We start from the raw sequence: 49540 nt of genomic DNA, 5'->3' as shown, positions 1-49540 counted from the left end.
AGTCGCAAAGATCGCCGGGATTATGGCCGCAAAAAAGACGCCTGACCTGATCCCGCTCTGCCATCCGCTCCCTATGACGCATATTCAACTTCACTTTGTCCTCGATAGCACAAAGGGCTGGATCTCGATTGAGGGACGAACGCGCACGACCTATAAAACCGGGGTAGATGTTGAGGCGCTCACAGCGGTAACCGTTGCTGCGCTGACCATCTATGATATGTGTAAAGGAGTCGACACGACTATCACGCTGGAACAGGCCTATATCGCGCAGAAAAGCGGAGGGAAGAGCGGTACAGTCACATTCTCACCGTCCGCTCCCTGACCCTTCGCGTCTCACTCGGCCTGACGCACTTCTAAAAGCAAGAAGAGCGTCTCTAGCAAATTGTGTTCTTCAGGATCGCTCAGACGCAAACTCGTTGTGCCAAGCGTCATTATCAGGCTTCCCTGTGCATCAACAGGTTCTTCACTGCGGATTGCCAGCGGGTTGCCCCCCTGCCAGCTCACGGGTTCAAGGAGCGATCCCAGAGGAATGGTTACAAGCAGATGCTTGCCGCGCAGTTCTGGACCCAATCCCTGAAGCCGTAATTCGAGCATCTCTCCCTGTTGTTCAATCGAGCCTTCCAGGCCACGGGACTGCAAGGAGATTAGCGAGGGAACCTGATCGCGAGGCCGCCCCAATAGCTCAGTATGGCGAACGGTCTTGCGTCCACGCACGCCGCCGGGCGTTGCCAGCATTGGAGTGTATTTATATACTCCGGTATCAGCATCCTCTGACGCAGGCGCCGTTGGTCCGGAAAACAGGGTCGCAACACGCACCAGATCCTGCGTCGCCTGCCGCCGAATCGCGCTCTGTTGAATCCGAGAACTGAAGCGTAGCGCCAGTTGCAAGAGCGACCGCGCCGCCTCTACCTCGTCTCGATGCTCACGACGGGCCTGCTTCAGTACCGCCTCAGCCTGACTGATCAACACCCGACAGAGATGCCCGACCATACGAGGAGGTGTATTGGTCCCCGGCTCCCGGGTAAGAATGATCTGGGTCTCCTGTGGCGCAAGCGCAAAGCTCAAAGCATCATAGAGTTCCAGATATCCTTGATGACACTCTTCACATCCGGCAAGATGATACAGTAATGAGGCATAACGCAGCGTAACCCCGGGCTCGTTCTTGAGGAGCGCTTCTATAAAATCGGGCAACTGCTGATAAAAACGCAGGTGATAATCGCTACCCATTACCATTTCTAGTTGAGATTCAAGCCGGGAATCGCTCCATGCCTTTCGTGGTTTCGGCCCTTCAGTCGGCGCGCGAGGCGGAGTATACAGAATATTTTGCAACCATTGAGCAAGCTTGACCTCACTCGGGCGGGGAGCAGGCATACCGCCGAACTGATTGATATTGCTCATACGGGTCTCCTTTTATAGGCAGATCAACTGCTTCCCAGTTGATCTGTTGCAGTCATCTCTATTTGCCGGGGCTACTCCTCGCGATAGAAGCGAGTCAAACGTTTTGCCTGAGAGGCAGTCAGGTGAACTGTCTCTTCTTCTTGCCAATCAAGCAGACCCTCGGCAGCGAGCTCTCGTAATCCAATCTTGACATCGTCAAAAGAGAGATCATCACCGACCAGTTGTTCTGTCGAGATCTGACATTCCTTTTTCTGGGATGCCATACACTCAATCAAACGTAAAGCAACAATAACCGTCAAATTGGTACTCTTTTGTTGGAGACAATGACGCAGTTTCCTATGAGCATGATCCTTATGCTGACTCAGATGAGGATTCTGCGTCGCCGCCGGAGGCTCCATATTCAGTTCAACAAAAATATCCTCTAACAGCTCATCCGCGCCTATATCGCGCAACTCCTGAACCACCGCATTCAATTGCAACGGGGCAGCACGCAATACGACAATACAATGCTTCAGCAGATCACGCAGCTCGAGCTGTGAGGCCAGATGGACTGTAATCTCTTCCGGAGTCGAAAAGGGAGCCGCCCCCCAGACGGGCTCTACAGCCTCATCTAAAGGGCTCTCATCCCCCTCATCCCCCTGAAAATATTCCAGTTCTGCGGTCGGTTGTACCCTGAGTCGACGTTTGCGCTGTCGATCAATCGCCTTATTATGAACCATTCGACTTAAGAAGGCGTAAAACTGTGCATCTGTCATACGGTCAAACACTGTTTCCGCGGTTGTATCACCACCGCCAAACAGCCCAAGACGCACTAATTGCTCAATAACATGACCAACGACGGTATCAACTTCAATTGCATCATATTGTAACGCTCCAAGAAAGCGCTGGGCATTCCGCTGGAGATAAGCGTATAAGACAGGAAAACTCTGTTCTGGATGATACCGCAGGTCGTGTGCAGTAAATGGCATGGGGGTAGGCCCTCCGTAATGCCTCAGTACATTTTTTTGCCGCTTGATGAATTTTTCGCTCAATTCCTGTAAGAGAGCTTTATGCTACGGCTGGCAGACATTCACTCTATGCATTGTACAAGGAATAGAGGGTAAGCGCAATAAAGCACAGCAAGCCAGCGGGAGAAAAAAAGATCCCCGCAAAGGCCTGCGGGGATGAACATTGCTGATACTTCGCCTGATTCAAAGCAAGGGACTCATCCTTCATCCACGTGGTGCCCTCATCTGCCAGTTTCCAGACAGCGAGAAACGCCCATGTGTCCAGAAAGCGCCTGACAGCGGCGCTCGCGCGTTCCTGGCCGCTCAACTATATGAGCATGTCACAAAGGAACATGCTTTTATCCCCGCTACGAACAAAAGCTTGCTGAACCGTTACCTGTAAGTCTACCTATTCAATGTCGCCGCGCTTACCCAGGCGTTGATGTTCATACGCCTTCTTAATTGCGGACAGGCTGCGCTGCACCTCGCCACGCTCTTCAAGCAGGTTTGCATAGCGGAAGTAAGCGCTCGCCGCGATCTCATGCGCATGGGAAGCATCCAGGAGATCGAGAGCCTGTGTGAAGAACTGATCGGCTGCGTCAAAGTCGCCCCGCTGATGATAGATCTGAGCGAGCGCAATCAACGCCTGACCTTGCGTCTGGGCATCATTGCTGGAACGTGCAAACTGCAACGCCTCAGATGCCTCTTTCTCGGCCTCTTCAGTCTGACCGCGCTTCAGCAGCAGTTCAGCCAGTGATGTATGGCAAAGGGAAGCCGCGATCTCGTCGCCCAGTTCGCGCTCGATCGCAATCGCCTTGCGGTACTCTGTCTCAGCACCTTCCAGATCGTTCTGTTTCTCAAGCGCTTTCCCCAGCCGCTGATGGGTCAAGCCGACCATTCGCTGCTCGTCGCGCATTTCATAGATAGCGAGGCTGTGCATCGCATATTCTCGGGCCATCGCAAGCTTGCCGACAGACTTATAGTGCTGGCTGATCTCCATATATTTCTGTGCAAAGCTGCGGGTATCCCGGCTGATCTCGTCCAGAACCTCAAGTGCCTGATGATAGAACTGAATCGCGCGTTCCAGTTCACCAAGTCGGAAATAGTCGCTTGCCAGATTGCTGTATACCTCAAGTGCAAACACTGGATCGGTAATCTGACCATTTTCGATTGCTGAACTACAACGAGAATGATTCTCCATCGCGAGGGTATAGTTATAGAGCAGGAAATAGGCTTTGCCGAGCAGGTTGCGCGCACGTTCTGTATACTCGGTATCGTTCAACGCTTCTCCCTGGCTGACAGCCTGCCGCAAATCAACGACGGCTTCCTGATACTCATTGGAACCCAGATGGACCTGACCTTTGAGCAGATAGAGACGATAGGCCTGATCGGTGGTGATCCGCTCGGGCTGAATTGGCTCCAGCAGCTCTTTCGCCTGCTCATACGCTCCTTGCTGAACAAGCACATTAGCCTGAAGTAGATCGACATCAACACGCTGATCCGGGCCGGAATCGGCAGGAGAATAACCGACAGCGCGAGCCTCAGCCGCACCGGCTGGCGAGCCTTCGAGCAGGAATGTCAGAGGAACGTCCAGACGACGAGCAAGAATTGAGAGGGCTTTGAGGGAAGGACGAATCTTACCGCGCTCAATGGCAGAGATATACGAGATTGAGAACTCAGGAGCAGCCAGTTGCGCTTGCGTCATACCAAGCTTTGTGCGAACCTCACGGATATTGTTCCCCACACGGGCTGCAACAGCCTTCCCGACATTAGCAGTTTCAAGGGACGGCATGAATGTTTCCTTTCAGCACACAGATAATATGAAAAGGCACGCTAAACCAATTGCGAGAGCATTCGCCGTTACCACTATCTAAGCAATTCCCACTGGTGAGGTAATCGTTTTTCCTGTAAAAATGTTGTATCCCACCTGTAAATTACCCTTGCGATTTACAGCGGGATAATCTCACAAGATAGGAACTCGCTAGATAACGTTTTTATATCACGTAGTCTATCATACTCACATGATTCTAGTCAACCCATATTGTACTTCTCTCATAGTTTTATTATAAAATCTTGCTCATAGGTAAATCAGATTCTAATAAAATTTTTTTGAGTAAAAAACCAGCCCTTTTTGCATTCATATTGTTGCTTCCTGGTTGTATCTTTGCGATCAAGTTTCAATACACCATTCGCAAGGTTTCTATCTCAACTCATACCACAATAGTTCATTCTGTAATAGAACGGTCCCCTCGCTCCCGGCCTGACGAAAACATCCTACTACCTGTATCACTCATTGTATGTTACACTCTATACGGACGCAGCAATGAAAGGCATCGTTCACGCACAATCCAGATCAGTTCTTTGTACGATAAGCTGAATGACTGCAATTCTTTCTCTCTTATTTGTGAGTCGAAAAGGGCCGTCCTCACTCACAATACGACGCAGTATATCACAAGGAAGTACAGTCTTTTATCCGTATCGAGAAAGGCTACGAGATGGACACTATTCCTAAACTTTTTTATCACACCGTTGACACTTTCGCTCAACGACCAGCCCTTATCGAGCCAGTTGAAGCCAATGCCATTCGCCGACTCTCTTTCCACATGCTCAAAGAAAAAGTCCAGCAATTCGCTGGCTATTTACAGCAAGAGCAGGTTCAACCCGGCGAACGCATTATGATCTGGTCGGCCAGCCGCATTGATTGGTTAATCGCGTATTTCAGTTCTCTCCTGGTCGGCATGACCGTCGTCCCACTGGATGTCAACAGCAGAGAGGATTTTTTCCAGCGCGTTGCCCGGGCGACCGAGCCCAGATTCGTTGTCACCACCCGGAAACAATATCAGAGCCTGATAGATCCCACCATCCCTCTCATTGACATTGACGCCCTTCCCGCTGCTCCCTTTGACCGCGATGCACTGCCTGAAATGCAGCCGGATGATCTGGCCGAACTCGTCTTTACATCGGGCACCACAGGTCAGCCAAAGGGTGTCATGCTCAGTCACAAAAACATTGTCTCCAATGCGCTTGCTGCGCTTCAAGTAGTCCATATCCAGGCCGATGATCGCGCTCTCTCGATTCTCCCGCTTTCACACATGTTTGAACTGACAATCGACCTGGCTATTCTGTCGAAAGGAGCGAGTATCGTCTATGCTCGGTCCCTCTCGCCCGATACAATTCTACGACTCTTCGGTACGGAACATGCTACATTAATGGTTCTGGTTCCTCAGGCACTTCAACTATTTATGAATGGTATTGAACGCGAGGTACGCAAGCAGAAGAAAGAAAAAGCGTTCGAGCTGCTTCACCGTGTCGCTGCCCTGCTTCCTTTTGCGCTGCGTCGCTATCTCTTCGGCATGGTGCACAAGCGCTTTGGCGGCCACTTCCGCTTCTTTGTCAGTGGTGGCGCGTATCTTCCTCCGACCCTCGGGAGGCGGTGGGAGAATATGGGATTCCGCGTCTTGCAGGGCTACGGCACAACCGAGTGTTCACCCGTTGTCAGCGTCAATCCAATGAACAGCCACAATCTTGAGTCGGTCGGCCCCCCGCTTCCCGGCGTTGAAGTGCGCATCGCCGATGATGGCGAGATTCAGGTGCGCGGGGACAATGTCACCAGTGGCTACTGGCAAAACCCTGAAGCAACCGAACTCGCTTTTCAGGACGGCTGGTATTGCACCGGCGATCTGGGCTATTTCGACGACAAGGGCGACCTGTATATCAAGGGGCGCAAGAAAAACCTGATCGTCCTTGCAAACGGATTGAATGTCTATCCCGAAGACATCGAAAATATGCTTCATGAGTACACCGAATTGAAAGATGCGGTCGTTGTCGGTCTGGAAGCCGAGGGCAAGAATCCCGAGGTTCATGCAGTCATTCTGATGGATCCGCCCGACCAGGCCAAAGCGAAAGCCGTCATTCAGCAGGTCAATAAAAAGCTTGCGTCCCATCAGCAGATCAAGGGCTTTACGATCTGGCCCGAAGCGGATTTCCCGCGTACCCATACCTTAAAAGTAAAGCGTCAGGATCTGCAAGCACAACTCGAATCTTTGCGGAAGGAACAAAAATACGCCTGATATGCTGTATCTGGTTGCTACTCCTATTGGAAATCTGAACGATATCTCGCTGCGGGCTCTGGAAACGTTGCGCTCCGTCGACATTATCGCGAGCGAGGATACCAGAAAAACCGGCCTGCTGCTCAAACATTTTGATATTCAGAAACCACAGCTCTCTTTTCATGAGCATAATGAGGAACGCGCAGGCCAGCGGATCGAAGAACTGCTCAAAGAGGGAAAGTCTGTCGCGGTGGTTTCTGATGCAGGGACGCCGGGTATCTCTGATCCCGGCTTCACTCTGGTTCGGCGGGCCGTGAATGCCGGGCTGGATGTCACCATGATTCCCGGCCCGACCGGCTGTATTATGGCGCTTGTCCTCTCAGGTCTGCCAGTACACAGCTTTACCTTTCGCGGCTTCCCTCCTCGCAAAGCGGTCGGACGCCGCAAGTTTCTGGAAATTGATAAGGATTCGCCCCACACGCTGATCTTCTATGAAAGTCCATATCGGCTCGCCGACTTCTTACGTGATGCGCTGGAAGTCTATGGTGATCGTCCCGCCGCCGTCGCAAATGACCTGACTAAGATGTTCGAGAAGGTCGAGCGTGGCACCCTCTCAACGCTCCTTGCGTCGATCGAGCAGAGTAAGCTGAAAGGCGAGTACGTTGTAGTAATCGCAGGCAAAGACAAAAAGGACCGTCATACTGAGGAACAATGAGTAGCCCGCTCGGGCTACTCGATCCCGGTTTCAGGGTGCAAAAAAGTATAGACTGGCAGGTAGGAGAAAGAGAGCGAGGCCAGGCGAGGCACCGGCGAGGGAGGCGGCACATCCCAGTACACAGGACAGAGAAAATCCTGTCGCAGCTCACTCTGCTTACGCAGGGCAAGCTCCCATTCCTTTGTGAGGAAATCCGATTGTGCCGCATAGGACGACCAGAAGAGTTGAAACAGGTCCGCTTCGGCAATCTTATGCTCTAGCTCGGGTGTGATTGCACGTCTACGGCGTACTGCCTCCACTTCCAGAGGGAAAGCAAAATGAAGCGCCTGAGCCGTTTCCAGACAGGCCCGGGCAATCATGGTATCATTGAAACTATATGCCGGGTACACCTTCCGGGCAATCCGGGTTGTCACACGCTCCAGTGGTACATGAGACGTACGCTGCTGTGTCGCCTCAAGACAGAAGGATGTCATCTTCAGGCGGGCAACCAGTAACGGCCCAATATAGATTGAGAGTGTACATGGAACTCTACAGCCAACCCACTGCTGATTTACAGCGAAGCTAAACGATGAACAGTGGACCCCCTCAATCCCCTTAAATGTCAGGCGCTTCGGACTGAAGTGGATCCCTTCTCCTTCTGGCACCAGGGTAATATTGCTTGTCTGAAGCAGCGCCGGCAAGCCTGCCGTTGCCAGTGGAAAGCGCCGCCGCTCAATCTGAAAACGCTCGATCTCCTGAAACACATACTCGCGGAAAGCTTCAAGATAGCTATAGATCAGCAGCGTCTCCCAGGTCGCCGCGCTTAGTTCCCGGGGAAACACCGCAGTGAAGAAGAGCTCAGCAGGGCTGGCACTTACTTCTCGAGGTGTAGTCTTGCGCGTCCCGGCGAAAATCTCTTCGGGCACCTGTTGAATAACCGTTGGCAAATCCTCAATGCGCTTCGGCTGTTCAAATTGAAGCTCATGGCTGCCAATCCGAATAAGCATGCCATCCTGAAGGGTATAGGACCGATGCGGGATCAGCTTTTTTCCATTGATAAATGTACCGTTTAAACTTCCTTCATCAGTCAGCAGATAGCGCTCTCCCTCACGGGCCAGCATGGCATGATGACGGGAGGCGACCTTGTCCCCGGTCAGGGCAATCATGTTTTTCGAGGAACGACCAATAGAGGTTAACCGATGGAGCAACACATGTTCCTGAAGTACCTGCCCCTCCAGCTTCACCAGCAGCCGCGCAGGAAGTGGCTCCGGCTCAGGAGGTGGCACCGGGATCACGCGCTCCGTTTCAGCCTCCTGAGGTGACTCTTCACGCAGACGATAGCCACACATCATACAGAAAACATCGTCCGGTCGCACCCAGGCGCCACACCTCGGACAATGCGGGCCTTCAACGGGAAGTGGTGTGGAGGAATGCAATTGAAGCGGCTCAGCAGCGACTGGCACCGAACCAGAGGCAAGCTGCTCGCCCCCGGAAAAAGCCGGAACCGGCGTCTCCCTGTCTCTTTTCTGCACTATGTAGAGCAAGAAAGCGAGTATCGGGATCAGCACAATCAACAGAAGCACGGCCAGAAGCAGAATCATCTCAACCGTTAACGGCGGAAATACCTGTAGAAGCAATGTCCCCATGCTGCTCACCTCTTTCCAGCAGGGATAACCAATGGTAGCTGTATAGTTCCGCTGAAAGAAGCATAACAGAAAGCAGAAAAGAATACAAGATTTCAAATCAGCAAATTGCAGGAAAGAGGTTTCGCTTTTGTTCAATCAGCAGCATTTTATTGCAGCGGGATAAGAGGCAGCAAAAGAAAGAAAAAGGCCCACAGCACAGAGGCCATGAGCCTTGTCGGGACAGTTGCGTTACAGTCCCATAACCTGAATCAATTCTTTGACGGCGTCAGCGGACTTCTCCAATGCATTCCGCTCTTCCGGCGTCAATTCGATCTCAATGACCTTCTCTATTCCTTTTGCGCCTAGCTGTGCAGGCACACCAACGAAGATGTCATTGAAGCCGTACTCTCCCTGCAAAGAGACCGCACAGGGCATAATCATCTTCTTATCCAGCAGGATCGAATCAACCATCTGTAACACAGAAGCCGACGGCGCAAAGTATGCGCTCCCGGTCTTAAGCAGCTTGACGATCTCAGCGCCGCCGTCACGGGTTCGCTGCACAATCTGCTCGATCCTGTCTGCCGGCATCAATTGCGAAATAGGGATACCGGCAACGGTACACATGCGGGCCAGCGGCACCATTGTATCCCCGTGCCCTCCAAGCACATACGCCTGAACATCGCGGACAGAAGCGCCAACTTCCTGCGCAATGAACGTGCGGAAGCGGGCGGTATCCAGCACACCGGCCATGCCAATTACACGCTCTCGCGGGAAACCGCTGACCTTCAGGGCAACCTGCGCCATCGCATCAAGGGGATTCGTCACTACAATAATGATACAATTGGGCGAGTGCTTCACCACCTGCTCTGTCACCTGCGCAACGATTTCCTGATTCTTCTTCACCAGATCATCGCGGCTCATGCCAGGCTTACGCGGAAAACCCGAAGTGATCACAACGATATCGGAATTCGCGGTATCGGCATAATCATTTGTACCGATAACCAGCGAGTCATAGCCAAGAACAGGACCCGCCTCCAGAATATCAAGCGCTTTTCCTTGAGGCATATCGGGAACAATGTCAAACATAACTACATCGGCGTAGTCACGTTCCGCCAAGCGTTGAGCCAGGGTACTCCCCACAAAACCGGCTCCGATAACAGACACTTTACTTCGCATTGACGTATTCCTTTCGACGTTGAAAAATAGATAGCCATTCACTTCTGGAAAAGAACCAGAGGCGAATAGCATCGTACATGCATTCTTATTTGCTATACGTATTGTATGCCCTGAAAGGGAGACATGGCAATTGTCTACACCTCTCTTCCTTCTTTCTTCCCTCAACAAGAAACGCCATTCCCCGCGCAAGCTCACCTGTAGTCTTGACATCCTCTCTTGCGTTCCTGCTAACGGATTTGCTCCACATCGTGTAGAAATTCCTGGGTCTGTAATACCTCCAATGAACAGAGCGGACATTGCGCCACATGGGAAGCAATCGCCTCACTCTCCGCGCCAGAGAGCAGGCCAGCACAGAAGAAGCCAAGTTGCAGGCTTGAGGGACACTGTGAACGATACAACCGACTCAAAAGCTTAAAGTGCAGTTCCTCATACTGTGCCAGCGTACTCTGACAGAGCGGACAATGTGCAACATGGCGTGCCACATTAGCAGGGAGAGGTGTACCGTCAAGCACAACTTCCATTAATCTCTCATTCTGAAAACAATTGTGCAGGTTTGTACATTCTGTCACTTCAACTTACCTCAACATATTGTTTCTCTTTTCATTCCACTTCTCTATCTCTATTACTTCTCACGTTCTATACCAATAAACGGTACACCCTGCCTGAAGTAGAGGGCTACCATCTGTCTATCGGCAACCTCGCCACCACCATGATACTCTAGCTATACACATATTACGTTTTGCAACAAGAAGACAGTTCAACTCCCTGTTCGCTTTCTCCCCAGGCAACAGAGAGCTATTTCCGCCTCTTTTCTGTGAGCGCAAAAAAAGATGGGGAAAAGGGGTTGACAAACGGCAGAGAAAAAGGTATTATACTTCTCGCAGCGAGGAAGAAACGTTGCAAAGGGGAAATTGGGGTGTCGTTCAACGGTAGGACGGCTGACTCTGGATCAGTTAATCGGGGTTCGAATCCCTGCACCCCAGCCACAAAGAGGAAGAGTGTTACTCTTCCTCTTTTTTTATTGCTCTCCTCACAGCCATAAATAGACATGTTTCTGTAGCATGAAACGTTATAGTATATTTTGGTACACCACTCATCGTTCTGAGCAGAAATACAACTCTTTTTGCTACAATGACTAAGAAACACCTGGCTTCTTTTTGCCTGTGCTACCACTTTCCAGTAAAGGTAGAACAAACGGTTGGCGGTGTGGTTTGGGTAGAGGAACATATGTTATTACCGCTTGCACGAAAACGTGTTGAGGCGAGCAAGCCCTTTCGACTATATTTTGCTTCCTGGCCTGTCTTGCTCTCTTTCGGCTCAACACTGATCAGTGGCTATATTTCTTTTCGTATCATTCAGTATCTGGGCTTTGAGGACTTCGGCACCTACATTGTATTACAGTGGCTTGCCACGCTGATACTTCCCCTGGTAAGTATTGGCTCCTCGGCCCTGACAAGCCGGGCGCTGGCCGAGTTGCAAAGCCGCGAAACTCCGCGCATTGCTGCCGGTATTTTTTACCTGCTCTGGTCCCGGCAATCACGCGCAGCATTGCGCTTTATCATGCTGATCGTGCTTGGTGTCTATCCCCTGGCGCTACTCCTTCATCTTCCGTGGCACCTGCTGTTCCTGGCAAACCTGGCAACGCTTCCCATGCTCTTTAACAGCATTGCAGGCATCGCGCTTTCCAGCCAGCGACGCCGCGATCTGCTGACGCTGCTTCAGCTCTTCAATGCGCTGCTGACGCTCTTTCTCTTGCTCTGGATCGAGCAACTTCAGGAGCAGAAGCTTCTTTTCCTGTTCCTCATCAATGTGATCGCAGGAGCGCTTACGCTCGCGGTTGCGATCTACTGTGTGACCCAGTTACTCCCGCTGGACCATCCGATGCGCCCGGGGATCTTTCTGCGCGAACGGCTACTCAAGCACTGCTATAGCTCCCTGAAAGAGTTTGTACCGGATAGTATCATCTGGCAAAATGGCGAATATTTCTTTCTCCTCTTCTGGCAGCCACACTCGGCCATCGGGATCTATGCACTCAGCGTCTCGCTCAGTACCTGGATTATGCGGGCCGTCCCACACCTCTTTTCGCTTGTCCTCTATCCTTTCCTGACGCGTTCCCTCAGACGCGCTGCACGGCCACAGGATATGTTTCTACGCCATTCCTGTTATCTGGCACTTGTAGCCATTCCGCTCTTTTTTCTTGCTGCTCTTCTCGTACCCATCATCGTTGAGTTCCTTTTTGGGCCCCAGGTGTACCCGTTTGTCCTGCCTTTCTATATTCAGCTTCTGGCGAGCGCCGTCGGCTGCGTTGCCACCGTCAGCTACACCTACCTCGCCTCTCTGCCTCAGCGAAACTATCTCTTGCGCCTGAACTGGTGTGCAGCGCTGCTCAAGCTCGTGCTGGCCGGTCTCCTGATTCAGGTCAGTGGCACGCTTGGCGCCGCGCTGGCCTGTAGCTGTGCTCAAATTTTCGCGGCGGGCGGCGCTATCTGGCTCTGTCATCATGCCTTGAAATGCTCAAATGTTAATGAGCTCCCTCCGGGACTGCATGTATAAGAGAAAGGAGCACTCATGACGCTTCAACACCCCAAACGACAGGAACAACAAGCATCTGTCTTTCCTCGCATCAGCGTCATCCTCTGTACCTATAATCGTCAATCCTTGCTCCTGAGCGTCCTGCGGAACCTGTATCAGCAAACACTCCCCTTCTCATACTTTGAAGTGCTGATCGTCGATAACAGCTCAACCGATATGACGGCAAAAGAGGTGCAGCGCCTGGTACATGAGCTACAACGCAAAGATGCAGAGGCTCGCACATCCTGGCGCGTCTTCTACCTCTCCGAGCCTCGCAATGGGCTGGCTCATGCCCGCAACCTGGCGATTACAAAAGCCAGTGGGGAGATCCTCGTCTTTCTGGACGATGATGTTATTGTCAACAACGGGTTTCTCAAGGCGCTACTGCATACCTACGATACCACGACAGCAGCGGCTGTGAGCGGACGCGTGGAACTGCATTGGGAAGGCCGCCGCCCATACTGGGTTCATGATCGGATCTTGCCTGATCTCGGCTATTTTGCTCCCACCGAGAAGCGCACTCGCCTGACAGAGGAGACTGTCCCCAGTAACTGCTGCTTCTCTATCCGCGCTTCGGTGCTTCACGCGCTGGACCTCTATTTTATGCCTTGCCTGAACAAACGCAATCGCTTCCCGATCAACCTGGATATTGAGCGCATCTGTATCAGTCTACAGCAAGCGGGCTATGAGCACTGGTATGAGCCCGAAGCGATCGTCTATCACCGAGTTCCGGCAGAGCGCATCCAGCCCTCATTCTTTATCGGGCGCGCCTACTGGCGTGGATGCGCCGAAATCCTGGAAGAGTACGTGATCCCGGCATACCTTCAGGGAAGGCTGCTCTCTTTTCAGTTGCTTCTGTGGGAGGGACTCCTTTCCTTCCTGAACTGGCTACTCTACGCCATCTTCCTCCACCCGCTGCAAACGCTCTCTCAGCCCTCAACTGGTGAACGGCTGCACCATGCCATGACACAGGCCTATCTCAGTGGCCGCTACCGGCAGGTGTTCAGTCTCCTCTGGCAGCCCGCAGCATTGCTAGAGAGTCCATCAGCGCTCTTTGTCCAATCCTCTCTGGAAGAGGGACCGCCACCTGAGCTCTGGGAAACCTTTTCTCCACGCCCAATCATCCATTGCGGTCATCGCATTCCGCTCTGGTGGCTCTGGCATAACCGTGCGCCACAAAAAGGGGAAGCGAGCCGCGCTCTGCTCCATATCTACCGACCAGGTGCCTTTCAACTGACCTACAGACAGCGGCTTGCCCTCCGTCTGCGGCTGCATCTTGCCCTGCGATTTGGTATTCGGCTTCTTACCACCGATGGCGGAGGCTGGTGGCAAAGCGCCTCTCATCGCACGGCGATGCCCCGAAAGGCTCTTGAAGGCTTTACTCTGCGGCATAGCCATCAGATTATTACCTTTGCCGGAGATGCAGCCCGCCTGTATCAAGATCCCACGCTCGGTCAACGCACCCTCTGCTGTCCCTATCCGGGCACAACTGGCCCACAGCTCTTACCATCTCGGGCCCTAGCACACGCAGAACTCGGCCTGCCAGAACATAGCGGCTTTGTCTACCTTTGCTTTGCTCACTATCACACGGAACTTGAACTGCTCTATTTGCTGACAGCCTTTATCGCGGCGCGAAATAGTGCCTCGACGCCGCTTGAACTGTTGCGACCACAGGTCATCATTGCAGGCCTTCCAACGGATACAAATCAGCCGCGCCAGTTGCTTCAGCTTGCAGCGAATGCGTCCGACGTGCATCTGTTCTTTGACGAGAAACCGCTCACAAACGCGCAACTCGGACAGTACCTCTCGGCAGCCGATGCACTCGTGCAGCCTCACCAACCTATCGCAGCCGCTGGAGAACTGGCGCTGACCTGGCTGGCTCTGCTCCATAGACGACAGGTGATTGTTCCAGCCCTGCCGCGCTTTCAGGGAACCCTCCCTCCACAGCACTGTATCTTTTATCTGCCTGAAAGCCGGGCATCTCTAATCGAGGCGCTGTTGTCGGCAGCCAGAAATGCGGCACAGGAGCGCGTCGGCATTTGCGATGAAACGTATTCCTGGCAGACCTATAGTGCACTGATTCAACAGCTCTATCAGCGCTATCTCTTTCCCGCTCAATAGCCTGATCTTACCTTTCTCATGGCACACATGGAGCGAGAGCCGTGATCTTCAGTATAATGGGGAGAAAGAGAAGATCATTAGCCCGTGTGGCCTATGAGCTGAAACAAATACCAGAGAATAACGTACAACATGGCATGTTGCGCAAAAAAATTCATATTGACAAATCTCAATGCTACTTCCTTGTGTTGATAGGCGTAGCGGGGTTGCTGCGGCTTCTTCTGATCTATGCACACTGGCCTACAACCGATAGCGACGAGAGCGTTATCATGCTGATGGCGCAGCATATCGCCTTTCAAGGAGAGCATCCCGTATTCTTCTACGGACAGCCCTATATGGGAGCGCTGGAAGCCTATATTGCCGCTCCTCTCTTTCGCGTGCTCGGACCTTCTACTCTTCATGCTCGCCTCGGGCTGATTCTACTCTTCCTGCTCTTCCTGGTCGCGATGTATATGCTGACGACCCGGCTTTTCAGCAAGGGGCTGGCGCTCCTGACGGTTTCGCTCCTTGCCCTGGGAACACCGGATATTTTCCTGTATCAGCTTCGAGCCTACGGGCGCTACCCTGATATTCTCCTGCTTGGAGCGCTGATCGTCCTTTTTACCAGTCTCCTGACCACGCGTACCTTTCACCCGAGGACCCGGCATATACTCTATACGGCCCTCGGCGTCACGATAGGGCTGGCGCTCTGGATCGATCAGATTATTTTGCCATATGTGGGGCTCTCGCTGCTCACTATCTTGCTTTTTCGGCAGCAGGATCTCCGTCACCGGTCATGGCTCAGTTTGCTGCTCGGCTTTCTGGTTGGTGCTGCGCCCCTGCTCTACTACAACGTGACAGCGCCAATTGACCGTAACTCGCTCAATGTGCTGCTGGACATCAATCGCAGTATTGCGGCGAAAATGGAAGCTCAACACCTTCCGGCAATTCGCAAGCCCATCGGTGCCCTGTTGATCGCGCTTCCTGCTGCGACCGGCCTCACGTCATCCTGCACCGCTCATGATTTCCCGTTCTTTGGTACCACATCGTCCGCCTTCTGCGTCGTCACTCATGGCCTCTGGTCGCTTGGTTTTCTCTGTCTGCTAGGCGGAACATGTGTCTTCACCATACGAGCATGTATCCGGGCTTTCAAGCACACAGCGGACAAGGAGCGAGCTGCGCTGCTCTGCAATCGTCTGATCCTGCTTCTGGGGGCGGCAGCGATTTTCGTGCTCTACCTGAACAGCGCCTCGGCCGCGGTCGATCCGGCGCCGACATCTCGCTATCTCTATAGCATGAGTCTGGCCACGCCTGCGCTTCTCTGGCCACTCTGGCAGGGGATGAGAACGTTTCCTCGGGTGAGCACGTGGCAACGGAAAGCGATTGCCCTGCTCGCCGGTGCGTTGCTGGCGCTTTGCACGGCATTCTTCTGTGCAGGTACCTATCGGACCTTCGCGGATATTCCACGTGCGCAACAGATTCAGCAACAGCAAACCGAGCTGGTTCAATACCTGCTTCGTCACCATATTACACGGCTCTATACCGAATACTGGACGTGCAACAAGCTTATTTTCCAGAGTCAGGAGCAGGTTATCTGTGCGGTCCTTGACGAGTCGCTACGCCCGGGACAGGATCGCTATACGCCCTATCTTGAGCGCGTCAAGGCGGCCTCAAATCCGGCGTATCTCTTCCCGCAGCATTCACCACAGGCGCAGCGTTTTGAGCAAGAGATATACGCACATCAGAAGCATACGTTCCGTCGTGAGCTCGTTGCAGGCTATGTTCTTTACTATCCGCATCAGGAATGAAGGCGAGAAAACCAGTTGATGGAATGACAGTTGACCTCGGTTTCCGCTATAATGTGGAGCGATGGGTTATGCGATGAGTTATAAAGATACATTCCGCTGCGTGTGAAAGAAGCACACGCGATACCGGAGAACAGGCGAAACACGTCGCAGTCATAGAACTCCACACCAAAAAGACAAAACCTGTACTGAAGCCAGTTTGTAATTATGCATAAAGAGGGTTGAAAAGTTGAAACGTTCACACCTACTGCGCGAAATTGTTGAGATCCTTGCACTCGCATTGTTGATCTTCCTGGTGGTTCGTCTGGTGGTTCAGAGCTATCATGTCGATGGTGATAGTATGAGCCCCAGTCTCCAATCAAACCAGAACGTTCTGGTCAATAAGATGGCCTATCTGTTCCGAGGGCCAGAGCGGGGTGACGTTATTGTGTTCCACTATCCTAAAGAACCCAATGTCGATTACATCAAGCGTATCATCGGGGTTCCGGGCGATACCATTCGCATTGATAGCGAACATGTCTGGGTGAATGATGTACAGCTCAACGAACCCTATATCAAGGAAGCAATCAACCCATATGCGAAATCATGGAAGGTTCCCGCTGACAACTATTTTGTCCTCGGAGATAACCGACCTGTCAGTAAGGACTCCCGCTACTGGGACTTCGTGCCAAAAGAGTACATTGTTGGGAAAGCGGTACTTGTCTACTGGCCCACGGATCAGTGGAAATTCATTGATACGTACTCAAACACCTTTGCGCCCATCACGACAAAGCAGTAGCCTCTTCTTGCTCTCTGATGAGCCGCATCGGGAACAAGTGCTAACTGGCGCAGCATATGGGGTGGAGTGAATTTGAAAGAACGAAAGAATGGGCTTGAAATGAAAGATGTAGAAGGAAAGACAGCACGACAGCGAGCCGAGGGACAGACACAGGCAGCGAATCCCAAACGCACCGCCATCATCTACGGCCTGGGCATCGGCGTCATCGGTCTTATCATTAATATTGCGTGTGCGTTTGCCAGTTCGCCGATTCTGGAGCAGCAGAAGAATGTCCCGACCGCCAACGCGCTGACCTATATCGGTCTGGGACTGAGTTGTCTGCAAGTGATCCTCAATCTGGCGCTCTGCTTTATTGGCGGGTGGTTTATCGGCAAACGCTTTCTCAATGGACGGCTTGGCTTCTGGACAGGCAGCATCTCAACACTGCTCGTCTATATTGTCAGCACAGCGCTGAACTGGATTCCTGGCTACCCTGGAAATCAGTCAACGGTGTCGTCTCCAACAACCGAATCTCCTATTCCCGCACCGCTCGGCGGTATTCTGCTCCTCCTTATCGGAGTCTTTGTCGTATTTATTATTGGGGGCATTTTCGGGCAATGGGGATCAACCCGCGCCGCCTACAAGTATAGAGCCCAGTATGCCGCCGCAGAGGAAGAGGAGGCGGAGGAGGACTAAACCACAGAGAGGATCTGATAAAGGGTGAAGCGACTACACATTCGTGAAATTCTCGAAATCGTGGCGCTTGGTCTGCTGATCTTCGTAGGATTTCGCTTTATTTTACAAAGTTACCAGATCAACACGCCCGCGATGGAACCGGCACTGTCAACCAACACCTCGGTTCTGGTGAACAAGGTTGCGTATGTCTTTCGGGGGCCTGAACGCGGTGACGTTGTTGTCTTTCGCTACCCGCGCAACCCTGATATTGAGCTGATCGCTCGCGTTATCGGCCTCCCTGGCGATACCATTAAGGTGAATAGCCAGCAAATCTGGGTGAACGGCAAGGAACTGAAAGAGCCGTATGTGAAAGATGCAACGAACCCAATCGCTAAAACCTGGAAGGTTCCAGCAAATCAGTATTTTGTCATGGGGGATAACCGTTCGCTCAGCAATGATTCGCGTCGCTGGGATTTTCTCCCGAGCGGCTATATCGTCGGCAAGGCCGTCGTAGTCTACTGGCCCTTCTCCCAATGGCAGATTGTCAATTCGTACTCGGATACCTACCGCTAGACGAAAAAAGAAGCTCTATCGTTTTGAAGAGACGATAGAGCTTTTCTCTATTTGGCGTCGGTCTATTATGACTCAGTGATCTCAATCGAGTTGATCGCATCACCGGGCTGGCGGTCGAAGCGCGGGTCACGCTCGCGAATAGACTTCAGCACATCCATTCCCGTGGTCACTTTACCGAAGACAGCATGCTTGCCGTTCAGGTGCGGCTGTGGAGCATAGGTGATAAAGAACTGGCTACCATTGGTATTCTCTCCGGCATTTGCCATCGACAGAATACCGGCGCTATCATGCTTGAGCTCCAGAGCGCTCTTCTCGTCGTTAAATTGATATCCCGGGCCACCTGCACCGGTACCGGTCGGATCGCCGCCCTGAGCCATAAAACCACCAATAACACGATGGAACGTTGTTCCGTTATAGAAACCCTCGCGGGCCAGGAAGACAAAGTTATTGACGGTCACTGGCGCTTTATCAGCAAACAACTCAACCGTGATGTCCCCTTTGGCAGTATGGAAAATCGCCGTGTATTTCTTGCTCGGGTCAATCTGCATCGCTGGTGGAGCGCTGTATCGCTTTGCCACTATGAACCTCCTTTGACACTCCTCACGGCTCAAGCCGTGGGATTCTTCATTCAGCCAGCATGCTTGCAAGCCGCCGCTGTGCGACAACCCGTAGAGGCACGCTGTCCAGAAGGTTTGACGAGTTTCCCTCGTCGGTTCCCGCCTGCCCGCCGGTACCTGTTCGTGAAAACGAGTATCGCAGCAGGCGAGGTCTCCTGTCAAGCGATGTTCACGTTCTCCCCTCCCGAGGATGTAGATGCGCATGCATCCCCATAGCTTGAGCCAGGAGCCTTCTGGTGCTTTCAAGTAAAGAATGAATGCATTCACTTCTTCCGTACGCTCCCGACCAGGAGACCGGAAAGAAGCAATGCATTCATGCACAAATTTGTTCTATTGTACCACCGACCCCCTCAGGTTCAAAATCCTGGATCTGCTCATCACCAGATGGGGCCAGTCGATGAACACCGCTTACTTACTTGCAGGAACTACCACGACATGGTTAATCAGGTCTGGCGCAGGCTGCGGAGCATTCTCGTCATCAGGATTCGGTCCCTGAATGGCAAGGGCAACGTCCATACCCTTCACAATGCGCCCGAAGAGGTTGTATTCCTTCTGCAAGGCCTTACTGTTGTCGCTGGTATTGATGAAAAACTGGCTACCGCTGTTCTCTTTCTCGCCGCTCTTCTTTGCCATTGCCAGCGTTCCGGCGGTATACTCACTCTTCACCGTCTCTGCCGGGATCTTATATCCGGGATCACCAGTGCCATCGCCCTTAGGATCGCCAGTCTGAGCGATATGCATGGTGCCGGTCGTCAGCACGCGATGGAACTTGATACCATCATAGAACTTGTTCTGGGCCAGGAAGACAAAGTTGTTCACCGTCTCAGGAGCCCAGTCGGGACGCAATTCAACAACAATCAAGCCACGCTTGGTATTGATGCCTGCACAATACGTCTTGTTCTTATCAATGGTCATAGCAGGCGCCTTGTCATAACTATGCTTGATTTTAGCAAACTCTTCGTCGGAAGGGGCAGGTGAGCTATTCGTAATCTGCTTGACGATATCATCCTTCACGCAAACGGAATCGGTCATTGCCTTCTGTTGCTCAGCGGGCATATTCTTGACAGTCACGGTCGCAGTTGCCTGCGCGTTCGCCAGAATCGAGGCATCAGCCGTCGCGGTTGCGGTCGCGTTGGCCGCAGTCTCATCTTTCTTCGGCGCGGGCTGCGCAAAGGGACCCCAGTGGTTAAAATAGGCCAGGAAAGTGCCCACTGCGACCAGGATAATCAGCAGGCTGATAGTCGTCGCCCAGGGATACCGTGCCAACCCACGAGCGGGAGGCTTCTGGTTCGGTGTGCGCTTCTGTGCCGCCTTGATATCTTCTTTCTTTGGCGCTGGCGGCTCAGTGTGCAGCGCTCGTTGAATACGTGCTGCTCGCTTGGACAATGTTCGTTTCGTTGACTTAGGCATGAGTTCTTAGCGATGCTCCTTATTCTCATTCATGACTTTTCAGAATGCTTGCCATTCTTGATTGAGGGAAAAACCGCCAGGCAAAGCGGCAAATAAAAGAAAGGGCCATAGCAAAAGAAATACAGGAAGGAATGCAACACTCCCGGGCGCTCTCGGCTCACGCTCCTGCTCCCTGTTCATGAGCCAGCCTATTTTAACGCTCACTCCCGATGTCAGGCCGGGGAAAGCGGGATGTGGTGCATTTAGCCTTATATCCTGAAACTCTAATTCTTTGTGCTATAATAGCTTCCCTCCCTTATCGGGTCAAGTCCTTCCGCCTGGCCTGTTCCTTCTCTAGCATCTGAAAGCGCTCCTCAGGCCAGCTCGCATTTATTCAGATCTTCTCGAAAAGGCATCGCCTACAGTGTAGCATATTCACATCCAGAGAGCCCCTTTCAGGGGTAGCAAAGTCATCCAGACACATAGACATGATTTCTAATAGCCCAGGATTCCCCCTCTCGAAACAAGAGACAAGACCAATTTTGTCAGAAACAGACCAATTTTTGGTGGATAACTTTGTTGATAACTCTGTGGATAATTGGGGATAACCCTTCTATTACGGTGGATAACTGGTTGATAACTTCTTTTTCTCTCCCGTTTTTGTTCAAAATTCCCTCACAGCACGTCACTTATCCACACAGCAAAGAGCCAGGACCTATTTGATTTTACCGGCAATATTCGGTACACTTTTTTAGCACATAAGGTTTTTTGCTCGTCTGCATTCACAGAAACAACCAGATAAACCAGAAGAATTATAGAACAGACGTCACATATTTGAAAAAATGTGATATGATAAAGAAAAGAGAAAAGCCGCTTCATCTGAACTTTACTGCGTAGCCGGGCAAAACCAGTTCAACCATCGCCGCCCTCGCTCATCAGTAGCCAGAGGGCAAGCAGGCTCAAACCATTTCAGCTCACACGCGCCCTCTGCCGATTCGGACCGAATCGGTCAGGACTCTTTGCGCCTGTTCGCGCTGAAAGGTACCAATAATCTGACAGTAGATGCTGGAGTGGAGACGTGGAAAAACTGTTGCCACAGAACATCGAGGCTGAATGTGGCGTTCTTGGAAGTATCATTATCGATCCAGATGCCATCGTCCAGATAGCCGATTTCCTGCGTCCGGAAGACTTCTACCGCGATGCACACCGGGTTATTTATAACGTGATCATGCGGCTTTACGAGCAGCAGGAACCGGCAGACTTTATTACCATCTGCGACGAACTGGAACGCCAGAACCAGCTAGAGGCCGTTGGCGGCCCCGGCTACATTACAGCGCTCGTCAATGAGGTACCAACCAGTGCCAATGTTGAGTATTACGCTCGCATTGTGCAACGCACCGCCATTTTACGCCGCCTGATTAGCGCAGCAGGACAGATCGCCGCAATCGCCTATGAGGAGAGCGACGCGGAGATTGCTCTCGATAAGGCTGAGAAATTGATCTTCGAGATCAGCCAGGGGCATACGCAGAACAATTTCGCGACGATCCGCGAAGTGCTTGACGAATATATGGACAAGCTGACGCAACTGCACGAGCGCCGGGGCAACATTGTCGGCGTCCCCACCGGCTTTACCGATCTGGATAGGCTGACCGGCGGCCTTCAGCGCTCGGACCTGATTATTCTCGCGGCACGTCCAGCAGTCGGGAAAACCAGTTTCGCGCTCAGTCTGGCCTATAATGCGGCTTCACGCTATCAACAAAACGTCGCGATCTTCAGCCTGGAAATGAGTAAAGAACAGCTTGTTCAGCGCTTTATTTCAATGGCTGCGGGCATCGATCAGCAGCGCCTGCGTACCGGTTGGATTGAGGATGAGGAGTGGGACCGCATTTTTGAGGCCATGAACAGGCTGGCCTCCCTCAACGTGTTTATTGATGATACCGCTGGCATCTCGACAATGGAGATGCGCAGTAAAGCCCGCCGTCTGATGGCTGAGCATGGCCTTGATCTGGTTGTTGTCGACTATCTACAGCTTATGCAGTCCGATATCGGTGGAAAGCGCAACGAGAACCGCGTGCAGGAAGTTTCTGAGATCAGCCGCAACCTGAAAGGGCTGGCCCGCGAACTCAATGTTCCAGTGCTGGCACTGGCGCAGCTCTCGCGTACCGTCGAGACCCGTCAGTCCAAGGTGCCTCAGCTTTCAGACCTGCGTGAATCGGGCTGTCTCGCAGGCGAAACACAGGTCTATCTCCCTGATGAAGGCATCACCCGCCCGATTGAGCAACTGAGCGGGCAAAAAGGCTTCTGTGTCCTCGCTTTTAATCCAGAAACAGAGCTGCTAGAGACACGGGAAGTCACCAATGCATTCTGTACCGGAGAGAAGCCGGTCTTCTGTCTACAGACACGCTCCGGACGCTCCATACGCGCAACCGGGAACCACAAATTCCTGACGCCCACTGGCTGGCGGCGACTCGATGAGCTTGCCCGCAATGACCGCATTGCGATTCCTCAAATGGCGCCAGGATCAGGCATCGACTGGGATACAGTCGTTACCATAGAACCAAACGGCCAGACAAAGGTCTATGATCTTACGGTTGAGGGATTGCACAATTTCACCGCAAATGACATCATCGTCCATAACAGCATTGAGCAGGACGCTGATATTGTTATGTTCATTTATCGCGACGAGGTCTATAATCCCGAGACCGAACGCAGGAATATCGCCGATATTATCGTCGCCAAACATAGAAATGGCCCGGTGGGAGATGTCAGTCTCTTCTTCCAGGCCAGCCAAACAAGATTTGCTGATCTTGAACTACAGCCACCTACAGAAGAAGGATAAGAAGTAAAGGTGGTAGAGCTTATGACTGGATTTGTCGGGTTTCCAAGTGGAAAGAATAATCCCTATATCCCAATACCTGAAGTCTTTTTCACGCAGGTATTGCCAGAAATCGAGGATATGGTGGAACTGAAGGTCACCCTTCACCTGTTCTGGATTCTGGCTCAAAAACGGGGAAACCCGCGTTGCATCAGTGACCGCGAACTACAGCATGATCAGGTCCTGCTGCATAGCCTGCGGCGCCGTGGCGATCCACGTCCGCCAGAAGAACGACTTCAGCAGGGATTAGAGCTTGCCGTTGCCCGCGGAACCCTGTTACGCGCTCATCTCCGCTTGATCAGTGAGGGAAGCGATCAGGCGGCAGTCATCTACTGGTATTTTTTTAACACGGCTCGTAGTCGGAAAGTTGTAGAAGAACTTCAAGGGGGTGAGATAGTGCCGGTTCGCATGCTCGACCAGGAGCAGCGAGTCCATACCGAGAGAGAAGAAACTGCTCTTTCAGTAGAAGAGTATGCTACATCTAGAGGTCTTGTTTCTCCATCAAATCAAGCGCTTACAGACGTTGAAGTTCATGTAGAACGACCGAATATATTCAGCTTATATGAACAAAATATTGGTCTCTTATCACCTATGGTTGCCGATGAACTCAAAGATGCAGCCACGCACTATCCACCGGGCTGGATTGAGCAGGCGTTTCGTGTGGCTGTCGAACAAAATAAACGAAAGTGGTCTTATATTCGCGCCATCTTGCGGCGCTGGGAAACGGAAGGCAGGCATTAAATGGAAAGCCTGAATAGTATTCTTGGACGAACACGGGGGCGTTTCACACAAATGGATCGCTCCCGCCAGCAGCACTCCCGACAGCAGGGCTCTGTCCGTGATTCCCTTTCAGAGCAGCGCGTTCGGCGGGGACAACATACAACGCAGCAGTACTCACAGCAGCAAATGCCGCCAAAGGCACAGCCGCCAATAGCACCCAAAACGCACTACACCTATCAGCAGGATGCCGATGTGCTGTATCAGGACGAGGAAGACTATCTTCCTCAGATGCCCTCCTATACCAAAAATCGCAATACACGCTCTTATCCGCAACCCATCCAGAAGACCCGCCCGATACCCGATTATATTCCCGAGGAGAGCACTCCTCATTTGCAGGCTGATGTGGTAGATGAGTATAGCAACATATGGCCCGAAGAAGATGACGCCATCGGCTCAATCCAGCATGGAGACTGGGAAATGGTTGGACAGGGATATCTGCCGTATCAGGCAGAAGAGAAGACCATTGTCGAGCTACCAGGCAAACAGTCCTATATCAATAACTACAATACCTATGCCCAGCGCAATACGCGCGATCTGAGCGACATTGTCGAGCAGGAACCCTATACCCGCCCTGCATCCCGTGCACCGCGTAACACCGGACTACCGCTGCCACAAGAGCAACCGTATAAAAGCCAGCGTGTCACACAGCCTTTGAATAACCAGTTTGTGACCAATCACGCGCAAGGGCAGGAGCGACAGCAATACAAAGCTCCAGTTACGCGACCAAAACCAACTTCGCGGGCGCCTCAGCCTCGATCGCAGCAAGCGCTCATTCCCAGTAAGGCGGTGACACCGGCGGTCACTACCGGCACAACCAGCCAGAAAACGATTTGTCCGCGCTGCCGGGGTGCCGGGTTTCTCCGGGTCGATGTTCCCTTCGGGCATCCCTCGTTCGGGAAAGCTGTCCCCTGCGCCTGCAAACTTGCCGAGCGAGAAGAGAAGCGCCGTCAGGAACTTCTGGAGCTCTCAGACCTCTGGGCCTTCCGGGAGAAAACCTTCGAGAGCTTTAACCCGAATATTCCCGGCGGACATCCCTGTCTGCATGAGGCGTTTGAGGCTGCCTATACCTTCGCGCATGCTCCGCAGGGCTGGCTACTGCTGGTCGGGCCGAACGGCTGTGGCAAAACCCATCTGGCGGCAGCGGTCGCCAACAAAATGCTCAATGATGGCTCGGTTGTGCTATTTGCAGTGGTCCCTGATCTGCTTGCACACTTGCGCGCAACCTTCGCGCCCAACTCAACCGAGGTATACGATCAGCGCTTCTCGAAAATGAAAGAGGCCCACCTTCTGGTGCTGGATGATCTGGGTGCGCAACAGAGCTCGCCGTGGGCCAACGAGAAGCTGTTCCAGTTGCTCAACTATCGCTACAATGCCAACCTGCCAACCGTCATCACAGCAAACCCGCAGGGGCTCAACACAATTGATGAGCGGCTCCGCTCTCGCCTCGGTGACATTGGCCTTGTCGAGCGGGTTGTGATGCAGGGTGCGCAGGATTTTCGCCCGCGCAACTATCGCAAGCATTAGCGCTTGTCCTCTGACTATCCAGGCTGCTTTTTCGCAGGAGTGGGGAAATACCCTGCTTCTGCGTATATCATCTGCAAAGCCGAAAGATACCGGCAAGATGTCTATTTCCGTCGATACGCTGTAACAAAAGAAGGCTTTCTTGCCTTTACTCCGCTCAAGTGCTATCATAACGTTAACAACTGTCCCCGCTTTCGTGGGTCTCCTCAGCACACTTGGTTGTTATATAACCGGACAGCATTCTCACTCAATTGAGAGAAAGTGCACCGTGATAGATAGTAAGGAGCAAACATGGGTAGTGTATTCAATCCACGCGATCCAAAATGGATCAAAGAGTCCCGTGGATTTCTTGAGCCGCGAGGTATTCTTCCTCACGTGATCGAGACAACTCCACGAGGGGAACGCGCCTGGGATCTCTACTCGCGCCTGTTAAAAGAACGCATCATCTTTATTGGTTCGCCAATCGATGATCAGGTAGCCAACAGCGTCGTCGCACAGTTGCTCTACCTTCAGAGCGAGGACGCAACTAAAGACATTCAGATCTACATCAACTCTCCTGGTGGAAGCATCTATGCCGGTCTTGCCATCTATGACACCATGCAGTGGCTCCGCCCGGACGTCTCTACCTTCTGTATGGGTATGGCGATGAGTATGGGCGCTGTTCTGCTGGCCGCCGGTACAAAGGGTAAGCGCTATGCACTCCCTAACTCCACCATGCTGATTCACCAGCCCCTCGGTGGTGCGGAAGGTCAGGCAGCAGATATCGAAATCACTGCCCGCGAGATTCTGCGCCTGCGCAGCAGCCTGTATGAAATCTTGTCCAAGCATACCGGCCAGACCGTCGAGCGCATCAAACAGGATTCTGACCGTAACTACTACCTGACCGCACAGCAGTCTGTCGAATACGGTCTTATTGATGACATTCTCAACCCGAGTTCCGAGGAAAAAGAAGCGTAAAGCCAGAAAGTGTCTCTACAATATGCCGTCTCTTCTCGAAGGGGCGGCATTCTTTTTCCCCTCGTGACTGATCAGAAAGCAGGACCTTGTATGCTCCAGAACTCTTCCTTTGAAGGACGCGCTATTCGTTATCTGCTCTTCGACCTGGGTGATACCCTCTGGACCAAAAATACCAGGAACTGGAAAGCGCTTGAAGCAGCGGGCAACCAGCGAGCGTCCACGCTGCTGGCCCAATTCTTTCCCACCCCGTCAAGCGGCCCTGAGAGCGGACAAAAACTACGGGAAGCCCGCGGAAACGCCATTATGCAGGCGCTACAGGCCCAGAACGAGATCAGTCCCTGCACACCTGACATCATGCGTACCGCCTGCCAGCAAATCGGCTATCCCCTTCCTACCGATGAACAGACAATAGCGCTCTTTGAAGCCCTTCGGATGCGCCTTCCTGAATCCCGGAAACTCGACGACGATGCGCTCTCTACCTTGCATACACTGAAACAACGCGGCTATCAAATTGGCATTGTGACCAACCGGCAAGAAGGTGGGCGGCTCTTTTTTGAAGATCTCAGCAAGCTTGGTCTGCTGGAAGCTATCCACCCTGACCATGTCATTGTTTCCTGCGATTACGGCCTGCGCAAGCCGCACCCGGCAATCTTTCGCGCTCTCCTGGAGACAATGGGCGCTTCGCCCGCAGAAACTATTATGATTGGTGATAACATCTACGCCGACGTTGTCGGCGCCAAACGCTTGAAGCTACAAGCCATCTGGAAGCCCCCCCCTGAAAGGCTGCAAGCGTTCCAGCAGCAGTATCCAGATCGCCCGTTGCAACTGAACGAGCTGGCCGACTTTGTCGGTCGCTATGAGGCGAAGAAGTATTCTCTTTCGTCATATAATGAGATCAAGCCATTTATGCAACCAGATGCAATGATCGAGCGAGTCAGTGAGCTGTTGCATCTTTTGCCAGAGACGGAGTGACCATGACACCCAGATTACGTAAACTGTTGTTTGAAACCCTATATAAGAATCGCTATCTGTACCGCTTCGCCAGCACCGTTCCCTTTGCCGGCCAATGGCGCGAGTGGCAGCGTCAGGTCCTGCCGCGCCTGCATGGGAAAGACGTGCTTGAGCTTGGCTGCGGCCTGGGCGATCTGCTGGCCGATATGCTTGCGGAGGGATATCAGTGTCAGGCAGTCGAACACTCCCCACAGATGGTAGCAGCGGCCCGTGATACCCTGCGCAAACGTAACGTCGGTTCGGCAAGTCTGATCCTTCAGGGGTCGGCACAAACGCTTCCCTTCAGTGATGCTTCCTTTGATACGGTTGTGAGCACCTTCCCCTCGGAATATATCTATGACCCAAACACGATAGCTGAGGTCGCGCGTGTACTGCGCCCGGGTGGTCGCATCATCATTGTAGAAGGGGCAAACCTGCTACCAGTGGGCTATATTCAGCCGCTCCTGCTCCTGTTTCAAATGCTGGTCTATGGTCCGGCAACGCTGCGCCGCAACCCCAAACAGGGAACACATACCCCGAATGGGCTAACCACGATTGTTGTTCCCGATGCGCGTTTCGGGCGGCTCATCCCGCTAGAGAAGGCCAATCTCCGCCGCCGCTCCGAAATGGTTCGGGGCCCACGCTGGGAGGTCTATATTACAATTGGCGAAAAAGCTTAACCAGTGGCTCCCTTTTCCGGTATACTATCCATGCATTCGATTATTTCTTTGCCTTACAAAGGAGTGAAAACCGTATGGGTGAATGGAATTCACAAACGGTGCAACTGAACGACATCTCGCTTCACTACTACCGGCTTGAGAACAGCGGCAAGCCCTCGATTCTCTTCCTGCACGGATACCACGATAGTGGGCGCTGCTGGCAGCATGTCGCTGAGGCCCTGGCATCAGAATATGATATGGTGATGCCCGATGCTCGCTATCATGGTTTGACTTCCGGGAGCGGTGATGTTCAGGATACAACCCTTGCTAACGATGTGCTTGCACTGATCGATTATCTGCATCTGGAACGCCCCACGTTGGTCGGCCATTCGATGGGGGCTCATGTCGCGGCCTTGGCTGCGTCCATGCGTCCCGAGCTGGTAGGCAGCGTGGTTCTGGAAGATCCGGCCTGGGAAGAGAACTTTGTGCCCGACGCAGAACGCGAGCGTATTGAACTGGAAGCCTGGAAATCTTCCACAAAGATCTATAAGACAGTGCCACAAGAAGAGGCGCTGGAAGAGGCACGCCTGGAACATCCCAACTGGGCGCTCAGCGATATTGAACCCTGGATTGAGGCACAACGAGCCTTCAATCTGGATATCTATACCGTACTTACCGATACTGCTCAGGCTCCCTGGCGAGAAACACCCTGGCGCGAGCTGGTGACACGTATTTCCTGCCCGATCCTGCTCCTCAGTGGTGAGGTCAGCCGGGGCGGATTTGTCACCCCTGCGACAGCCAGCGAAATTGTTCAGCGAGCAACACAGTGTCAGCATATCCACATTCCCGGAGCAGGTCACAACCTGCGGCGCGATAACTTTGATGCATTCATGCAGGCGCTACGCTCTTTTTTACCTGCTCAATAAAGAGCGCCCAGGCGCTGAGAATAAAGTATTTTCTGGCACTGTAGAAGTACTATCAAGTATCGATTCGCAACCAATTCACGGCCTTATACGTTCAAAGAAGCAGGTACTTGATTCCAGAATGCCCGCTGACAGAATAGGCACTGAAGGCGCTCTGCGGGCCTCTTCTGGTCCTTTTCTCGGAAAATTACGGTGCTATCTTACCCTTTTTACATACAATGCTGGATGACAATATATATCAAAATAGAAACGTGTTTTTAGTAGAGAGAGGATTTGTATCGTTTTGGGTACGCTTATACTAAAACTCTATAGGAATCGGGCACTCCGTTTCGCCATTATTGGAGGCATCGGTATCCCTGTCAATATGCTGGCGCTGGCGCTTTTCCAGTACCTTCTCGGAAACGATGCCACCTGGAAATATCTCATAGCGAACGCGGCAGCCTTTGAGGTCGGTACGATTATCAACTTTGTCCTGAACCAGCTATTTACCTACGGCGATCAGAAACCGACAACCTTGAAAGGCTGGATCATCAAAGGCTTCAAAGCACAGATCGCCAATCTCTCCGCTTTTCTAGTGGCCTATATCATCAGTTCAGGCCTGCACCTTCTTCTCCATCTGAACGAGTATATTGCAAACCCGATCAGCCTTGTACTCAACTTCATTTACAAGTATCTGGTCTCTGACAAGTTCGTGTTCCGCACCACTAAACAAAAGCTTGAGGTTGAAGAAGTTGCCTCATAGCAGTAATTGCTCTGGCTCGCTTCCCTCAAGGTTGGCGAGCCAGTTTCATTTCGGGCTCACGGCTGCTCCTGAAGCGAGAGAAACACAACCAACAAAATGCAGGTCAGCATAATGGTCAGAACAAAGCAGAGCAAGAGCAAAGTTCGCATGTTATGCTGTGTATGTCCGATTCTTCTGAGTAACAGGGAATCGGTGCTCAGACGCCGCTCCGGTTCTGGCTCCTTTGCCTCCGATTTCTGTGCTGGCTCATTTGCGGGCAACTGAGCCGATACCCTCCGCTGTCCTCTCCGTTCCACCCGTGCCAGATACAGCGATTCCCTCCTGAGATAGCGTTCTTCCAGCCCGGGAAGCACTGGCTCCTCATCGCTAGCCTCTTCCTGTGGCTCTTTCCAGCCCTGTTCTGTAGCCGGAATAGAGGCCATTGGGAAGGCCATCTGTTCCGCATCCTTCTGCTCTATCTGCCGGAGTTTCTGCACATAGCGCTGATAGGCACGGCGCTCTTCCAGCGTCGAGATACGATCCAGCGCAAGGTAGAGCGTCTGCGCATTCTGAAAGCGATACATCGGTTGTGAACGGGTTGCCAGATTGATGAACGCCTGTAGCGCAACCGAGATATCGGCATGAATCTGACGCGGTGCATCGAGCAACAACGACGCCGGAGAGAGCCGTTCACCGCCGATCATTTCGTGCAATAGTACGCCCAGACTGAACAGATCCGAGCGCCCGTCAGATTGCCCCTCGCCCTGATACTGTTCAGGAGCCACATAACCGGGGACCCGAAGATCTTGCGTGTCGCTGTACTGCCCCTTCTTGAAGTAGCGCGCCATGCCGAAATTCACCAGCATGAGTGTGCCGCCAGGCGTCAACACAATATTGGAGGGCTGCAAATCCCGAAAAATAATAGGTGGCTCCTGTCTGTGCAGATAATCCAGCACATCGCAGAGCTGCATAGCATAGTGCAACGCTTCCAGTGGCGGCAGGGGCGCGTGATGGCGGAGATAAGCGCTAAGTGTCGTGCCCGGGATATAATCCGTCACCAGATACCAGTAACCGTCTTCAAAAAAATAGTCATAGAGGGTAGGAATTGCCGCATGATGCAGGCGAGTCAGCAATAACGCCTCGCGGAGAAAGCGATCCGTCAACTCACCACCACTGGAAGGAAAATAAAGTTCGCGCGCGGTACGCTCACACTGCTGAGCCGGGGAGCGCTCCCGTAACGCGGCATCAAGTTCCGCTATGACGGTCTCCGGCAAAGGACTATCGGCCCGGGATTGCTTGAGCGCAAAGGGGATATGCAGTGTGGTATGTATTCCCATGTAGGTCTTACACTCATTGCCGTACTCAAGGACCCGTCGCACCAGATATTCGCCATCATGCAAAGTACACCCGAGTAAAGCATCCTGCTGTGGGATAACACTTTTTCCCTGTAACATTACCTCTCTTCCTCCCTACCACAATACAGGTTCTCTATTTATAGTAATAGGAACCATCCATTTTAGCAACAAGTAAGCAGTATAATAGAGATAAAAAAGATCTACACAAAAGCAAACAATAATATCTCGATTGTTCCACTTTGAACAAGCAATAATCGGTAGAAAGGCGAGCAAGAGAAAAGGGTGCATACATTTTTGTACACACCCAGAAAACATGACTGTATTTCGAGAATATCCCCATTGCCAGCAAGGAGCATCAATGGACAGTTTCAAAAATAAGCGGCAATGGTTGTGTGGGCTCCTCGCTCCATGCGTAACACGCCAGTACAGCGGGCTGGATCGCTTCAGCCTCGGCCACGGTGCGAGCATGAATTTCAAGCAACGCATCCCCGGCATGCACATAGTCGCCGATCTTTGCCTGAAGCACAAAGCCGGTGCGGTGGTCAATCGGTTCCCCTTTTCTGACCCGGCCTGCTCCCAGGTGCATGCTGGCTCTTCCCATCTGTTCAGCCTCGATAGCCGCAATATAGCCACTACGGGGCGCTTTCACTATCAGGCGAGCAGGGGCCGCGGGAAGCTTTTCGGGCCGCTCAATCATGCTGCCATCGCCCCCTTGTGCCGCAATGACCTCGGCAAGCTTCGCGACAGCCTCGCCTCGCAGGATTACCTGCATTACCTGCTGGTGCGCTTCCTCCATATTCGGGGCTTTTCCGGTCATTACCAGTAACTCCGAAGCCTCATAATAGCAGAGTTCGCGGACGTCGGCAGGCCCTTCTCCGCGTAAAATAGCGATAGCCTCAGCCAGTTCCAGTGCGTTCCCGATCGCAGCCCCAAGCGGCTGCGCCATCGATGTCAGCGTCGCGACCGTATGCATACCCGCCTGTTTTCCGATCGCAACCATAATCTGTGCAAGCTCACGTGCTTGTTCGACCGGTTTTAACAACGCGCCGCTCCCGAACTTGACATCTAGCAGCAGGTGAGAGCAGCCAATAGCCAGCTTTTTGCTCATAATACTGGATGCTATCAGTGGCAGGCTCCCAACAGTGCCCGTAACGTCACGCAAGGCGTACAGCTTGCCATCAGCAGGAGCCAACTCCTGTGACTGCCCAGCCAGAACTAACTGATGTTTTTGCAGCGTATCGAGGAACTCTTGCTGTGAAAGCTCTACTCGAAAACCAGGGACCGACTCCAACTTATCGAGCGTGCCACCAGTATGACCCAATCCGCGCCCGGACATCTTCCCCACAGCAACACCACAGGCCGCGACCAACGGGGCAACCGCCAGCGTCACTTTATCCCCGACTCCTCCGGTGCTGTGTTTATCAACTACAGGTGAAAGTGTATCGCGTATACGCAACTGCTCACCAGACTCAACCATAGCGGAGGTCAGCGCATGAACTTCGTCTGTGTTCATGCCTTGAAGGTACACGGCCATCAACCACGCCGCGACCTGATAATCAGGGATCTGATCTCGTGTATAATGTTCGATAAAGTGGCGGATCTCTTCCGCAGAGAGAATCCGCCCATCCCGCTTCTTCGCGATAATATCTACAGCTTGCATCTTCTTTTCTACTTCATTGTTCTACTTCAATAGAGAGGCCCTATTTTTCGGTCAACACAATGCGCAGCGCATCGCTTTCAAACCCGGTTCCAGTCTCAATCTCATAGCGACTGATAAGGTCGCTCCCAAGGCGAACATTACGATTATATTCTATCTGCCCATTGGTATAAGTATAGGCTCTGTCTTCCTGGGGATGGACCCCCTGAATCACCAGAATATCATAGGCATCTGAACGATACGCTCTCAGCGCCTTGTAGAGAGTCGCGACCTGCTGCCACTGCGCACAGTGCGCATAGGCAATACGCACAACTTTCTTCCGTCCATACGCTACCGTATCGTCAACAACCCGATACTCCAGCGCGCCCTGTGCCAGCGCTTGCAACTGTCCGACCGTCTTCGGAGGGAAAGGTGCGGGCGGATCAGGAGCAACCGGGGGAGTTTGTACCGGTAGACGTACTGGAGCAGGCGCTTCAACCCGTTGAGTGCCCAGACGACGCTTGGCGCTGCGGGCAGCGACCGAAGGAGCTTCAGGCGGCACGGCTTGCTGCCGGGGAGGCGGAGGAGCGAACGACTGAGGCATTGGTGGTACTGGCATCTGCGGTCGGGGAGAATGCGGCTGAATCAGGAGCCGACCGCAACGAGGACAAACAGTAGCGGTGTCCTGATTCACATTGCCACAAAACGGACAACGCATGTATCATCTCCTGCATCTTCGCTGATTGCATCTATAGACATCAAGCATATAGCGTAGTATATCATCCCTGGCGTACAATTGCTCCCACAAGTTGAGCATTGGTTGAGGTTTTCTCAAAAAGGCGCAGCGCCTGTTCATTTGCATCGCGCCGTGGCAGATCCGCCATACGCCGCCGAATGATGGAGGCAGCTCGCAGCTCATCTGAAGAAAGGAGCCGCTCTTCCTGCCGTGTACTGGAAACACTGATATCAATAGCGGGAAAGATGCGTCGATCAGCCAGCTCACGCGAGAGCCTGATTTCCAGGTTTCCGGTCCCTTTGAATTCCTCATAGACGACTTCATCCAGACGGCTTCCAGTCTCGACAAGACAGCTTGCGATAATGGTCAGGCTTCCGCCCTGTTCCAGCGCTCGGGCCGCCCCAAATACCCGTCTGCCAATTTCCAGCGCATGTGCGTCGATCCCACCGGAGAGCGTTCGACCTCCCCGTGCATTGCGTCCGCCTCCGCGCCACATCTCAGTATTGAGATTATGCGCCCGAGCCAGCCGGGTCAGCGAATCCAGCAGAATAATCACATTGTTGCCCTGCTCTACCTCGCGCTTGGCATCGAACAGCGCCTGCTCAACAACATAACCATGTCGCGATGAGCGCTGATCGAAACTGGATGCATAGACATGCACCATTGGCCCACGAATCTCAGAGCGCCATTCCGTCACCTCTTCTGGTCGCTCATCAACCAGACAAAGATATAGACTTGTTCGGGGATAATTCTGTTGGACCGCCGTTGCAATCTGGCGTAAAATGGTCGTTTTTCCTGTCTGTGGCGGAGCGACGACCAGCGCTCGCTGTCCAAATCCGACAGGGATAAGCAAATCAATAACACGTGTTGCAACAGGTGTTGCGCCGGTCTCCAGCGTAATGCGTTCATGCGGATGAACCGGGGTCTGTTTCTCGAAAGGAATGTGTGTTGAAGCCACGCGCCCTCTTCCTCCTGCCTTTCTCTTTCGCGCAATAGAGGCAGAAGACCAGACTGAAAGCCCGGACCTTCTGCCGGTACATCTGCCATTTGTATTGATAGTGGGATGTGAGCTTGCCCCACACAGGACCAAACCAGAACAAGTAAGAGGTGATTGGTAAGGATGCATGAACAGTGTGTGGGTTCACTTAACATAATGACACTATCTTTTTGGAAAGGCAAGCCCTGAAGTTCTTGTTCAGGCAGGGATCAGCAGCTTTTTTTCTGCCTGAAACACCATGGCTAAAAACCGATCCAGGCTATGGATAAAGCATTCCAGCGGCCCCATGTTATTTATCACGGTCACCGGCTGCTCAAGATCAAATTCCAGTTGACAGTGATGCAGCATATACTCACGGTTACTTTTGGAATAATAGCGCCGAAAGATATCATCTGAAAATGACGGGTGGTCGTCATGTGATCTGGCCCGCTCGACACGTTCGTGAACACGAGAGATGCACGTCTCAAGATTCGCATGAATAAAAAGAATAAATGCATCTTTCAGAAAATCGGGGCTGAAGAGACTCAATGCCTGCCGATAGTCGTCACGTGCGAACTCAATTGTCACCAGATCAGCCGTTGTAGACGTCAGCCGAACCTGTTGTTCCAGTTCAATCAGCGCATCATCCAGTACCGAGAGGTCTGTTGCATTGAAGCCATTATGTTCAGTGGGCTGGAACTTTTCATGATGAATATCTGCGAGAAACATGGCACGCAGAATGTCATAATCGTTAAAATGCTGATGTTGTCGTCCGGTTTCCTGCACCATTTGCTTCAGATAGCGGGCAGCCGTGGACTTGCCACTACCCGGGCGTCCCAGTACAAACACTTTGGTAGTCATAGCTCTCTCCTCTCGGCTAACAGAGGTTATTCATCCAAATAGGAACCTGCGAACCTTCCCCCGTCAGAAGCGAAACAATCTCAACAATGGCGACAAAAATGAGAGAAGGGCGCGTTTCCCGCGCCCTAACATGGTATAAGCCGAGACAGATCTGCTACGAAGAAAGGACACAAGCTGTTGTGTCCTTTTGCAGTTCTCTTTATACGCATGTACCCAAACGATCACACACTGTCGGCCATTATTCCGCTGTTAAGCTTCACACCTTGTCTGTTCTCAGGCTTACTGGAGTTTTTTTCGTTAGCACCTTGTTAGAGATAAGTATACCGGAGACGCCAATAAAAGCACGCTCAAAGCCATAGACAACGTACCGAAAAAGGCTATTGCCGGTCGCTTGCAAATACATGTCAATATAGCAACGCGCCTATCTACTTACTTCATCCGGCCCTGCGGGAAAGTGCAAGTATCCTCGCTTATCGGGGTCCCAACTCACAACGATATTTCCCCCCTTGCGCTTTCCAATATCAAGCACCTCATCCAGAAAACGGGTGAGCAAAAGTCGAGTCTCAACAACAGCACGCTCGCCGGGATAGCGAGCAAGAATCTCTTTCAATTTGCGATATGAGTACGAGGAGACACCGAGTCGTACCGTGATATTGGTTAATGTCACCATATTTTCGGGCAGCGTTGGCTGTCCCGGTGGAATACGCTGAGGGTCTATCTGATAGGAACCACTTAGCACCGACAGCAAGAGCTCTGCTTTGGCCCGAGCCTGCTCAAGCGGCATACCTTGCAGCAGGATATAGTACCGATCCGCACTGATACGATAAAACTCACAAACAGCATCATCCTTTAACGCACGCAACTGGCCCCGGATCCGTAAGCCAACCGCTTTACTGATATCCCGCGCCATGCGATCACCATATTTATTCGCAAGGCTGCTCTGATTATCGATGTCCAGACTGATAAATGAGATATCCTTTTCCCTGATCTCCTCTCCCTCATAGATATGTTGAAGCAAGGTCTCAACATGCTCGATGAACTCATTCTCCGTCAGGAACGGGGCAAACTGCGTATCAACAATCGCGGGAGCCGCAATCATCTCGCGCAAATGGCCGACCGGTCTCATGCGCGCCTGATAGATTTCAAGCAAGATACCAACCATTGTCCCGACCATCCGTAAGACACGCTGATCCGCCAGCGAGAACGCATGCCGAGACGGTGAGGTGACGTAGATGACCGCAACCGAAACATTGTCGCGGCCCAAGACTGGCACCGCAATGGACGAGCCGAGCCGATACTCACGGTTAGGGTTCGCCAGCAAGATATCTTCTTCGGAGACCACAGGATGATAGACTATATGACCGCTCTGGAACGCTCGCAAACAGGGATCCATCGAGGCCCCTTGAGGCACAACGGCGGTACTGCCTACCTTATGCGGTGAGAGAGCGCTTTGCGCGCTGACAATCAGGCCACGCTGTTGCAGGGAAAGCATCGATAAGGGATAATCAGGCAAAAGAATGCAGCTAAAGAGCCAGCGCGGGTGATTATCAATGCCCTTTCCACCCAGCCGAATGATGGTCTCAGCCAGACCATGCAGAATGGCGTCCTGCTCATGATGCATATAATCCGGATCCGTTGAAGAGTCAAAGACATCGCGCATGCCCGGACCTAAACAACGCCGCGAAAGCTCCACATTCTCATAAAGAGGTCGCAACAACAGGCGCACGGTTTCGACGATTGGCGCCTTGAGTGTCAGACGTCTGGACCGCCGTTCCAGCAAAATATAGGTGCGGTCACGTGGTTCCTCTTCAATACTATCCTCGGTCATGACAGCAAGAGGCAGCAACCGAAAATCCGAAGCATACTCGAAGGTGGGAGCGGGCACCAGCAAGGTCTGAGATGAGCGGTTCTGATTGAGCCAGCCAACCAGCGCCTCACCAACCTGTTCCAGATCCTCAACGTTCTGAATATTCATCAGGGAGATCTGCGGATTTAAAGGTAGAACAAGACATGCTGTCGTATGGGGAAGCTCTTCGCAGAGTAAGAGCAATGAGAGACGTAGAGCATGAGAGGCAAAGAAACGCCAGAACGAATCTTCTCGGCTCAGATCCACGCGTTGATTGATCGGCAGGGTCGCAAAACCGCCACCCTCTTGCCCATAGGATATGGGCTGTCCATTTTGTCTGTGTTGCTCATCAGGAACATAAAAGGTACGCCAGATCAAATCAATATCGGGCGGAATGTCACTCGGCGCGTATCCCGCATCGATTAATTCACGAATGATTGCCAGCTTATCCAGTTCCTGAGGAGTATACAGGCGGCGTCCCTTCGGGCCAGTCGGGCGCAGGGGACGCAACAATCCATACTCTTCCCAGTCACGCAAGCGGTTTTCGCTCAAATTGAAGAGTTCAGCAGCCCGACTGATCGTCACGGTCGCCTCAGCACGCCCTTTTTCAATGTACCGTAAAACCCTTCTTTGAACGTCTTCCTGCTGGAGGTGTTCTTTTACACGCCTCATACTTCTTTCGTCCATACCGCCTCCTGCCGCGCAGAATAAAACAGATGTAACAAGAAAAGGTCTGTTTTATAGTAACATATATGTCAGAGTTTGTATAGCTATCTTCCCTCTATACAACACCAGGAAAGTTCAGAACGCGCTCAGTAAAATTCTTCTCACTCCTCTTTGTAATATAGGATAAAATTGCTAATTTCGTCAATATCCACCCAATATTGAACTGAAGCGGCGTTATCCAACTTGTCAAAGGAGTATACCAGGTAGCATCCGTTGACAATGGTATTCTCTTCGGGTAATATTACTTTATATAAGGCAGAAATTACTTATCAAACATGAACTTTCTTGACATTCTCCTGACAGCGGTACCAAAGAAAGATCGGGGATCAACTCTGTAGGCAATCATTATTCATTCTCCTTTCAGGAGGGTTTTACAAGTGAAGGCGAGCACAACTTCCTCGACACCTGTCGCAACCCGGCCACTTGATGACCAGATCTGGTACGACTTATATGTCTGGCTGCTGCCTCTTGTTGAAAAATGGGTGCGCTACGCTAATGTAGTGGCCTGGTACGGGCAACAGAAAGAAGTTTCGGAAGATATCACACAGGAAGCTGTTCTACGTACCTTCCACTACAATCAGCGCGCTGATCACGGAGAAGTACGGCCAATCGATTCTCTGAAGTCCCTGTGTAAAACAATTGCACAGAATTACTTCCGGGATCGCCGCAAAAAAGACTGGAATCTTGTACGGCCCTCTCAAGAAAATTCTGGACCTGAAGAAAGTTATCCTCATCTAGAATCGTTAGAAGATCCCTCACAAATCGCGGTCGATCATCTGCTGTTGAAAAACGTGATCACGATAGCAGCGCGTCTAGTCGTTCGTTTCCCTCCGGGACAGCGAGCAGCCTTGCTGACAGACCTCGCCCTGATCTCTGATTTTGGCGAGCAGCCTACTCTGCTTGAACAGGTGCTTTCGGAAGAGGGGATTCATTTGCGTGACTATCGCCAGCCACTTCCTGATGATCCCGGTGCCAAAAATCGACACGCGGCACTGCTCAGCATTGCCTACAAGCGCTTGCGCAAAGAAGTAAGCCTGTAACCGGGTTCAACACCGGTCAGAGCCCATCGTTCACGGACAGGCCTGCGCTGAAAAAATGAGCAAGCGCCCAAAGAGATTGCTGCTTCTTGCTGTCGCTCAGGAGAAAAGGGCAGCCTGAGGATACGGCATACCCTGAAACCACCGACTTTATATGCTGGCGCACTTATCAACTCCCTCTTCAAAATCTCCTCCATAAAAGTCGCTGCCGCTTGAATGAGCTCCTCAAGCCCTTCCAGCAGACAACCACATCCTTTATCTCGGGAGAGAGCCTCTCTTATTGTTTTCGCACAAACTTGACATTGTCACGCTGCTACTAGAAAAGGGCAAAAACTAAAAATGGAAGGCACGAGATAATGATCTCAAGGCACCCTCAGCGCCCGCACGCAGATCCCGTATTCTCGTTGCCACCATCGCTAAATCACAGTCGATCAACAGCATCGTTCTTTTCTATTCCTTTTCCTCAATGTGGTAGAATGAACAGCAAGGCCTTAACAGATGCCTGTCGTGTCCCGTAGTATCCCGGAAGGATTTTTGACATCATGCAACAAGAAATCCGCAATACTACGTATGCTTCATCTTATCTTCCTCTTTTTCGTTCGTATCTGCCTGAATTTCTGAAACGTCTGGAAACCCTGGTAAACATCGACTCAGGAACAGGTCAGATTGCAGGAGTTAATCGCATCATCGAGCAGCTTCAAATCTGGCTGCATGAACTGGGCTGCAAGATCACCCTCCATCCTGTTGAGGAATTTGGCAATAACCTTGTAGCACAGCTTGAAGGAACGGGCACACAACGTATCGCTCTGGTCGGTCACATTGATACTGTCTATCAGCCCGGAGCCACGCAGCTTCAGCCCTTCTCTGTCAAAGGTAGTGCGGCCTATGGACCCGGCGTTCTCGATATGAAATCCGGAGTGCTGCTTGCGCTCTATATCATGCGAGCGTTTCAGGAAAAGCAGTTTCATGACTATCGCGAACTCTATCTTGTCATCAACAACGATGAGGAAGTTGGCTCACCCGGCAGCCATGAACTACTCACCAGCATAGCGCACAAGATTGATGTCGGACTCGTTCTGGAACCCTCGCTCGCGTTTCATAGCATCACCAGCGCACGCAAAGGGACAGATAGATATCTGCTTGAGGTTCAAGGCGTCTCAGCTCATTCAGGGGCCGAACCACAGAAAGGGCGTTCTGCCGTTGTTGAGCTGGCCCATAAAATCCTTGCTATTCAACATTTGAACAGTATGTTTCCCGAGGTGACCTTTAACTGTACCTGTCTCAGCAGCACAGAAACCCTCAATATCATTCCAGATATGGCCCGCTGCTACGTCTCCGTTCGAGCCGGTAGCCAGGAGGCACTGGATCAGGCAGCGAGAGCGCTGGAAAGTATTGCGATCGGCCAGAGCATTCCTGACACCATTACTACCCTCACGCGGACACCTGGACGGCGGCCCTATCAAGTAAATGCGGGAATTCAGGAACTTCTTGAGCGCTTGCAGGCCGAAGCCCGGGCACTGGATATCTCGCTCTCGGGTGAAGTTGATGGTGGTGTATCCGATGCTAATATTCTGGCGGCTACAGGTGTTCCCACGCTTGATAGCCTCGGCCCGGTAGGAAGTGGCATGCACAATCTGGAACAGGAACACCTCATTATAGAGACTATTCCAATACGTGGGGCACTGGTAGCCGGACTGATTCATCAGCTCTGCCTGTCAAAATTGACAGGGTGAGAACCGTTCGGCAGGTCAGTGGCTTTTCCGTTCCATCAGAGTAGAATCCTCATATGGGGCCGCGCCGAAAGCGCCTGCCTCATATGAATTTTTCTTGTTTTCAAAAAAGGGCAATCTTTTTAGAAGCAGGTGAGGAGGACCTTATTCTATGTCTATTCATGGTATGCATGGTGGGAGGATGAGAGCGTATTATGAGGAACAGAAAGCCCGGGGCCACAAAACAGATGCCCATACTGTACGACGTGTCATCGCATCATTCCGCCCGTACAAAATGCAGGTCCTTCTGGTGCTTGGGGCAATCCTGACAACCACCCTACTCGGGCTTATCAATCCTTTAATGATTCAGCGCATTCTCGATGATGCAATCTTTGCACGCCGCGATATGCATTTGCTCTTCATCTATGTAGCCATTATGGTTGTCACTCCTATCGTCTCGGGGATCGTTGGCGTTGGCCAATCTTATCTGAATAATACAATCGGGCAGAACGTAATGCGAGACTTCCGCAACAGGCTGTACAGCCATTTGCAGCGGATGTCCCTGCGCTTCTTCACCAGTACGCGAACAGGCGAAATCCAGTCCCGACTTTCAAACGATGTCGGGGGTGTGCAGAATGTTGTCACAAACACCGCTCCAAGCATCATTTCAAACCTCTCCACAACTATCAGCACAGTTATCGCGATGTTTATTGTTAGCCCGTTGCTGACCTTTGTTTCACTTGGTCTCTTGCCCCTCTTTCTCTGGATTACCTATAAAGTAGGGAATATTCGACGTGAAACCAGCAAAGAAACCCAGAAGAGCATGGCCGAGCTGACGGCAATGATGCAGGAAACGCTTTCCGTCAGTGGTATCCTCTTGATGAAAACCTTCGGGCGTCAGGAATATGCACGAGAGCGCTTTGAAAACGAAAACCAGCATCTGGCAAAACTGGAAATCAGACAGCAAATGATCGGACGCTGGTTTTTTATGTTTATCGGTATATTCTTTTCTATCACTCCAGCAATTGTCTATCTGATAGCGGGCTGGCAGATTATCCAGCATGTGAATTTCCTCGGGCAGCCGCTCAGCCTCGGCGCTATCGTCACCTTTACCACGCTCCAAAGCCGCCTTTTCTTCCCGATCGGACAGCTCCTGAACATTCAGGTTGAGATCCAGGGTGCTCTTGCTCTTTTCGAGCGCATATTCGAGTATCTGGATCTGCCAATTGAGATCAAGGACAAGCCCGAAGCCCTGGAACTCAAACCAGAAGAGGTGAAAGGTGACGTTCGCTTTCAAAATGTCACCTTTACCTATAAGGGACAGTCAAATGCAGAGACATCCGATCCCGGGCTGAATGGAAATGCTCCTCGCGAGCTTCATCATACAGCTCTGCACTCCGTCTCTTTTACAATTAAACCCGGCCAACTGGCCGCGCTAGTTGGCCCGAGTGGAGCAGGCAAAACAACAACAACATACCTGCTGCCACGCCTCTATGATGTTGATAGTGGTTCCGTGCAGATCGATGGACATGATGTCCGAGATATCTCGCTGAACTCATTAAGCGAGCTTATTGGCATGGTCACACAGGAAACTTATCTCTTCCATGCGTCTATTCGTGAAAATCTGCTCTATGCAAAGCAGGACGCAACCGAAGAGGAAATTATTGCAGCCACCAAAGCCGCCGCAATTCATGATCGTATTATGGAGCTTGAAAACGGTTACGATACGGTTGTTGGAGAGAGGGGCTATAAGCTCTCTGGCGGCGAAAAGCAACGTATTGCGATTGCCCGTGTGATCCTGAAAAATCCACGTATCCTGATACTCGATGAGGCTACAAGCGCGCTTGATACACATTCCGAACGTCTGATTCAAGCAGCGCTCGATCCTCTGATGAAAGGGCGCACAACGATCGCGATTGCCCATCGTCTCTCAACCATTCTGGCCGCAGATCTCATCCTGGTTATGGACAAAGGCAGAATCGTTGAACAGGGAACTCATCAGGAATTACTGGCAAAAGGTGGCCTGTACGCTCACCTCTATAACGAACAGTTCGTTCATACACACGGCATTACTGCATAGCACCAGAAAGTCTCTGTCTTCAGGCAGGGGATAAATGGCATAGTATCACTCCAGAAGCAGGGAGAGCCTGGCAGGTTTTCCCTGCATTCCTTCCTCTTCCAGGGAAAAACATGCACCAAAATTACCACAACAATTCAAATTAAGCACCCAATATGGCATAATACGTACAGTACCTTTGATCGTTTCCTTTCATAACAGTTCTATGAAGTTTCCAGCCATTGTAATAAGAACAGCATATATGCTGCGGCAATGTCTGGGGCAAAGGATGCAACGATGCATATTCCACCATTCCGCACAGGGAGGCTGCAACGCTGCTGCTCTCAATCGTTTTCGCGTACAACCTGGCTCTCGTTTCTCTTGCTTGGTAGCCTTCTTTTTCTTCCGGCCTGCCAGCAACCGTCTCGCACACCCTCCTCTTCCCCTTCTTCCCCCCGACCGCTTAATACTCCCGCAAATGAACGTCTCTCATTGCTCAATCTCCATATGTTTGACGAGTTCCACGGTTGGAGCACCAGCGCTGATGGCGTTCGCGTTTTACGCACCACACACGGCCCTACCTCCTGGCAGGAAGTCACGCCACCACACACAGCCTCCTCTTCATCTGACTCATCGTATATTCATACCGCAACCTTCCTTGATATGCAGCATGCCTGGGTCGTCTGGCCTATCACAACCATGCGTGGCGGCATTCTCATCACGCGTACTCTCGACGGTGGGGATACCTGGCAACACATTACTCTCTCTATACAGAATGCCATTGTGCGACAGATTTCTTTCCTGACGCCACAAATTGGCTGGCTACTCCTTGAGAGAAATAATCCCCATCAGCATGCTTCCGAACTCGAACTCCTGCAAACCAGAGATGGTGGTGCAACCTGGACGCCCGCCTCACGGCCAGATACCAGAGCCAACAAGCAGAACATCCCGAACGGCCTGAAATCCAGCTTCTCGTTTATCTCTCCCTCCACAGGCTGGCTTATCGGCTCTGCCTTGTACTGCAAGACGCAAGATGGCGGTCAGACCTGGCAAAAACAAACGCTGCCCTTTCCACTCAAGAGGCATGAACATATCACCATTCACTCTCCCATTTTTCTGAATAAGCAGGATGGTATTCTTCCCGTCAGTTTTGTAATCCCGGGGACAGCTATTCTCAACCTGTACCTCACGCATGATGGAGGCAATACCTGGCAGCGCACAACTCCTATTCCGGGAATCGCGACCGCGCTGGCCACGCTCGGTCCCCGCTCCATCTGGGCAGCAGGCCTGACCAATCAGGGGGTAGAGCTCTATGTGACACAAGACAGCGCTCTCTCCTGGAAACGAACCTCCTTTACCCCCCAACGACCGCTCACCTCCATTGCGCAACTTCAATTCGCCACGCCACAAAAAGGCTGGCTCCTCGCCTACGCCCAGTCGGAGACTGTCCTGTATCAGAGCTTTGATGGGGGAAACTCCTGGCAATTGGTGATCCCTATCCTGCAACAACCCCTTACGTGACCACAAACAAGTATAATGTGTCCTCTCTTGTCTGAGCATGGTACAAGAGAGGGCACATAATCAAACAGGGCTGGATCAAACGATCAGGTGGGAAGCAGCCACACTAACCAACGTCTGCCCAATCGGGCAGGCTCTGCACATACTGCTCATCCAGCCACTCCTCAAGCTGCTGCATCTTGACCTCTCGCGCCGTCCGGGGAGGCACCTGAGGCAACGAAAGCATCAGCTCATAATCATCATCCGCTGCGATACGATTAAAGCGCTCCACACCACAGCCCAGGCAGCGATGAACCAGCACATCTTCACCCGCATTCCTGACGAAACGGGCAACTGGCTGCATCACCGAGCCACACTCACTCAGACGATCTCCCGGTTTCTTTGCATCCACATGTCGGGAGTAGAGACAGAATGGACAATGATTACGGTGCTTGCCACCACTGGGCAACGGGCAGACAAAGCGTTTACAATGCCTGCACTTAAACACCTCTTCTTTCACCGAATGACGGGGCTTCTGCTTCCTCTTTGCATCAACACGAGTCGAGCCCTTGAAGTCTTCGGCGTCTTCACCATCATAAATGTCTAACGCAATCGCATCTTCCAGATGCAGAAATTTCTTGCCTTGCTTGCGGTATTGCTTCAATGGAAATCCTTCTTCTTTTTGTGCCTGACAACTGACGATCAATGAAGTCGCTCAACAGCGACGAACGAAGAACAAGCGCTACCGCAAACTGCATTTTTGCGTTAAACATACAACACCCTTTCTGTATTTTAAACATGAAAAACTACTATATCCTGCCTTGTCCTTAAAACCTGTTGAAAAAAGGCAGAAAAAGGCCCGGAAACATCAGTCAAAACAGGATAGAAAAACGAGTGAAAGTTTATGCGGGGAAAGCACTGAGGAGTAAAAAAAGAGGCGTACAGGAAAAGAGACGCCTTCTCATAGGAAGAAGCGCCACAAAAAGCAAACTATTCCGTTTGTCTTTTTATGAGTATACAACGAGATCCGCACATAGAGCGGGGTCAGGCACTAATTCGAGTTGTGCCCCAGCTTCTCGATTGTATGTTCTTGATTGTCTTTGCCTGCGCCTTAACGGCTCTCAGTGCTCCTGAAAAAGCGGACTTGCATCAAAAAGGCCAGTCCTTTCTAGTGAGAGGTAATGTAAACTGTTTTGAGTATAGTTGCTGCCATTCAAAAAGTCAAGCCTGTAAAAAAGCCCTCCCTCACCCGCATGAGGCAAGAGAGAGCCTTCCTCTTCGTTCGTCTTAGCCTGCAAGCTGTGCATGGCGCTCAAGCAGCTTGCTCACACGCTCTTCGGCGGCGGCCAGCTTCTCGCGCTCCTTCGCTACAACTTCGGGCTTGGCTTTCGTCACAAAGTTCTGATTGGACAGCTTGCCCTGAACACGCGAAACCTCCTGTTTGGCCTGAGCAATCTCCTTCTCAAGACGCTCAAGCTCTTTCGCGATATCCACCATACCGGCAAGCGGCAGATAGATCTCGACGTTCCCAGCCAGCAGCCCCATAGCCTGCTCAATCTTCTGCGAAAGCGCAAAATGCAGTTCTGGCTTCTGCGTGCGGGCCAGGAACTCGATCAATGGAACCTGCTCCTCAAACATCGTGAGCTTATCGCCCACCGCCATAATCACCGGAATACGGCGTGCAGGCTCCACATTCATCTGGTTTCGTGCATCACGAATGCGCGTGATCACTTCCTGAAGCAGGCTGAAATCCTGCTCAGCAGCCTCATCCACAAACCGCTGATGCACCTGTGGCCAGGGAGCCACGATCAACGCAGACGAAGGCCAGAGCGACTGATCAGGCTCAGTCAGACGATAGAGATGCTGCCAGACTTCTTCAGTCACAAATGGCATATAGGGATGAAGCAGGCGCAGGCTCTGATCCAGCACCGCGCGCAAAATGGCAGCGGTATTCTTCCGTGCTGCCTCATCACCCTGCATCTGCACTTTTGCAATCTCTACATACCAGTCACAATAGTCGGACCAGAAGAAATCGTTGATCTGGCGGCCAGCCTCACCAAGCTGAAAGTCATTTATCAGGCGGCTCACAGAGCGCGTCAACTCGGTAAAGCGGCTCAGAATCCAGCGATCAGCCAGCGTTTGAGGCTGCAAATCGGCAATATCGGGAATGCCGCCGCCGATCTCGGCAGTGGTCATCAACACAAAGCGCGATGCGTTCCAGATCTTGTTCGCAAAGTTGCGATTCCCGATAATGCGTTCCTCGATGAGCTTCATGTCATTGCCCGGGGTGCTACTGGTTGCCAGAGTGAAGCGCAGCGCATCCGTGCCGAACTTATCCATGACTTCCAGCGGGTCAACAACATTATTCTTTGATTTGCTCATCTTCTCACCCTTCGCGTCACGCACCAACCCATGCAGGTAGATGGTGTTGAAGGGGATCACGCCCAGGAAGTGAATACCGGCCATGACCATACGCGCTACCCAGAAGAAGAGAATGTCGTATCCCGTCTCCAGCACCGACGTCGGGTAGAAGCGCTGCAAGTCGGGCGTGATATCAGGCCAGCCAAGCGTGCTGAACGGCCAGAGCCATGAGCTGAACCACGTATCGAGCACATCTTCATCCTGATGAATCTGGTCACTTCCGCAGTGAGCGCACTCAGTTGGGTCCTCCCGGCTGACAGTCATCTGACCGCAGGTATCACAATACCAGACCGGGATACGATGCCCCCACCATAACTGACGCGAGATACACCAGTCGTGGATATTTTCCAGCCAGTCCATGTAGGTCTTGTTGAAGCGCTCAGGCACAATGCGCAGCAGGCCCGCCTTCACCGCACCAATAGCAGGCGTTGCCAGCGGTTTCATCTTCACGAACCACTGTTTCGAGATCAACGGCTCAACCACCGTATCACAGCGCTGACAGTGACCGATAGGAATAGTATAATCTTCGATCTTGACGACATAGCCTTGCTGTTCAAGGTCGGCCACCAGATGCTTACGCGCCTCATAGCGATCCTGTCCCGCGTATGGCCCGGCCTCCTCAGTCATCATTGCGTCAAAGCCAATCACCTGAATCGCGGGTAAATTATGCCGCATTCCGATCTCAAAGTCAGTCGGGTCATGCGCGGGCGTCACTTTTACCGCACCGGTACCAAAGCTCGGATCAACCGCCTCATCGGCCACAATCAGGATCTCACGACCAATAATCGGCAGAATGGCGACCCGACCCACCAGATCCTTATAGCGCTCGTCCTTCGGATTGACCGCAATACCGGTATCACCGAGGATTGTTTCAGGACGCGTTGTTGCCACGCTGATATAGCGCGTCTCGGTCTCGCCCTCAATCGGCTTGAGAGGATAGCGCACATAGGTCAGCTTGCCCGGTGTATCAACATGGTTCACTTCCAGATCAGATAGGGCACTCATACAGCGAGGACACCAGTTAATGATGCGCTCACCACGATAGATCAAGCCTTCGTTATAGAGCGTCACAAAGACCTCGCGCACCGCTTTAGAAAGCCCTTCGTCCAATGTGAAGCGCTCGCGCGACCAATCACAGGAAGCCCCCAGGCGACGATGCTGGTCCTGAATGCGATGTTTGTACTGATGCACCCACTGCCAGACACGCTCAATAAACGCTTCGCGTCCGAGCTGATGGCGGTCTGTGCCCTCTTTCGCAAGCTGGCGCTCCACCACGGTCTGAGTGGCAATGCCCGCATGATCCTCACCGGGAACCCAGAGCGTGTCATCTCCCCGCATGCGGTGATAGCGAATCAGAATATCTTCTATTGTAGCCGTAATCGCATGGCCCAGATGCAAGGCGCCGGTCACATTGGGTGGCGGCATGCTGATGACAAACGGCTTTCCAGACGGCCTGGGACGAGGCTTAAAATACCCACCCTCTTCCCAGAAACGATACCATTTGCCCTCGACCGCTTGCGGCTCATAGGCCTTTGGCAACTCAGCAGCCGACGAGGCCTGTATAATTGCTGTATTCTCCTGCTCAGCCATGACCCCTCCAGAATAATGGATAAAAAGAAAAAGAAGTTCTTTGGAATATCTTTGACCAATAAAAAAAGTCCTTCTTCGTCAAGGACGAGAAAGGACGCTCGTGGTACCACCTTACTTCGGTCAAACACTTCTCTTGAGAAGGCTGACCCTCATTTGTGCGATAACGAGCACACCGTGGGAATTCCCTCTACAGGTGCTTCCCAGGCTCACAGGCGACCTTCGGCATAACAGTAAAACCGGGGAAAACTCACAGCCCTTGATTTTCCCTCTCTGAACGGGCGTTATCCCTACTCCTCCTGATCGACGCCAGAAAGTGTTTTCTTCAGTTGTTTCTTTAGTCTAGCGAGTGGAAAGAAGAATGTCAAGCTACTTCAACTTATGCAGCAATTACGTCTCCTTCCACCCGCTCTATCAGCTCATTCGTGCTTCTCTATACTATACTTCTTTATACTAGAACACCATCACTGATACAAAATCATCCCGGGACACCGAAGGCTGTTCAAGGAACCAGTTGGTTATACAAACATACCATCTCTCAAAATCGGCAGGTCTCTCCCAGGAGTATATATAATTTCTATATGTAGAATGAGAAGGGGCTTTCCATAGCGGACAAAAGCTCAAATGCAGTAAGGTCCCTTTGGGAAGCTCCTCAGGGGGGGCCGAAAATCCAGATGTACCAGATGTATAGGAAGGAGCATCCAAGAACCACACATCTTCGCCCCAGGGCTCTTTATAAACATAGCTAGTCAAACCTGGATAAAACTCCTTTTTATCAGGATTCTCCTTTTTGTATAATGGTATATCTACCATCCAATACAGCATACTTTTGTATCTCCTGCCTTCTCCATGAGGGATATATGGAGTATTTACAACCTCACTACGACGCAAACACCCTCCAAACAGTGTATCGAGACCTCCTCGCTCAATCTTTACCAAAAAGCGGCAGAAGGCCCCTGGCTGAAGCCAGGGGGATGGATGGCGCAGGAAGCCATCAGAGTCAGAACGTTCCCCTTCGCTTGACAGAAGGCAATCGTTGTGCGAGAATACACGAAGATAGTGAGGAAGAACAAGGAGCAAGGGATGCTGATCTCCGAATACAAGCTCGATGGGTCAAAGGCGCAATTCGCCGCCATCGAGGAAGCCATCCGCACCACCCAGTTCATTCGCAACAAGTGCCTACGCCTCTGGATGGATGCACGCGGCGTCTCCAGGAATGACCTGCAGCGGTATTGCGCTGTGCTCGCCAAACAATTTCC

Annotated in this window: 38 protein-coding genes, 1 tRNA gene and 1 pseudogene; 23 read left to right on the top strand and 17 right to left on the bottom strand. The window is 52.0% G+C overall.

Translation table 11 applies throughout. The features are described from left to right. Positions 1 to 322: cyclic pyranopterin monophosphate synthase (gene moaC, locus EI42_RS28635; protein WP_282957338.1), on the top strand; the 322-nt coding region annotated here is incomplete at its 5' end. An 11-nt stretch (positions 323 to 333) separates the two neighbouring features. Here the strand turns inward: moaC and EI42_RS28630 are convergent. From EI42_RS28630 to EI42_RS28615, 4 genes are all read right to left on the bottom strand, one after another. Next, a complete protein-coding gene (locus tag EI42_RS28630; protein WP_111326061.1) occupies positions 334 to 1398 on the bottom strand; it encodes a hypothetical protein in 1065 nt (354 codons plus the stop codon). Between the two features lie 71 nt (positions 1399 to 1469). After that, positions 1470 to 2366, bottom strand: a complete 897-nt coding sequence (locus EI42_RS28625; RefSeq protein ID WP_111326060.1) for an RNA polymerase sigma factor — start codon at positions 2364 to 2366, stop codon at positions 1470 to 1472. Between the two features lie 106 nt (positions 2367 to 2472). Beyond that, entirely contained in the window at positions 2473 to 2712 is a 240-nt protein-coding gene (locus EI42_RS33550) for a hypothetical protein (protein WP_111326059.1), read from the bottom strand. Positions 2713 to 2793: 81 nt separating this feature from the next. Next, positions 2794 to 4176 carry a helix-turn-helix domain-containing protein gene (locus tag EI42_RS28615; protein ID WP_111326058.1) on the bottom strand — a complete coding sequence of 461 codons (1383 nt, stop codon included), beginning with the start codon at positions 4174 to 4176 and terminating at the stop codon, positions 2794 to 2796. A 703-nt stretch (positions 4177 to 4879) separates the two neighbouring features. On the opposite strand from EI42_RS28615, the gene EI42_RS28610 reads away from it, so the two are divergent. Together EI42_RS28610 and rsmI are read left to right on the top strand one after the other, a co-directional pair. Then, a complete protein-coding gene (locus EI42_RS28610; RefSeq protein WP_111326057.1) occupies positions 4880 to 6454 on the top strand; it encodes an AMP-dependent synthetase/ligase in 1575 nt (524 codons plus the stop codon). A gap of 1 nt (position 6455) precedes the next feature. Then, the gene (rsmI, locus tag EI42_RS28605; RefSeq protein WP_111326056.1) at positions 6456 to 7148 is read left to right on the top strand and encodes a 16S rRNA (cytidine(1402)-2'-O)-methyltransferase; all 693 of its coding nucleotides are present in this window, start codon (positions 6456 to 6458) and stop codon (positions 7146 to 7148) included. A gap of 14 nt (positions 7149 to 7162) precedes the next feature. Here rsmI and EI42_RS28600 read toward each other — a convergent pair whose 3' ends face one another. The 3 genes from EI42_RS28600 to EI42_RS28590 all read right to left on the bottom strand — a co-directional run bounded on the left by EI42_RS28600 (position 7163) and on the right by EI42_RS28590 (position 10449). Further along, positions 7163 to 8773: an FHA domain-containing protein gene (locus tag EI42_RS28600; RefSeq protein WP_111326055.1), complete on the bottom strand. Its 1611-nt coding sequence runs from the start codon at positions 8771 to 8773 to the stop codon at positions 7163 to 7165. A 228-nt stretch (positions 8774 to 9001) separates the two neighbouring features. Next, positions 9002 to 9928, bottom strand: a complete 927-nt coding sequence (mdh, locus tag EI42_RS28595) for a malate dehydrogenase (protein WP_111326054.1) — start codon at positions 9926 to 9928, stop codon at positions 9002 to 9004. A 227-nt stretch (positions 9929 to 10155) separates the two neighbouring features. Beyond that, complete coding sequence (locus EI42_RS28590) at positions 10156 to 10449, bottom strand: hypothetical protein (RefSeq protein ID WP_111326053.1); 294 nt, start codon at positions 10447 to 10449, stop codon at positions 10156 to 10158. 391 nt (positions 10450 to 10840) lie between these two features. On the opposite strand from EI42_RS28590, the gene EI42_RS28585 reads away from it, so the two are divergent. The 7 genes from EI42_RS28585 (at position 10841) to lepB (EI42_RS28555) (ending at position 18406) form a co-directional block, all read left to right on the top strand. Next, a tRNA-Gln gene (locus EI42_RS28585) sits at positions 10841 to 10914 on the top strand. A gap of 145 nt (positions 10915 to 11059) precedes the next feature. Next, positions 11060 to 12481, top strand: a complete 1422-nt coding sequence (locus tag EI42_RS28580) for a lipopolysaccharide biosynthesis protein (protein ID WP_211326388.1) — start codon at positions 11060 to 11062, stop codon at positions 12479 to 12481. A gap of 15 nt (positions 12482 to 12496) precedes the next feature. Beyond that, positions 12497 to 14620, top strand: coding sequence for a glycosyltransferase family 2 protein (locus EI42_RS28575; RefSeq protein WP_111326051.1), 2124 nt, complete (start codon positions 12497 to 12499; stop codon positions 14618 to 14620). Between the two features lie 86 nt (positions 14621 to 14706). Continuing rightward, positions 14707 to 16404 (top strand): ArnT family glycosyltransferase, encoded by a 1698-nt coding sequence (locus tag EI42_RS28570; RefSeq protein WP_111326050.1) that lies wholly within the window; start codon positions 14707 to 14709, stop codon positions 16402 to 16404. Between the two features lie 226 nt (positions 16405 to 16630). Beyond that, positions 16631 to 17179, top strand: coding sequence for a signal peptidase I (lepB, locus tag EI42_RS28565; RefSeq protein WP_111326049.1), 549 nt, complete (start codon positions 16631 to 16633; stop codon positions 17177 to 17179). A 99-nt stretch (positions 17180 to 17278) separates the two neighbouring features. Then, positions 17279 to 17854 (top strand): hypothetical protein, encoded by a 576-nt coding sequence (locus EI42_RS28560; RefSeq protein WP_111326048.1) that lies wholly within the window; start codon positions 17279 to 17281, stop codon positions 17852 to 17854. Between the two features lie 24 nt (positions 17855 to 17878). Further along, complete coding sequence (gene lepB / locus EI42_RS28555; RefSeq protein WP_111326047.1) at positions 17879 to 18406, top strand: signal peptidase I; 528 nt, start codon at positions 17879 to 17881, stop codon at positions 18404 to 18406. Between the two features lie 65 nt (positions 18407 to 18471). On the opposite strand, the gene EI42_RS28550 is transcribed toward lepB (EI42_RS28555), so the two are convergent. Both EI42_RS28550 and EI42_RS28545 read right to left on the bottom strand, forming a co-directional pair. Next, positions 18472 to 18984 carry a peptidylprolyl isomerase gene (locus EI42_RS28550; RefSeq protein ID WP_346268206.1) on the bottom strand — a complete coding sequence of 171 codons (513 nt, stop codon included), beginning with the start codon at positions 18982 to 18984 and terminating at the stop codon, positions 18472 to 18474. A gap of 447 nt (positions 18985 to 19431) precedes the next feature. Further along, entirely contained in the window at positions 19432 to 20433 is a 1002-nt protein-coding gene (locus tag EI42_RS28545; RefSeq protein ID WP_111326046.1) for a peptidylprolyl isomerase, read from the bottom strand. A gap of 1057 nt (positions 20434 to 21490) precedes the next feature. Here EI42_RS28545 and dnaB point away from each other — a divergent pair. The 8 genes from dnaB (at position 21491) to EI42_RS28505 (ending at position 29859) form a co-directional block, all read left to right on the top strand. Continuing rightward, a complete protein-coding gene (gene dnaB, locus EI42_RS28540) occupies positions 21491 to 23251 on the top strand; it encodes a replicative DNA helicase (RefSeq protein WP_111326045.1) in 1761 nt (586 codons plus the stop codon). Positions 23252 to 23272: 21 nt separating this feature from the next. Then, positions 23273 to 24028 (top strand): DnaD domain-containing protein, encoded by a 756-nt coding sequence (locus tag EI42_RS28535; protein ID WP_111326044.1) that lies wholly within the window; start codon positions 23273 to 23275, stop codon positions 24026 to 24028. Further along, on the top strand, positions 24029 to 25591 hold the full coding sequence (locus EI42_RS28530; RefSeq protein WP_211326387.1) for an ATP-binding protein: 1563 nt from the start codon (positions 24029 to 24031) through the stop codon (positions 25589 to 25591). 288 nt (positions 25592 to 25879) lie between these two features. Next, positions 25880 to 26545: an ATP-dependent Clp endopeptidase proteolytic subunit ClpP gene (gene clpP / locus EI42_RS28525; protein WP_111326043.1), complete on the top strand. Its 666-nt coding sequence runs from the start codon at positions 25880 to 25882 to the stop codon at positions 26543 to 26545. A 90-nt stretch (positions 26546 to 26635) separates the two neighbouring features. Beyond that, positions 26636 to 27517: an HAD family hydrolase gene (locus tag EI42_RS28520; protein WP_111326042.1), complete on the top strand. Its 882-nt coding sequence runs from the start codon at positions 26636 to 26638 to the stop codon at positions 27515 to 27517. A 2-nt stretch (positions 27518 to 27519) separates the two neighbouring features. Beyond that, the gene (locus EI42_RS28515) at positions 27520 to 28215 is read left to right on the top strand and encodes a class I SAM-dependent methyltransferase (protein WP_111326041.1); all 696 of its coding nucleotides are present in this window, start codon (positions 27520 to 27522) and stop codon (positions 28213 to 28215) included. Between the two features lie 74 nt (positions 28216 to 28289). Beyond that, complete coding sequence (locus tag EI42_RS28510; protein ID WP_111326040.1) at positions 28290 to 29120, top strand: alpha/beta fold hydrolase; 831 nt, start codon at positions 28290 to 28292, stop codon at positions 29118 to 29120. A gap of 280 nt (positions 29121 to 29400) precedes the next feature. Further along, a complete protein-coding gene (locus tag EI42_RS28505; RefSeq protein ID WP_111326039.1) occupies positions 29401 to 29859 on the top strand; it encodes a GtrA family protein in 459 nt (152 codons plus the stop codon). 56 nt (positions 29860 to 29915) lie between these two features. On the opposite strand, the gene EI42_RS28500 is transcribed toward EI42_RS28505, so the two are convergent. From EI42_RS28500 to EI42_RS28475, 6 genes are all read right to left on the bottom strand, one after another. Beyond that, positions 29916 to 31292, bottom strand: a complete 1377-nt coding sequence (locus EI42_RS28500) for a serine/threonine protein kinase (protein WP_111326038.1) — start codon at positions 31290 to 31292, stop codon at positions 29916 to 29918. A gap of 256 nt (positions 31293 to 31548) precedes the next feature. Continuing rightward, positions 31549 to 32853 carry a thymidine phosphorylase gene (locus EI42_RS28495; protein WP_111326037.1) on the bottom strand — a complete coding sequence of 435 codons (1305 nt, stop codon included), beginning with the start codon at positions 32851 to 32853 and terminating at the stop codon, positions 31549 to 31551. Positions 32854 to 32893: 40 nt separating this feature from the next. Next, entirely contained in the window at positions 32894 to 33547 is a 654-nt protein-coding gene (locus tag EI42_RS28490) for a zinc ribbon domain-containing protein (protein ID WP_111326036.1), read from the bottom strand. A gap of 61 nt (positions 33548 to 33608) precedes the next feature. Further along, positions 33609 to 34523: a transcription termination factor Rho gene (rho, locus tag EI42_RS28485; RefSeq protein WP_170142981.1), complete on the bottom strand. Its 915-nt coding sequence runs from the start codon at positions 34521 to 34523 to the stop codon at positions 33609 to 33611. Between the two features lie 237 nt (positions 34524 to 34760). After that, positions 34761 to 35402: an AAA family ATPase gene (locus EI42_RS28480; protein ID WP_111326034.1), complete on the bottom strand. Its 642-nt coding sequence runs from the start codon at positions 35400 to 35402 to the stop codon at positions 34761 to 34763. 421 nt (positions 35403 to 35823) lie between these two features. After that, a complete protein-coding gene (locus tag EI42_RS28475) occupies positions 35824 to 37935 on the bottom strand; it encodes a MerR family transcriptional regulator (protein WP_111326033.1) in 2112 nt (703 codons plus the stop codon). Positions 37936 to 38351: 416 nt separating this feature from the next. Between EI42_RS28475 and EI42_RS28470 the strand changes: the two genes are divergently transcribed. The 4 genes from EI42_RS28470 to EI42_RS28455 all read left to right on the top strand — a co-directional run bounded on the left by EI42_RS28470 (position 38352) and on the right by EI42_RS28455 (position 44297). Then, positions 38352 to 39014 carry an RNA polymerase sigma factor gene (locus tag EI42_RS28470; RefSeq protein ID WP_111326032.1) on the top strand — a complete coding sequence of 221 codons (663 nt, stop codon included), beginning with the start codon at positions 38352 to 38354 and terminating at the stop codon, positions 39012 to 39014. A 539-nt stretch (positions 39015 to 39553) separates the two neighbouring features. Further along, positions 39554 to 40744: a M20 family metallopeptidase gene (locus EI42_RS28465; protein ID WP_111326031.1), complete on the top strand. Its 1191-nt coding sequence runs from the start codon at positions 39554 to 39556 to the stop codon at positions 40742 to 40744. Positions 40745 to 40892: 148 nt separating this feature from the next. Further along, positions 40893 to 42800, top strand: a complete 1908-nt coding sequence (locus EI42_RS28460; protein WP_111326030.1) for an ABC transporter ATP-binding protein — start codon at positions 40893 to 40895, stop codon at positions 42798 to 42800. A 273-nt stretch (positions 42801 to 43073) separates the two neighbouring features. Beyond that, positions 43074 to 44297, top strand: a complete 1224-nt coding sequence (locus tag EI42_RS28455) for a WD40/YVTN/BNR-like repeat-containing protein (protein ID WP_170142980.1) — start codon at positions 43074 to 43076, stop codon at positions 44295 to 44297. 103 nt (positions 44298 to 44400) lie between these two features. On the opposite strand, the gene EI42_RS28450 is transcribed toward EI42_RS28455, so the two are convergent. Continuing rightward, positions 44401 to 44937 carry an RNHCP domain-containing protein gene (locus EI42_RS28450; protein ID WP_211326386.1) on the bottom strand — a complete coding sequence of 179 codons (537 nt, stop codon included), beginning with the start codon at positions 44935 to 44937 and terminating at the stop codon, positions 44401 to 44403. 623 nt (positions 44938 to 45560) lie between these two features. Beyond that, a complete protein-coding gene (locus EI42_RS28440; RefSeq protein ID WP_111326027.1) occupies positions 45561 to 48284 on the bottom strand; it encodes a valine--tRNA ligase in 2724 nt (907 codons plus the stop codon). A gap of 1080 nt (positions 48285 to 49364) precedes the next feature. Between EI42_RS28440 and EI42_RS34050 the strand changes: the two are divergent. Continuing rightward, positions 49365 to 49540: pseudogene (locus EI42_RS34050) on the top strand (RNA-guided endonuclease InsQ/TnpB family protein); the annotation flags it as partial.

Source organism: Thermosporothrix hazakensis, assembly GCF_003253565.1.
Taxonomy (GTDB): domain Bacteria; phylum Chloroflexota; class Ktedonobacteria; order Ktedonobacterales; family Ktedonobacteraceae; genus Thermosporothrix; species Thermosporothrix hazakensis.
The sequence above is the reverse complement of the archived record's forward strand: the minus strand, read 5'-3'. Positions and strand labels throughout refer to the sequence as shown.

Bases quoted from the DNA above. Each gene is read 5' to 3' on its own strand.
- mdh (WP_111326054.1), bottom strand. From the start codon at position 9,928: ATGCGAAGTAAAGTGTCTGTTATCGGAGCCGGTTTTGTGGGGAGTACC.
- EI42_RS28520 (WP_111326042.1), top strand. From the start codon at position 26,636: ATGCTCCAGAACTCTTCCTTTGAAGGACGCGCTATTCGTTATCTGCTC.
- EI42_RS28535 (WP_111326044.1), top strand. From the start codon at position 23,273: ATGACTGGATTTGTCGGGTTTCCAAGTGGAAAGAATAATCCCTATATC.
- EI42_RS28480 (WP_111326034.1), bottom strand. From the start codon at position 35,402: ATGACTACCAAAGTGTTTGTACTGGGACGCCCGGGTAGTGGCAAGTCC.
- EI42_RS28545 (WP_111326046.1), bottom strand. From the start codon at position 20,433: ATGCCTAAGTCAACGAAACGAACATTGTCCAAGCGAGCAGCACGTATT.
- EI42_RS28615 (WP_111326058.1), bottom strand. From the start codon at position 4,176: ATGCCGTCCCTTGAAACTGCTAATGTCGGGAAGGCTGTTGCAGCCCGT.
- EI42_RS28510 (WP_111326040.1), top strand. From the start codon at position 28,290: ATGGGTGAATGGAATTCACAAACGGTGCAACTGAACGACATCTCGCTT.
- EI42_RS28500 (WP_111326038.1), bottom strand. From the start codon at position 31,292: ATGTTACAGGGAAAAAGTGTTATCCCACAGCAGGATGCTTTACTCGGG.
- rsmI (WP_111326056.1), top strand. From the start codon at position 6,456: ATGCTGTATCTGGTTGCTACTCCTATTGGAAATCTGAACGATATCTCG.
- EI42_RS28475 (WP_111326033.1), bottom strand. From the start codon at position 37,935: ATGGACGAAAGAAGTATGAGGCGTGTAAAAGAACACCTCCAGCAGGAA.
- EI42_RS28465 (WP_111326031.1), top strand. From the start codon at position 39,554: ATGCAACAAGAAATCCGCAATACTACGTATGCTTCATCTTATCTTCCT.
- clpP (WP_111326043.1), top strand. From the start codon at position 25,880: ATGGGTAGTGTATTCAATCCACGCGATCCAAAATGGATCAAAGAGTCC.
- EI42_RS28610 (WP_111326057.1), top strand. From the start codon at position 4,880: ATGGACACTATTCCTAAACTTTTTTATCACACCGTTGACACTTTCGCT.
- EI42_RS28455 (WP_170142980.1), top strand. From the start codon at position 43,074: ATGCATATTCCACCATTCCGCACAGGGAGGCTGCAACGCTGCTGCTCT.
- EI42_RS28625 (WP_111326060.1), bottom strand. From the start codon at position 2,366: ATGCCATTTACTGCACACGACCTGCGGTATCATCCAGAACAGAGTTTT.
- EI42_RS28530 (WP_211326387.1), top strand. From the start codon at position 24,029: ATGGAAAGCCTGAATAGTATTCTTGGACGAACACGGGGGCGTTTCACA.
- EI42_RS28440 (WP_111326027.1), bottom strand. From the start codon at position 48,284: ATGGCTGAGCAGGAGAATACAGCAATTATACAGGCCTCGTCGGCTGCT.
- EI42_RS28560 (WP_111326048.1), top strand. From the start codon at position 17,279: ATGAAAGATGTAGAAGGAAAGACAGCACGACAGCGAGCCGAGGGACAG.
- EI42_RS28580 (WP_211326388.1), top strand. From the start codon at position 11,060: ATGACTAAGAAACACCTGGCTTCTTTTTGCCTGTGCTACCACTTTCCA.
- EI42_RS28575 (WP_111326051.1), top strand. From the start codon at position 12,497: ATGACGCTTCAACACCCCAAACGACAGGAACAACAAGCATCTGTCTTT.
- EI42_RS28630 (WP_111326061.1), bottom strand. From the start codon at position 1,398: ATGAGCAATATCAATCAGTTCGGCGGTATGCCTGCTCCCCGCCCGAGT.
- EI42_RS28515 (WP_111326041.1), top strand. From the start codon at position 27,520: ATGACACCCAGATTACGTAAACTGTTGTTTGAAACCCTATATAAGAAT.
- EI42_RS28495 (WP_111326037.1), bottom strand. From the start codon at position 32,853: ATGCAAGCTGTAGATATTATCGCGAAGAAGCGGGATGGGCGGATTCTC.
- EI42_RS28600 (WP_111326055.1), bottom strand. From the start codon at position 8,773: ATGGGGACATTGCTTCTACAGGTATTTCCGCCGTTAACGGTTGAGATG.
- EI42_RS28460 (WP_111326030.1), top strand. From the start codon at position 40,893: ATGTCTATTCATGGTATGCATGGTGGGAGGATGAGAGCGTATTATGAG.
- EI42_RS28590 (WP_111326053.1), bottom strand. From the start codon at position 10,449: ATGGAAGTTGTGCTTGACGGTACACCTCTCCCTGCTAATGTGGCACGC.
- EI42_RS28490 (WP_111326036.1), bottom strand. From the start codon at position 33,547: ATGCGTTGTCCGTTTTGTGGCAATGTGAATCAGGACACCGCTACTGTT.